The following is a 56,619-nucleotide window of genomic DNA, read 5'->3' on the forward strand; positions in this document are numbered from 1 at the left end:
CAAACAACCACCCACAAAAATGTGGGGGTCGCACCAAAAAATATTGGCACTGACATTCATCGGCACACTGTTGAGTTCTCAAAGAACACGCACACACCGTCGATCTCAGGCTTCTGCCTGATCTCTCGGGGGTTTGATTGTTCGGTATCGCAACCACTTCGATAAGTGGTGCGGTCTCCAACCTTACCAGAAGGTTGACGACCGGTGAAACTTTCAGGCGCCTTCGTCCAACCTCGTTGTCCCTGACCTTGCGGTCCGGGTCGGTGTCCGTGTCGCTCTGACTTGGACTAAGTTACGCGACTATTAACACCAAGCCAAATCCGCAGGTCAGTGCTCTTCTGGTCGACATTTCCGCTGGTCACGACCTGCGTCGCTGCCCGACCATAGGATGATCATGATTCGTGACTCGCAGCACATCCGACCGGCGTGCGTCTCCACACCACGAAGGGCACGTCGAATCCGTTTCGACGTCAGCGGATTTCGAGGACCACGATCACGTATGCATCGTCGTCGACAGGTCGGCCGATCCGTTGGCGCTTCACGCCGGCGCAAACCCTCGCCGACCCGAACGAGTCGAATGAGCCTTCCACGTCGGGTAGTCCGTAATCGGGTGCTCGATGTGTAGAGCAAACACGGTGCGCCCACCTCTGAAGACGCCATTATCCTCGGGTCCCACGCCAGTCGGGCCGACCACACCCGGATATCCCGGAATTCTGGGAATGTTCGAACGTGGCGGCGCTGTCCGAGCATTGGTGCTCGATGCGCCGACCCGTGTGTTGCCCGTGGACGCGTACTTGTGGCTGACCACTGATCCACTCACGTGCGTCGGTGCATCACCGGTCGCGACGATTCCTGACCTGACACGACTACCGCTTCTGATCCGACTGCGCTATCTCGCGCCGCTGCACAGGCGGACCGCGCTGACCCATAACCGGCCTGCCCGACTTTCGGCGCTGCGGCCGCAGACTCTCGCGCGCAGGTTCCACACACTCCGGTCGAAGACATTCGCCCGCGCGAACGTCGCGTCACCGGGCTCCTCGTATTCGGGTACGACGCCCCCCGAGTCACTCGCACGTTGTCGGTCTCTGAGCAGACTGTTCAAGACCATCTCGAAGTGGACTTCGACAAGACCGGGGTTCGCAGCCGGGGTGCGCTGGTTACGCTCGCCATCGGCATGTGACCGGGCCGGTCAGGCGTTCGAGCCGATGCGCTCGATACTCCCGCCGAGTTCGGTCAGGATCTCCACGAACCTCGGGTATCCGCGATCGATGTGGTAGACGTCGTGGACTTCGGTCACGCCGTCGGCACACAGACCGGCGAGAACGAGCCCTGCTCCCGCACGGATATCGGATGCCCACACCGGCGCGCTCGACAACTCTTCGACACCCCGCACTACTGCGTGATGCCCGTCGGTGCGTGCGTCTGCACCGAGCCGGATCATTTCCTCGACGAATCTGAAGCGGGCTTCGAAGACGTTCTCAGTGATCATCGACGTTCCATCGGCGACGGCGGCAAGTCCGATAGCCATCGGCTGAAGGTCGGTCGGAAACCCTGGATACGGCAGGGTCGCGAAGTTGACCGCGCGAGGCCTGTCCTTCTGGACGACGTGGAAGCCGTCGGCGTGCGGCGTCACCTCGGCGCCGGCGCCGCGGAGCTTCTCCAGGACCAATGCGATGTGTTTCGGATTGACTCCGCGGACCATCAGGTCGCCACGGGTCATCACAGCTGCGATGCCCCACGTCGCCGCGACGATGCGGTCTCCGATGCATCGGTGAGTCGCGGGCTCGAGTGAAGGCACTCCGACGATGTGAAGAGTCGTGCTTCCCGCACCGGTGATTCGAGCGCCCATCTGCACCAGCATGTTGCACAGGTCCACGATCTCGGGCTCACGGGCCGCGTTGTCGATCGTGGTCTCACCCTTCGCCAGAACTGCGGCCATGAGGATGTTCTCGGTCGCACCCACGGACGGGAACGCCAACCGGATCGCAGCGCCGTGAAGATCATCGGCCTCGGCGACCACACATCCGTGCTCGATCGTGCTCTGTGCGCCGAGAAGTCGAAGTCCGGTCTGGTGCATGTCGAGGGGGCGGGAACCGATCGCGTCACCACCGGGAAGCGCGACTACCGCGCGCCTACACCTCGCAACCAACGGACCGAGGACGCACACGGAGGCACGGAACTGCCGCACCGCAGCGAAATCGGCGTGGTACTCGGGCTGCGCAGGTGTCGTGATACGCACTTCGTCGCCCTCGAGCACGACCTCGCAGCCGAGTCCGCGCAGCACTTCGGCCATCAGCGGGACGTCGAGGATGTCGGGGCAATTCGTGATCGTACTGGTGCCCTCGGCCAGGAGGGCCGCTGCCATCAGTTTGAGCACACTGTTCTTGGCACCGCCGACACAGACGTCACCGACCAGCCGGCTGCCGCCGGTCACAAGAAAGCGTTCACTCACAACGACACAGCGTAACCAGGTCTCTCGGAGTACACCGGAGCCGGTACCGTGGCGGCCATGGCTGTCCACCTCACAAGGATCTATACCCGCACCGGCGACGACGGAACTACAGGTCTCAGCGACTTCTCCCGAGTCTCGAAGACCGATGCCCGGCTGATCGCGTACGCCGACTGCGACGAGACGAACGCCGCACTCGGTGTCGCGCTCGCGCTCGGGTCTGTTCCAGATCGGGTGATTCCGGTGATCCAGCAGATTCAGAACGATCTGTTCGACGCAGGAGCCGACCTGTCCACTCCGGTCGTCGAGAACCCCAAGTATCCCCCGCTGCGGATCACTCAGGAGTACATCGACCGGCTCGAGCACTGGTGCGACGAATTCAACGAAGAGCTGGAGCCGCTCAATTCGTTCATTCTGCCCGGCGGCACACCAGCCGCAGCACTACTGCACACGGCACGCACCGTTGCTCGCCGTGCGGAACGCTCTGCCTGGGCGGCCGTCGAGGCTGCACCCGACGACACGAACGTTCTTCCTGCGAAGTATCTCAACCGGTTGTCGGATCTGCTGTTCATCCTCAGCCGACTCACGAACCCGGACGGCGATGTGCTCTGGAAGCCCGGCGCAGGCGCGTAACGGGGTCGGTTCACCCGAGACGGCGGCGCTGCGAACGTTCGTCAGGCCTGGACTCGAGCCAGGACAGGAACGCGGTGCGCGCGCCGCTGTCGAGTGCCACCTCGTAGGTGGCGGCGTTGTCGACGATCTCGAGAATGACGATGTCGTCGGTCATGATGTCGAATTCGCTCCCTTCGGGAGCGCGACGAGATCGCACCTCGATCCCCTGCCGACTCATTCGTGAGTCCGGGCCGGGCTTGATGCTCGACAATTTGTAGAAGACAAGCGTGTTGTCGCCGTAACGGATGATCCCGTGTCTCCAACCGGCGCCATCGGCGCGAGGCATGACCCGCACGATGGCGGCGGTACCACCCCTGCGAAGCTTGCTGAAACGAAAAAGAAAAGCCGCGACGGAGGCCGCGAGCAGCACCACCAGGATGATGAGAACGATCATTCCTACTGACACTGCTCGTCGGCTCCGTCGCGGCTTTCCGGTTGCCTGGCTCAGGCTCGCTCGACGGCCCGCAGGCGGCCCTTGGCCACCGCGATCTCGGCTTCGTCCTGGCTTTCGGCCAGAACCACCTTGGCGGCCTCGATATCGATCGACTCCACGAGGTCTGCCGACTCCGCAAGCACGGTCACGGTCGTCGCGGTCACCGAGAGGAACCCACCGTGCACCGCGAGGACGATACGCTCACCGTCCGCGGTCTTGATCGACACGACGCCGCCCTCGACGAGCTGGCCGAGAACCGGTTCGTGACCGGCCATGACGCCGATCTCACCTTCGGTGGTCTGGGCGGTGACCAGAGTCGCCGCACCGGACCACAGGCGCTCCTCGACAGCGACGACGTCCACGGTCATTTCAGCCATCGCGGCCTACTTCCCGGCGATCTTCTTGGCTGCGGCCTCGACGTCGTCGAGTCCACCGCAGCTGTTGAACGCCTGCTCGGGCAGGTGATCGAACTCGCCCTTGCAGACGCGGTCGAATGCCTCGATGGTGTCGGCCAGCGGCACGACGGAGCCCGGCTGACCGGTGAACTTCTCGGCGACGATGAAGTTCTGGCCGAGGAACTTCTGAAGGCGACGCGCACGGTTGACCGTGACCTTGTCCTCTTCGGAGAGCTCGTCCATACCGAGGATGGCGATGATGTCCTGCAGTTCCTTGTACTTCTGCAGGATCCGCTTGACCTCGTTGGCGACGCGGAAGTGATCCGCTCCGACGATGCCCGGCTCCAGGATGCGCGACGTCGACGTCAGCGGGTCCACAGCGGGGTAGATACCCATCTGCGAAATCGGACGCGAAAGCTCGGTGGTCGCATCGAGGTGCGCGAAGGTGGTCGCGGGCGCCGGGTCGGTGTAGTCGTCGGCGGGGACGTAGATCGCCTGCAGCGAGGTGATCGAGCGGCCACGGGTCGAGGTGATGCGCTCCTGGAGCTCACCCATCTCGTCCGCCAGCGTCGGCTGGTAACCCACGGCGGAAGGCATACGACCGAGAAGGGTCGACACCTCGGAACCGGCCTGGGTGAAACGGAAGATGTTGTCGATGAACAGCAGGACGTCCTGGCCCTGAACATCGCGGAAGTACTCCGCCATGGTCAGTGCGGACAGGGCGACGCGCATACGCGTTCCCGGCGGCTCGTCCATCTGGCCGAAGACAAGGGCGGTGTCCTGGAGGACGCCCATCTCTTCCATTTCGAGGTGGAGGTCGGTGCCCTCACGGGTGCGCTCACCGACGCCGGCGAACACCGACGTACCGGAGAACTCACGCGCGATACGGGTGATCATCTCCTGGATCAGAACAGTCTTGCCGACACCGGCACCACCGAACAGACCGATCTTGCCGCCCTTGACGTACGGGGTCAGCAGGTCGATGACCTTGATGCCGGTCTCGAGGATCTCGGTCTTGCCCTCGAGCTGGTCGAAGGCCGGGGGCTTGCGGTGGATGCCCCACTGCTCGCCATCGCGACCGAGGCCCGGGGTGTCGAGGCAGTCGCCGAGGGCGTTGAACACGTGGCCCTTGACGACGTCGCCGACGGGCACTGAAATCGGGCGACCGGAGTCGGTGACGGCTGCGCCGCGCACCAGACCGTCGGTCGGCTGCATGGAGATCGTGCGGACCAGGTTGTCACCCAGGTGCTGCGCGACCTCGAGGGTCAGGGTCTTCGCCACGGACGGCAGAGTGACCTCTGCGTTCAGGGCGTTGAACAGCTCGGGTACGGCGCCACGCGGGAATTCCACGTCGACGACGGCGCCGATGACGCGGACGACGCGCCCGGCCAGGGCCGACGCCGCACCGGCGTTGTTGTCGGTAACTGCTGCGGTCATTGTGGTTCAGTCACTTCCTGCACTCGAGGCGAGCGCACCGGCACCGCCGACGATCTCGCTGATTTCCTGGGTGATCTGGGCCTGGCGGGCCTGGTTCGCCTGACGGCTGAGGGTGTTCACCAGTTCCGTGGCGTTGTCGGTTGCGGCCTTCATCGCGGTACGACGGGCAGCCGACTCGGACGCGGCTGCGTCCAGCAGCGACGCGAAGATCCGCGTGCTGATGTACTTCGGCAGAAGCGCGGCAAGGAGCGTCCCCGCTTCGGGCTCGAAGTTGTAGTCGGGCTGAGGTCCGGAACTGCGATGACCGTCGGTGAGCATGTCTTCGCCCAGTTCGATCTCGTCCTCGGTGACGCTCACCTCGAGAGGCGCCATGCGACGCACCTCGGGGGTCTGGGTCAGCATGGACACGAACCGGGTGTAGACGATATGGAGCTCGTCGACGCCCTCGATGGTGCCTTCTCCGTTGGGAGCGGGAACCTCGGAACCGGAACCGGCCATGAACAGCTCGACCAGGTGACGGCTCGCCTTCGCAGCGTCGGTGTACCGGGGCTCCTGCGAGAACCCGGTCCACGCACCCGCGACAGGACGCTCGCGGAATGTGTAGAACGCCAAACCTTTACCGCCCAGCACATACAGCACGGGCTCTTTGCCCTCACTGATCAGCAACTGGCGGAGCTCCTCCGCCTCCTTGAGGACGTTGGAGTTGTAACCACCGGCCATACCGCGGTCGCTGGTCACGACCAGCACAGCGGCACGTTTCGGGTTCTCGCGCTCGTTGAGCAGGGGGTGATCCAACGACGCGGACGCGCTCGCCAGTTCCGAGAGGACCTTGGTGATCTCCTCGGCGTACGGCTTGGATGCTGCCACTCGGGCCTGGGCCTTCGTGATGCGCGACGTCGCGATCAGTTCCTGCGCCTTGGTGATCTTCTTGGTCGAGTTGACCGACTTGATCCGCGAGCGGAGTTCACGCAAGTTCGCCATTCGTCGATCACACTCCCTTCACTGGACGCTGGGTCATGGTCTCCACGCTCACTTGCGGACGGAGGTGCGCTTGATGGAGACCTGCTCCTGCTCGACCTCGTCGGCTCCGAGCGTCTCTGCCTCCGGGTCGTTCACGACGCGGCTGCCGTCGGAGGCGATGAAGCCTTCCTTGAACTTCTCGGTCGCGGTCTTGAAGGCATCGGCCGACTCGTCGGTCAGCGCCTTGCCACCGGCGATCTGCTCATAGGCTCCTGCAGCGTTGCGGTGCAGGTCCTCGAGGAGCTCTGCCTCGAAGCGACGGATGTCGCCGACCGGAACGGAGTCGAAGACACCCTCACCGGCGAGGTAGATCGACACGATCTGGTCCTCGACAGCGATGGGCGAGTACTGGTCCTGCTTGAGCAGCTCGACCAGACGCTGGCCGCGCTCGAGCTGAGCCTTCGACGCAGCGTCGAGGTCGGATGCGAAGGCCGCGAAACCTTCGAGCTCACGGAACTGCGCGAGCTCGAGACGCAGCGAGCCGGAGACCTTCTTCATGCCCTTGGTCTGTGCGGCACCACCGACACGGGAGACCGAGATACCGACGTTGATCGCCGGACGGACGCCCTTGTTGAAGAGGTCGGACTCGAGGAAGACCTGGCCGTCGGTGATGGAGATGACGTTGGTCGGGATGTACGCCGAGACGTCGTTCGCCTTGGTCTCGATGATCGGCAGAGCCGTCAGCGAGCCGCCACCGAGTTCGTCGGACAGCTTGGCGGAGCGCTCGAGCAGACGCGAGTGCAGGTAGAAGACGTCGCCGGGGTATGCCTCACGGCCCGGCGGGCGACGCAGCAGCAGGGAGATGGCACGGTAGGCCTCGGCCTGCTTGGTGAGGTCGTCGAACACCACGAGGACGTGCTTGCCCTGGTACATCCAGTGCTGACCGAGAGCCGAACCGGTGTAGGGAGCGAGCCACTTGAAGCCGGCCGAGTCGGACGCCGGAGCCGCGACGATGGTGGTGTATTCCATCGCGCCGTTCTCCTCGAGGGCCTGCTTGACGCCCGCGATGGTCGAACCCTTCTGGCCGATAGCGACGTAGATGCAGCGGACCTGCTGCTTCGGGTCGCCCGACTCCCAGTTCGCCTTCTGGTTCAGGATCGCGTCGATGCAGACGGCGGTCTTGCCCGTCTTGCGGTCGCCGATGACGAGCTGACGCTGTCCACGACCGATCGGGGTCATCGCGTCGATGGCCTTGATGCCGGTCTGGAGCGGCTCCTCGACGGGCTGGCGTTCCAGCACCGATGCGGCCTGCAGCTCGAGGGCGCGGGTCTCGTCGGCTTCGATGTCGCCGAGGCCGTCGATCGGCTGACCGAGCGGGTTCACGACGCGTCCGAGGAAGTTGTCGCTCACCGGCACCGACAGCACGTCGCCGGTCCGCTTGACTTCCTGGCCTTCCGCGATGCCCTGGTAGTCACCAAGGATCACGGCACCGATCTCGGTTGCCTCGAGGTTGAGGGCCACGCCGAGCACACCACCGGGGAACTCCAGCAGCTCGTTGGCCATCGCCGACGGCAGACCGCTGATGTGCGCGATGCCGTCACTGGTATCGACGACGACGCCGACCTCCTCGCGGGAGGCCTCCGGGGAGTAGCTCGCGGTGTAATTGTCAATCGCGCTACGGATCTCGTCGGAGGAGATCGTCAGCTCCGCCATGTTCTTCCTGCTCTCGGTATCTGGTCTTCGAAAAGATCTATGTGTGTGTTCGGAAGTGGACTACGTGAGGCTCTTGCGCACTGCTGCGAGTCGCCCCGCCGCCGTACCGTCGATGACCTCGTCGCCCACCCGGACGACCAATCCACTGAGAAGCTCGGGATCGACCTCGACGTGTACCGTCACAGGCTTCCCGTAGACGCGAGTCAGCGTCGCGGCAAGCCGGCTCGACTGCTCTTCGTTGAGAGCGGCCGCGCTGCGCACATGGGCCACGGCCCGGTCGCGCTGGGTTGCCGCAAGTGCCGACAACTCGTCGAACGTGTCGGCCGGGGACGCTTTCAGGCGACCCACCGCATGCACGGCGAGAGTCGAGGTGATTGCCGTCGACTTGCCGTAGAGCAGTCGCGAGAGGAGCTCGCGCTTGGTGTCCACCGACGTGTTCCGGTCGGAAAGCGCCTGCTCCAGTTCGCCGTTGCCCGCCACAATGCGGCCGAGCCGGAAGAGCTCGTCCTCGACGGTGTCGAGCTGGTCCTGGTTCGCTGCTGCTTTGAGCAGGGACTCACGACCGAGCTGCACGAGCGAGTTGGTCAGGTCGGATTGCGCCGACCAGTCCTGGCCCACCGCGGCTTTCACGGTCGCGAGAGCTGGGGCCGAAACCTTGCTCCCGAAGACCTGCTCGGCCAACGTCTCGCGAATGGCCGCGGGGGCCGAGGCGTCGGCCAGCGCACCGCGAAGGGTTCGCTGGCTGTCGAGCGCCTCGACCACCGAGAGCAGTTCCGAGCCGGCCTGAGCCGCAGCGGCAGTCTCGGCACCCGAGCCCAAGGCGGACTGCAGTGCGGACCGCGTATGAGCGAGTGCCTCACGGCTTGCTGCGTACATTGTGCTCACTTTCCGGATGCAGAGTCAGCGCTGAGGGAGTCGAGTTCGTTGAGGAACCGATCGATCGAGCCGGCACGCTTGACGTCGTCGGCGAGCGACTCGCCGATGATCTTCTCGGCGAGATCCACCGAGCTGCGACCGAGGTCGCTCCGGAGTTCGGCCACGATCTGCTGGCGCTGGGCCTGCAGCTGGTTGTGCCCGGCAGCGACGATGCGGTCGCTCTCCTCCTGTGCCTGAACCTTCATATCGGCGATGATCTGCTGGCCCTGTGTGCGGGCCTCCTCGCGGATCTGTGCAGCCTCGGTGCGGGCTTCGGCGAGCTGAGCGCGGTACTGCTCGAGCGCCTCCTTCGCCTCTGCCTGGGCTTCCTCCGCCTTCTTGATGCCGCCTTCGATCAGCTCCGAACGCTCGTCGAGCACCTTCTGGAACATCGGAAGTACGTACTTCCAGAAGACGAAACCGACGATGATCAGGGCGACCAGCGACCAGACGATGTCGTACGTCGCGGGGAGGAGGGGATTGGGGATCTCCCCTTCCTCTGCCGCGAGAATCAGGATGCTGTCAGCCATGGTGGTCGTCGAATCAGAAGATGAAGCCGGCGACGATGCCGATCAGGGCCAGGGCCTCGGTGAATGCGATACCGAGAAACATCGTGGTGCGCAGCTGTCCGGCCATCTCGGGCTGACGGGCCATGCCCTCGATCGCCTTGCCGACGACGATGCCGATGCCGATGCCGGGGCCGATGGCGGCGAGGCCGTAGCCGACCGCACCGAGACCGCTGAAAGTGGTCTCCTGCTGGGCGAGGACGTCTGCTGCCTGAAGCGCAACGCTCATTGGTGTTCCATTCCCTTTCTTGTGGCTCGGCCCCGGGGGTCGGCAACCGAGTCAGTCTGTGTGTTTCTGTCGGTCGTGCTGATCGGCGTGCTAATGCTCTTCTGCATGCAGTGCCATGTCGATGTACACCGCGGTGAGCAGCGCGAAGATGTAGGCCTGCAGAACGATCACGAGCAGCTCGAAGAAGGTGAACGCGATGCCGCCGATTAGGGAGCCGATGCCGAACACCTTCATGAATCCGTCGGAATCGAAGAAGAAGAACTGCGTGGCGCTGAAGAACAGCACGAGCATGATGTGGCCGGCCAGCATGTTGGCCATGAGACGAATGGTGAGGGTGAACGGCCTCAGGATGAAGGTCGAGACGAACTCGATCGGGACCACCAGCAAATGGAGAGCCGGCGGCAGGTTCGGAACGACGATGCTGCTCTTCACGTAACGGAAGAATCCGTACTTCTTGATGCCCACGTAGTTGAACACGATGTAAGCGAGCGCGGCGAGGACGATCGGCATACCGATTCGTGCATTCGACGAGATATTGATGAACGGGATGACCGCTGTCAGGTTCAACCCGACCACCAAGAAGAAGATGGTGACGATCACCGGAAGGAATCGACGCCCTTGTTCCTTACCGAGGATGTCTTCGGCGATGTGAATCCGGACGAAGTCGAGCATGATCTCGGCGACGTTCTGAACGCCGCGGGGCACGATCTTCGGGCTGCGCATCGCCAGAACGAAGAACAGCGCAACGATCACTGCCATGGCGACGCGGATGATCATCAGCCGGTCCATCTCGAAGGGGGTACCTTCGAACAGGACTGCCGGTGGGAAAAAATCAGCTAGTGACGGCGCGTGGAATTCTCCGGCTGCCAAGGTGGTGACGCTCAGCGCTCTCTCCCGTAGTCGGCCGCAGGCATTGCCGTCTGCGGGTCGATCGGACATTGACGATCCAACAAGTCGACCAGGTCGGCTCGCGTGTGCGCCAGTGCTCCGAACCGCAGTACTCGGTTCCGCTTCTGCCGTTGTCGGCGACTCTCGTCGACTCGGCGGCCATTTGAACACGGCCACCTACCAAGTGACAACTGCTCGCGCTCACCCAGTAGGTGCACACAGTGCCACTCGCGTAGGGCTCACACTATCAACTGTTCTACGACAGTGCGTAGGTGGGGTTCTTGCTGGGAAGTAATTGACAAACGCATCTACTACTGCGTGTCGTTCTCGGCGGTTCCATCGTCGCCGGACGAACGGGGCTCGACATACAGGGCACGCTGCGACAGCACGCCGTAGGTCTCGGCTCCGAGCACGATGATCAACGCGAACACGATCGTGAGAACCAGCGCGCCCTTGCTGTAGAAATCCAGCGGCTTCAGCAGGACCATCACGACGATCGCCAGAATGAGCTTGAGGAGCCACGTCCCGAGCAGGACAGCACCCGCAGTGATCGCCGGAAGCTTCGCTGTCAGGAGCACTCCCAGCGCGGTGAACAGGATGAATCCCCCACCGACGGCTGCTCCGATCAAGGCTCCCCACACTCCGGGAAGATCGGCGACGAGGTAACCGATCACCGCCGCGATCACGGTGAGCGCAAGCAGACCCAGCACGCCGTAGCGGACTGCTGCGCGCATCGGGGCCGACGAGTCGGGCAGCGCGGGCAGGATCGGATCGGAACCGTGCTGATCAGGAGAGCTCACGATCACCGAGCCTAACGGACGCGTTTATGACGCCCGGTCCGGCCGCCGCCACCGCCGTCGCCGTCATGATGACGCAGCGAGGGCACCGCAGTGACGACCAGGGCGAACACCAGCCCACCTGCCGTCAGGAGCACGACGGCCGTCCGGTCGAGCAGAGCAGACCCCACCGCACCGAACGCGAGGACTCCGACCCACAAGTACAACAGCAGCACGACCCTGCGGTGGGAGTGACCGATCTGCAGCAGTCGGTGATGGAGATGCATCTTGTCCGGGCTGAACGGGCTCACACCGGCGCGTGTGCGGCGGACGATGGCGAGCAGCAGGTCGAGGATCGGAATGAACGTCACCGCGCCCACCAGGATCAGCGGCGACAGCAGACCGAGCAGATCGCGGGAACCATAGGCGCTGAGAGGGATCCGGCCGGACGCACTGGTCGAGACGGCCGCGAGCATCAGGCCGATCAGCATCGATCCCGAGTCGCCCATGAAGATCCGGGCGGGCTGAAAATTGTGGGGCAGGAATCCGAGGCAGGCGCCCGCGAGCGCGGCGGCGATCAACGCCGGTGGATATGCAGCGACGTCGCCGCCCTGATCGAGTAGCAGACCCACCGAGAAGATGCAGATCGCCACCGCGGCGATCAGCCCCAGGCCGGCCGCGAGGCCGTCGAGGCCGTCGACGAAGTTCATCGCGTTGATCGTCACGGCAGCCACCGCAACAGTGAGCAGAGCGCCCTGCAGCTGGTCGAGCACAAGCGTCGAACCGCTGAAAGGGTTGTAGATGACGAGCCAGCTCACGCCCATCACCGCGAGCACGCCCGCCGCGGTCACCTGTCCGACGAACTTGGTGAGCGCGTCGAGCCCCCACCTGTCGTCGACGATGCCGACGAGCACGATGATCGTCGCCGACACCAATGCCGCGCCCATGTCGGGCGTGTACTCGAAACCGCGAGTGAGGGCAGGAAGTTGTTGTGCGAAAAGGATTCCGACGACGAGACCGAGATAGATGCCCACACCGCCCATTCGGGGCGTGGGCGTCACGTGCACATCGCGGTCGCGCGGCTTCGCGACAGCCCCGAATTTGGTCGCGAGGATGCGGATGAGACCGGTGGAAAGGAACGTCACCACCGCCGCGGTGAGGAGAACGAGAAGCAACTCTCGGATCGGCACTCCGGCGCCCTGCCCCGATTGGGCGAGCACCACGGCCGCTGAGTCGACTGAAGTCACGAACTCCTGTCCTCCACCGTCACTCCCCGCCGGTGCGCAGACGCTCGGCGTCGTCGCCCAGCACCTCCGCGATGGCTTCGGCGGATACGGCGCCTTCACGGATGATGCGCGGCCGGTTACCGGTCAGGTCGACGATGGTCGAGGCAACCCCGTGCTCGGCCGGCCCCCCGTCCAGATATACGGATGCGGACTCCCCGAGCTGCTCCCGCGCCTCGGTGACCGTCGTCGCGGGCGGTTGCCCGGACACGTTCGCACTCGAGACCGCGAGCGGTCCCACCTCACGGAGGAGCTCGAGAATCACAGGATGCAGCGGCATCCGGAGCATCACGGTTCCGCGGGTGTCGCCGAGATCCCAGGCGAGCGACGGTGCAGCGTGAACCACGAGGCTCAATCCACCCGGCCAGAAGGCCCTGATGAGTTCGCGGGCTTCCGGACGCACCGTGGTGACGAGCCCGTCGATCGTCGTCCACGATCCCACCAGAACGGGGACCGGCATGTCACGACCGCGACCCTTTGCGCGCAGCAGTGCTGAAACCGCCGAGCTGTCGAACGCATCTGCAGCGAGGCCGTAGAGCGTGTCGGTCGGGACGACGACGAGACGACCCGCTTTGAGCGAACCCCGGGCGGCATTCAGGCCTACGGAACGCGAATCGGGCTGATTGCAGTCGTACACAGTGCTCACATCGCCATCCTTCCACTCGCGTCGGGGTCCCCGAAGATCGGCCCCGTTCGCCGAGCGCGTTCAGTCGGACTCGGCCGCCGGTACCGGCTTCGCACGACTCGCCTCCCGTTCCGTCGGGACTCGCCGCGCAACGACGAACCGCGGTTTGCCCGCCAGATCCGGATGCTCGGCCACGTCACCGAAAACCCGACGTCCGGAGAACAGGGCTGCGACCTGCCCTCCGTTGGTGTCGTCGTGTTCGACGGCCACCGCTCCCCCGATCCGTAGCCATCGGGCGACATTGGAGATCATCGGCTTGATCACCGAGAGTCCGTCCGGCCCACCGAATAGTGCCGAGTGCGGGTCGTGATCGATCACTTCCGGATCGAGTTCCGCACCCTCGGGAATGTACGGCGGATTGGACACGACCACGTCGACGATGCCTTCGAGCGACGCGAGCAGGCCTCGATCGGTCACATCGCCCTGATGCAGGACGATGGGGGTGTCGCCTTCACGCGCCCGGGTCTCGGCATTGCGCCGTGCCCACGCGAGAGCTTTCGGTTCGAGTTCGACGGAGTGCACCACCGCATCGGGGCGAGCGTTCGCGATCGCCAGGGCAAGGGCGCCGGATCCGGTACACAGATCGAGCACGACGGGGTTGCGTCGGTCGTACTGTTCGAGAAATGCCAGGGCCCACCCGAGTAGCAGTTCGGTCTCCGGCCGTGGGACGAAGACACCGGGACCGACGGCAAGATCGATCGCACCCATCGGCGACGTTCCGGTGATGTATTGGAGGGGGATCCGTTTTGCCCGCTGCGCGATCATTGCCCGATATGCATCGACCATCGCGGGGTCGACGAGAGGCACCAGACCGAGGCGGGTGCGTTCGATTCCGAGGAGGTGAGCAGCGAGCAACTCGGCGTCCACACGGGGGCTCGGGACACCCGCTTCTTCGAGCACCGATACGGCGTCGATGATGGCCAGGCGCAGTGGTTGACGACTCACGAGTACAGGGTCCCATGCGGTCACGAACAGAACACGGATAGGTCTACTTCGCCACATCCGACACCACATCGTCGATAACGTCCCGGAGGTTGGGGAAACCGAAAGGAGTGTCATGAACAAGAACACATCACGCGCTGTCCGCGCCGCGGCAGTGGTCGCGATGGGCGGTGCGGCAGTATTCGCGGGGAGCGGCACCGGAGCGGCTGCACCCATCGACTTCCAGCCGATACCGGTGCTGTGCCCTGCGGGAATCGCGGAGACCCAGTCGTTGACACACACCGAGAACGACGCCGTCGAGGGCGACGAAGTCCTCTATGTCGTCAACCAGCAGAGTGTCGGCGGCGGGACAGTGTCCTGGATCAACGTCAACACCGGAGTGACCGGCACGGCCACTCTGGAATCGACGGAAGGTCTGTGGGGAGCCCCCGCCGCGCTGACCGAACCCGAGGCCGGAACGGTTCTGGCTGCGATCTGGGGTATGCATGAAAACGAAGCAGGTGAGCAGTGCTTCCTGCTCCCCGGCATCGACATCGCTCAGGTGCCGGGCGAGGCGGACGAGGGCGAAGCGGACGAAGGATAAGAACCGTCCACTCGACGAGAGGTCCGGTTCCGACGATCATTCCGCCGCGAGCCGGGCCTCTCGATCTGCAGTACCCAACGCGTCGAGCAGCGCATCCATCTCACCGTCGAGCACAGCGTCGAGGTTGTGGGCCTTGAACCCGATCCGGTGATCGGTGATCCGGTTCTCCGGGAAGTTGTAGGTGCGGATCCGTTCGGAGCGGTCGACGGTGCGCACCTGGCTGGCGCGACCGGCCGATGCTTCGGCGTCCGCAGCCTCTTCTGCCGCCGCCTGCAGGCGCGCAGCGAGCACCTGCATCGCGCGGGCCTTGTTTTGCAGCTGTGAGCGCTCGTTCTGGCAGGTCACGACGATGCCCGTGGGCAGGTGGGTGATGCGCACAGCGGAGTCGGTGGTGTTGACGCCCTGACCGCCCTTACCGGACGAGCGGTAAACGTCGATGCGCAGGTCGGTCTCGTCGATCTGGACTTCTTCGACCTCGTCGGGCTCGGGGTAGATGAACACGCCGGCCGCCGACGTGTGCACACGGCCCTGCGATTCCGTCACCGGGACTCGCTGGACTCGGTGGACGCCGCCTTCGAACTTGAGCCGCGACCACACGCCGTCACGCACGTCGGTCTTGGACTTGATCGACAGGGTCACATCCTTGTAGCCACCGAGATCGGAATAGGTGGCTCCGAGGACTTCGACACGCCATCCGGCGCGCTCTGCGAAACGTGTGTACATGCGAGCGAGATCTGCAGCGAACAACGCGGACTCTTCGCCGCCCTCACCGGACTTGACCTCGAGCACCACGTCGTCGCCGTCGTGGGGGTCACGCGGAGCGAGCAGGTCGGTGAGTGTCTTGTCCAGCTCGGAAACGCGCTCTTCGAGGTCCGGAACCTCGGCGGCGAACGAGGAGTCGTCGGCGGCAAGTTCACGGGCAGCCTCGAGGTCGTCACGTGCCGCAGTCAATTTCGTGTAGGTCGCCATGATCGGCGCGAGCTCGGCGAACCGCTTACCCACCTTACGGGCAGCTGACGGGTCGTCGTGCAGCGACGGGTCGGACAGCTGCTGCTCCAGACCCGCGTGCTCGGCCAGGATGTCGTCGATGGCCGACGGCTTGGTCTGCCCCGCCATGGGTTCGCTCCGCTCTAGTCGTGAAAGTGCTGTGTTCTGCAGGAATCGGGCTCTCTGCAGGATCCGTCCCTCGGTCGGGAACGAAAAAATGCCGACGCCCGGCCTGTACGAGGACAGAACCGGGCGTCGGCATTGCAGCTAGCTGTCGGCCGCAGCCTTCTTCGGTGCGCGCTTGCCGTAGCGAGCCTCGAAGCGCGCGACGCGTCCACCGGTGTCGAGGATCTTCTGCTTGCCCGTGTAGAACGGGTGGCAGTTGGAGCACACCTCGACGTTGACACGGCCGGACTCGGACGTGCTGCGGGTCTCGAACGTGTTACCGCAACCGCAGACGACGGTCGTCACCTGGTAGTTGGGGTGGATTCCTGCCTTCATGGTGTCCCTTTCGTGGTCGCCGGGTCGCCTTCGCCGATCGAAGACGTGAACCGGAACCGGACTGAGCCGTTCGATTATGCCAAACGTACGGGCCCGGGAAAAATTCCCGGGCCCCCACGTCAGTCTTCCAGTGCTCCCGGTGCGGTCTTCGCGACCTGCATGAGGAACTCGATATTCGTCTTGGACTTCTTGAGCCGATCGATCAGTAGATCGATCGCCTGGTGCGAGTCCAGACCCGACAGCACGCGACGCAGCTTGTGCACGACTGCGAACTCGTCGGGGCTCATGAGGAGCTCGTCCTTACGCGTACCCGACGGATTGACGTCCACCGCGGGGAACACACGACGCTCGGCGATCTTGCGATCGAGCTTGAGCTCGGCGTTGCCGGTGCCCTTGAACTCCTCGAAGATCACCGTGTCACCGGTCGAGCCGGTCTCGACCATCGCGGTCGCGATGATCGTGAGCGACCCACCGTTCTCGATGTTGCGCGCAGCGCCGAGGAAACGCTTCGGCGGGTACAGCGCGGTCGAGTCGACACCACCGGAGAGGATTCGTCCCGATGCGGGCGACGAGTTGTTGTACGCGCGGCCGAGGCGGGTGATCGAGTCGAGCAGGACCACCACGTCGCGTCCCATTTCGACCAGTCGCTTCGCACGCTCGATCGCGAGCTCGGCAACGGAGGTGTGGTCTGACGGCGGCCGGTCGAAGGTCGAGGCGATGACCTCACCCTTCACCGAGCGCTGCATGTCGGTGACCTCTTCTGGACGCTCGTCGACCAGGACCACCATCAGGTAGCACTCGGGGTTGTTGACGGCGATCGCGTTGGCGATGTCCTGCAGCACGGTGGTCTTACCGGCCTTCGGAGGCGACACGATGAGCGCGCGCTGTCCCTTACCGATCGGCATGACCAGGTCGATCACACGCGTGGTGAGAATGTTCTGCTGTGTCTCGAGGCGCAGGCGCTGATTCGGGTACAACGGGGTGAGCTTGTTGAACTCGGGCCGACGCTTGGATGCGTCGACCTCACCACCATTGACGGTGTCCAGCCGCACCAGAGGGTTGAACTTCTGGCGCTGGTTGGCCTGCTCACCCTCGCGCGGAACCCGCACTGCACCGGTGATGGCGTCGCCCCGGCGAAGGCCGTTCTTACGCACCATGTTCATCGACACATACACGTCGTTCGGGCCGGCGAGGTAGCCGGAGGTCCGCACGAACGCGTAGTTGTCGAGCACGTCGAGGATGCCCGCGACCGGCTGGAGGACGTCGTCTTCCCGAATCTCGGGTTCGCGCGAATCTCCGCCCCCGGATTCGCCGCGGTCGCGTCCACGACGACGCTCCCGGAAACGACGACCCCGACGACCGCGGCCGCCTTCCTCGTCGTCGTCTCCACGATTGTCGCGGTTGTCCTGACGGGGGCCCTGGTTGCGGTCGCCCTGGTTGCGATCGTCGCGGTTCCGGTCGCCCTGGTTGCGGTCGCCCTGGTTGCGGTCACCCTGGTTACGATCGCCGCGCTGGCGTCCACCTTCGGAATCGGTGCGGTCCTGGGACTTCCCGCGGTCGTTCGACCGATCACGGGACTCACCACCACGTTCGGCGTCGGCGGTGTGCGAGTCGCCGGTTGCCTGCGTCTCGCCCTTCTGGTTCTGGTCCTGCTGATCCGCACCGCGACGACCGCGACGCTGACGACCCCGGCGGGGTGCATCGTCGTCCGAGTCGGACGGCTGCGCATCCGCGGCGGGCTTCTCGGCCGCTGCCGACTTCTCGGCGGGGGCAGCCTTCTCTACAGGGGCCACGGCCTGGGCGGATTCGTCCAGGGTTGCCTCGGCAGTGCGGGTGCGGCGGGTACGCGCAGGGCGGCTCGCTGCTTCCTCTGCACTCTCGGTAGGAGCCTCGGCCGGGGTTTCGGTAGGAGCCTGGGCGGGCTCGGCCTTTGCCTTGGTAGCGGGAGCGCTCTTGGCACCAGCGGGGGCGTTCTGAGCACCGCTCCCCTGCTTTTCCTTGATCGCAGCGATGAGGTCGCCCTTGCGCATTCCCGACGTGCCCTTGATGCCGAGTTCGGCAGCGAGCGCCCTCAACTCGACGAGCACCATGCCCGCAAGCCCGGTGCCACGACGGGCTCCACGCGAGGACTGTGCAGAATCGTCGGAAGCTGGTGTAGCGATCAGGTCCGTATCTGTCACGGAGATCCTTTCCTTCCCTCGCCCACTCATGCAGAGTCGAGGGTTCGTTCCGCAGATCAGCTTCATCCACTGAGCTGGGATTTGCCGTACGAGTTCACGGAAGTCGAACGGTCGGCACGTCCGCCACCCCACCGATGTCGGTTAGGTACGGTCTTGTCCCATTCCCCGGATCGGGATCAGGTGAGGATCGACCCAGGATCGGACGCCCCGATGGAGCTGGAGTGAATGTCCTGGAGAACCCGGCGACACGAGCGCACGACGTGCGGACTTCCTCAGGATAGCGGCGTTCTGCACGTAGGGCAAGAATCTGTGTGACGCGAGGTTCGTGTGTGATGCGCCACTCCCGACCGCACACGATCGCAGGCATCGACTGCAACGGCCGGCCCGATATTGCGGGCCGGCCGTTGCAGTTGCGATCGTAGGCGTGGTGGTCAGTCGACCTGAACCCCGCCGGCGATGGCGAGATCGAGCACGGTGAGATCGTCCGCTTCCGCGGCTGCGCGTAGTTCCGCGGGGATCGGCTCGGTCGCCAAGGCGAGAACCGTAGGTCCCGCACCCGACACGGTGGCCGCAATTCCTGCGCCGCGAAGAATCGAGATCCACTTGGTTGTCAGGGGCAGTGCCGGAGCGCGCTGCGCCTGATGGAGCAGGTCCTCGGTTGCCTGCATCAGCAGATCGGGCCGCTCCGTGAGCGCGACGACCGCGAGTGCAGCGCGACTGACGTTGAACGCGGCGTCACGATGTGGCACCAGGTCGGGCAACAGCCCACGGGTGTGAGCGGTCGACGACCGGACGGACGGAACGAGCGCGACGGCTCTGATCGACGGGTGCACCCTCAGCGACACCGCCCTGTAAACACGACGCTCCGAGTCGACCTCGGCCTCGCTCCACGACACGACAGCACCACCCAGCACGCTGGCCGACGCATTGTCCGGATGCCCCTCGAATTCCGACGCCAGCTGCACGAGCTGCGCGGAGTCGAGTACGCGCTCGGGCGCGATCTTCCGCACCAGACCGTTCGCGGCAGCAAGCCCTCCCACCGCCGCGGACGCCGACGAACCCAGGCCCCGAGAATGCGGAATGACGTTGCGGCACACGATATCCAGCCCGTCCGTCCACACGCCCGCAGCCTCGAGTCCGCGTTCGACCGCACGCACCACCAGATGTGACGGACCCCAGGGCACCTCCTGCGCACCCTCCCCTTCGACTCGCACGTCGAGGCCGGAACCGGTTGTGGTGACGGTGATCTCGTCGTACAACCCGAGGGCAAGTCCGAGCGTGTCGAATCCGGGTCCCAGGTTGGCGCTCGAGGCCGGCACCCGGGCTGTCACCGAGACCCCTACGGGCAACGTCTGCGTCATGTCCTGTTTCCCAACGGAGGAAGGCGAGGCGGTCACTAGGCCAGCTCGAGCGCCGATGCCACGGCCACGGGATCGACCGGGATGGGTTCGACCACGGGCACGTCACGCAGTGCGGTGTCGGGATCCTTGAGTCCGTTACCGGTGACGGTGCACACGATCTTCAGGCCCGGCTCGAGCCAGCCTTCCTTGCGTGCCGCGAGCAGACCCGCGATCGACGCCGCCGACGCAGGCTCGACGAAGATCGACTCGGTCTTCGCGAGGAGACGGTAGGCCTCGAGGATCTCCTCGTCGGTGGCCGCACGGAATGCACCGTTCGACTCCTCCTTGGCCGCAACAGCACCGTTCCAGGAAGCCGGTGCGCCGATCCGGATCGCGGTGGCGATCGTCTCGGGGTTGTTGACCGGATGGCCGAGGACGAGTGGGGCAGCGCCGGCCGCCTGAACGCCGAGCATGCGCGGGCGGCGGGTGCTCATCCCATCGGAGAAATACTCGGAGTAGCCCTTCCAGTACGCGGTGATGTTGCCGGCGTTGCCGACCGGCAGCACGTGCACGTCGGGCGCGTCGCCGAGCGCGTCGACGATCTCGAACGCCGCGGTCTTCTGACCTTCGATACGCACAGGGTTGACCGAGTTGACGAGACCGATGGTGTCGAACTCCGAGGTGGTCTTACGGGCCAACTCGAGGCAATCGTCGAAGTTTCCCTCGACTTGAACGATCTTCGCGCCGTGCATGACGGCCTGGGCGAGCTTGCCCATGGCGATCTTGCCCTGCGGGACGAGGACGGCGCATCCGATACCGGCCTTCGACGCGTACGCGGCGGCAGAGGCAGAGGTGTTACCCGTGGAGGCGCACAGTACGGCCTGCTTACCGGACGCGAGCGCCTCGGTGACGGCCATGGTCATGCCGCGGTCCTTGAACGAACCCGTGGGGTTGAGTCCTTCGACCTTGATGTGCACTTCACACCCGGTGAGCTCGGAGAGCCGTTCCGCCGGAAGCAGCGGCGTACCGCCCTCGCGCAGCGTCACCGTCTTCCAGTCGTCGCCGATCGGGAGGCGACCGCGGTACGCCTCGATCAGACCCGGCCACGGGGTGTGCACGGGGGTGGTGTTCTTGTCGACCGCACTCATTCGGCGGATCCCTCCAGTCTCAGGACGCTGGTGACAGCAGTTACGGATTCGAGATTCTCGAGCGCTGCTACGGTGTCCGCCAGCGCCCGGTCGGTGGCTCGGTGCGTGAGCACCACCAGGCGAGCGCCGTCGCCGGCACCCTCCTGGCGCACGGCGGAGATACTGACGCCCCGCGTCGCGAACTCGGCGGCGACGGCGGAGAGGACGCCGGCCCGGTCGGCGACCTGCAGGTTCACGTAGTACCGGGTGACGATGTCGCTCATCGGGGCGATCTCGAGCTTGGCGTACTTCGATTCGCGCGGACCGCGGCCACCCTGGACGCGGTTGCGCGCCGCCATGACGAGGTCACCCATCACGGCGGATGCGGTGGGCGCCCCTCCGGCCCCCTGGCCGTAGAACATGAGCCGACCGGCGGCCTGCGCTTCGACGACGACGGCATTGAACGCACCGGCGACGGTCGCAAGGGGGTGCTCACGCGGCACGAGGGCCGGATACACGCGCGCCGAGACACGGTCACGGCCGTCGGGACCGGAGATACGTTCGCAGATCGCGAGCAGCTTGATCGTGCAGTTGAGCGCACGGGCCGACGTGAGGTCGGCGGCGGTGATCGAGCTCATGCCTTCGCGGTAGACGTCGGAAGCGGTCACGCGGGTGTGGAACGCGATGGACGCGAGGATCGCTGCCTTGGCCGCCGCATCGAATCCTTCGACGTCGGCGGTCGGATCGGCTTCTGCATAGCCGAGACGACCCGCTTCGGCCAGTGTCGTCTCGTAGTCGGCACCGCTCTCGTCCATTGCGGACAGGATGTAGTTCGTCGTGCCGTTGACGATGCCCATCACCCGGTCGACGCGGTCGCCTGCCAGCGACTGGGTCAGGGGGCGGATCACCGGGATGGCGCCGGCGACAGCAGCTTCGAAATACAGGTCGGCGTTGTGAGATTCTGCGGCCTCTGCCAGTTCACCGGTGTAGGCGGCGAGGAGCGCCTTGTTCGCGGTGACCACCGACTTGCCGGCGTCGAGTGCGGCGCGCACCAGCGTGCGCGGCAATTCGATACCCCCGATGAGTTCGACGACGAGGTCGACGTCGTCGCGACGGACGAGCGCTTCCGCGTCGGTCGTCAAGAGCTCCGCGGGAATCCCACGATCCGACGAGGCGTCGCGCACCGCGACGCCCCTCAGTTCGAGAGGCGCACCGATGCGTTCCTGCAGGTCGAGTGCGTCTTCCCGGATGATGTTGACGACCTCGGCACCCACGGTGCCGTGGCCGAGCACCGCGACACCGAGGGGTCGCTGCCCGGATGCACCTTCCACCGTTGTGCTGGTCACTCCGTAACCTCCAAGCTCAGCAGATCTTCGATCGTTTCCCTGCGCAGCAGGATGCGCGAGACGCCGTCCTTGACCGCCACGACAGCGGGGCGGGTCAGCATGTTGTACCTGCTGGACATCGAGTAGCAGTATGCACCGGTCGCCGCCACAGCCAGCAAATCTCCCGCGCCGATGTCGGCGGGCATCCATGCGTCGCGAATGATGATGTCACCGCTCTCGCAGTGCTTGCCGACCACCCGCGCAACGACGGGTTCGGCTTCGCTCACCCGCGACACGAGGCGCGATTCGTACTCCGCCTGATACAGCGAGGTACGGATGTTGTCGCTCATCCCGCCGTCGACGCTGATGTAGCGCCGGCTCTGGCCGGCACCGACGGTCACGTCCTTGATGGTGCCCACTTCGTAGAGGGTGACGGTGCCCGGGCCCGCGATGGCGCGTCCGGGTTCGACCGCGAGGGTCGGTGTGGGCAGTCCGACCAGAGCCGATTCGGTGCGCACGATGTCGTTGAGCTTTGCCGCGAGATCGGTGACCGGCGGGGGGTCGTCGCTCGGCACGTACGAGATGCCGAGGCCGCCCCCGAGGTCGACGATGTGCAGCTGTGAGGTCTTGTCGACCCCGAATTCGGCGACGATGTCGCGCAAGAGCCCGATCACGCGGTGGGCAGCGAGTTCGAATCCGTCGACGTCGAAGATCTGCGAACCGATGTGGCTGTGCAGCCCGACCAGGCGGAGGTTGTCGGCCGCGAACACTCGGCGCACCGCGTCCATCGCGTGGCCGCCGGCCAGCGAGAGACCGAACTTCTGATCCTCGTGCGCGGTGGAGATGAACTCGTGGGTGTGTGCTTCGACACCGACGGTGACGCGGATGAGCACGTCCTGGACGGCGTCCAGCTCACCGGCGACGGCGTCGAGGCGATCGATTTCGGCGAGCGAGTCCAGCACGATGTGCCCGACGCCGACCTCGACGGCGGTCCGCAGTTCGGCCACGGACTTGTTGTTGCCGTGCAGCGCGATCTTCTGCGCCGGGAAGCCGGCGCGCAGCGCTACGGCGAGTTCACCCCCGGATGCGACGTCGAGGCACAGTCCCTCCTGGTGCACCCACCGGGCGATCTCGGTGCACAGGAATGCCTTGGACGCGTAGTGGACACGCGCTGCGGGGCCGAAGGCCTCGGCGATCTCGCGGCACCTCGATCGGAAATCGTCCTCGTCGACGACGAACAGCGGTGTGCCGTAGGTCTCGGCGAGTTCGGCGACGGAGACACCGGCGATGCGAGTGACGCCGTCGTCGCCGCGGCTGGTGTTGCGTGGCCACACGTGCCGGTGGAGCTCGTTCAGTTCTGCAGCATTCTCGGGTCGTTGCGGCAGGCCGGGTGCGTGCGGGATCTCGGCGTGACGCGGCCCCGCGGGATGCGCGTTCACATCCGCTCCGGTGCGCTGACGCCGAGGAGGCCGAGTCCGTTGGCAAGAACCTGACGCGCGGCGGCGCACAGTGCCAGACGCGCAGTGTGCAGCTCGCCGGGCTCTTCGTCGCCTTGCGGCAGAATGCGACACGCGTCGTAGAACCGGTGATAGGTACCGGCGAGTTCTTCGAGGTAGCGCGCCACGCGGTGCGGCTCGCGCAGTTCCGCGGCCTTCGCGACGACCCGCGGGTATTCGCCGATGGTGCGGATCAGGTCGCCTTCGCGATCGTGGGTGAGCAACGCGAGGTCGGCGCCCACCCCGCTGAGTCCGAGGTCGGCGGCGTTCCGCGCGATCGACGCCAGCCGCGCATGCGCGTACTGCACGTAGTAGACGGGGTTCTCGCTCGAGGCGGAAGCCCACAGTGCGAGATCGATGTCGATGCTCTGGTCCACGGACGAGCGCACGAGCGAGTAGCGGGCTGCGTCGACACCGATGGCCTCGACGAGATCGTCGAGTGTGATGACCGTGCCGGCGCGCTTGCTCATCTTCACGGCCTGACCGTCGCGCACGAGATTGACCATCTGGCCGATCATGACCTCGACGGTGTCGGGATCGTCACCGAAGGCGGCGGCAGCGGCCTTCAGCCGCGCGATGTAGCCGTGGTGGTCGGCGCCGAGCATGTAGATGCACAGGTCGAAGCCGCGTGAGCGCTTGTTCTGGAAGTAGGCGATGTCGCCGGCGATGTAGGCGGCGTTGCCGTCCGACTTGATGACGACGCGATCCTTGTCGTCGCCGTAGTCGGTGCTCTTGAGCCACCACGCGCCGTCTTCGAAGTACAGGTTGCCGGAGGCCTTGAGCGTCTCGACCGACTTGTCGACGGCGCCGGACTCGAACAGCGAGTTCTCGTGGAAATACACGTCGAAGTCGACGCCGAAGTCGTGCAGAGTGCGTTTGATGTGCTCGAACATCAGCTCCACACCGATCGACCGGAACGCTTCGTTCCGCTCGTCCTCGGGCAGGTCGAGCGCGCCGGGGCGCTGGTCCTGGACCGATTTCGCGATGTCGACGATGTACGCGCCGGCGTAGCCGTCCTCGGGGGCGGGCTGCCCGAGCGCGGAGGCGATGAGCGACCGGGTGAAGCGATCGATCTGCGCGCCGTGATCGTTGAAGTAGTACTCGCGGGTGACCTCGCCGCCCTGCGCGGTGAGGATACGGCCGAGCGCATCGCCGACCGCCGCCCACCGGGTGCCACCGAGGTGAATGGGACCGGTCGGGTTCGCGGAGACGAATTCGAGGTTGATCTTCCGGCCCGCGAGTGTGTCGGCGTTGCCGTAGGCGTCGCGTTCGTCGAGCACCTCGGCGACGATCGCGCCCTGTGCGTCGGCGGCGAGCCTGATGTTGAGGAAACCGGGGCCGGCGACGTCGGCGGAGTCGATGCCGTCGGCGGCGGTGAGCGCTTCGGCGAGCCAGGTCGCGAGATCGCGAGGATTCACGCCGACCTTCTTGGCAACCTGCATCGCGACATTGGTTGCGTAGTCGCCGTGCTCGGGGTTGCGGGGGCGCTCGACGGTGAGGGTTGCGGGCAGTACTGACGCGTCGAGGTCACGGTCGGCGAGCACTCTCGCAGCGGTTCCGTGGAGCAATTCGGCAAGATCGGCAGGAGTCACAGGTGTTCATCCTATTGGCTGGGGAGTGGCGGCATGGACGCTCCCCCGCTCCCGACGCCCGTAGAGTTGACGATGTGTGCGTACCCGATGGTGCGCACGTTCGCCTGTCCACCCGTAGAAAGAGCACCCAGCGATGCCCAGCGGTCCGAGCAACGGCAGTTCCGGTAAGAAGAACACCGGCGCCAAATCGTCGAAGGCCATCCAGGCCGCCAAGAAGAACAGCGGCGGGGCCAAGGGCCTCCCGAAGCAGCGTCAGATTCCGTGGGTGACGATCGGTGGCATCGTCGTCGTCGTCGCGCTGGTCGCGGTGATCGCGGTCAGCATCATTCCGCGGTACCAGAACCAGCAGGAACTGTCGGCGTGGGCACCGACGGAAGAGAATCAGGATCCGTCGACCGCTATCGACGGTGTTGTGACGGTCGAGTACCCGGCAGGCCAGCACGTCGCCCCGACACAGCGGGTCGCCTACGACCAGAGTCCGCCCTTCGGCGGGCCGCACGACGCGATCTGGGCCACGTGCACAGGAACCGTGTACGACCAGGCCGTGCGGACCGAGAACATGGTCCATTCACTCGAGCACGGCGCAGTCTGGATCGCCTACAACCCCGATCTGCTCGACGACGCAGCGATCGAGACGCTCGAGGCGAAGGTCGACGGACGCACCTACATGTCGATGTCTCCGTATCCCGGGCTCGACGCGCCGATCTCGTTGCAGTCGTGGGGCCATCAGCTCAAGCTCGACAGTGCCGATGACGAGCGCATCGACCACTTCATCGAAGCATTGCGCCTGAACAGGTACACCTACCCAGAGGTCGGTGCCAGCTGCTCGACGCTGCCGGCGTCGTTCGATCCTGCGAATCCGCCTCCGTTCGATGCGTCCGCGCCCGGCCCCGACGCAGTGCCGATGGACGGCGGCACCGTCGATGGCACCGAGCAGGTTCCCGCCGACATACAGGTCCCGGCCGGGAGCTGACGATGAGCACCTCGGATGATCTGTCGCGTGACTCCGCCGATCGCACACCCGGCACCGGAAACCGCAGGACGGTGCTGGTGCTGGCCGCCGTCATCGCCCTCGCAGTCGGCTTCCTGCTCGGATTCCTGGCACGGATCCCCCTCGAGGACTCGAGACCGGCGGATCCGACGGCGGGTTCCGTCGATGTCGGGTTCTGCCAGGACATGACGGTGCATCACAACCAGGCGATCGAGATGTCGGCGATCGCGGTGACGAGCTCGCAGGACCAGTACGTGCGCAACCTCGCCTACGACATCCTCACGACACAGCAGAATCAGGTCGGGCAGATGGAGGGCTGGCTCACGATGTGGGGGCAGCCTCCGCTGCCGTCGGGGCCGTACATGGCCTGGATGAGCGACGACAGTGGTCATTCGCACGGGGCCACATCCGACGATCACGGCCACGAATCCGATGGGATGGCAAGTGCCGACGGAATGGCCACGATGCCGGGGATGGCGTCCTCCGAGGATCTCGCGAACCTCCGTGCCGCAACCGGAGTCGAGCAGGATGTGTTGTTCCTGCAGTTGATGCTGCGCCACCACGAGGGTGGACTGCCGATGATGGAATACGGTGCCCAGTACGCGAGCGAATCGGTCGTGCGGGGTCTTGCTCAGAAGATGGTCGACACACAGACCAGCGAGTCGCAACTGATGACGTCGATGCTCGCCGAGCGCGGCGCCGAGCCGCTCCCGATGAACTGACCGATGGTCCGAGTAACCCGATCCCGGCCTGCAAACCGGCTCTGACCAGCCGATGTGGCGTAGCGCCGACAATGCGCTAGGCTGACTCCCGCACCGCTGGTCACCCGGCGGGCCCGGATTGCCCTCGTAGCTCAGGGGATAGAGCGCTTGCCTCCGGAGCAAGAAGTCGCAGGTTCGAATCCTGCCGAGGGCACCAATTCACCCCCGCTTCGTTCACGAAGCGGGGGTGAATTCGTCTTCGGTGGGTCGTCAGATGCGCACGAAACGAGCCGGGTGACTCCCGGGAACCAGCCGGGCACGCCCGCGCTCGATGAGGTGACGCAGATGCGCGGACCCCTCCGACATCGCCATCTGCTTGCCGCGCGGCGGCGTCTCGTCCCACGACCGGTACCACTTCATGCGGGACGTCGCCTCCCACAGCGTGAGTCCTTCGTCGCCGAGTGAGGTGTACAGGTCGTCGAGTCGCTCTTCGTGGTGTTGGATGAGCGCTGCTGTCCTGCCCGCGAGGTCGTCGATGGGTTGCCGGTGTGCCGGAAGAGTGCGCCTGGCGGGGAGCTTCCCGACCGCGTCGAGTGAGGCGAGGAACTCGCCGAGCGCATCGCGTTCGGCGACGGGGAAATCGAATTCACCGACATGCGGCGTGGTCTTGGCCAGCACGTGGTCGCCGCTGAACAGAATTTCGTGTTCCTCGATGTAGAAGCACGCGTGGCCGGGGGTGTGGCCCGGGGTGAACACGGTGCGGAGCGCGCGTCCCGTGAGCGGGATGACCTCGCCGTCAGTGAGTTTCCGATCGGGTGCAGCCTCCGGTTTACCTTCGCCTTTCCCGGAGTCGGCGAGGTACTCCTCGATCTGTTCGGGCGGTGCCCCCGCGATACGCCACTGTTCGACGGCGCGGTCGGTCCAGTCCAGGTCGGACATCATGTGGCCGAGTTGCTCGAAGTCGGATTCGTGCATGCCCACCCAGCATCCGGAGGCTTCCCGGAGTCGAGCGGTCAGGCCTACATGGTCGGGGTGGAAGTGGGTGACGACGACGCCTTCGACGTCGGTCACCGCCAGCCCTGCGGTCGCGAGACCCCGCTGCAGCGCCTTCCAGGATGTGTCGTTGTTCCAGCCGGCGTCGATCAGGACCACGCCGCGCGGGGACTCGACCGCATAGACCTGAGTGTCGCCGACCGGGAGGTCCGCGACGGGAACGGAGATCGCGTGTATTCCGTCGCCGATATCGAGTGAAGCTGTCATGGCACCCGCCTGATTCTGATCTGTATCGCTTTGCTCACTATTCGTCTCATTCGAAAGTAGCTCAAAGGTTCAACTGATTGGCGGACTGGGCTCGATGATCGCGACGATCGACCGGATGTCGCCCGCCGGAATATCGAAGTGTTCCGTGACCGACACGGTGGTCACCTCGTTCGGGCCGGACGTGATGTCCAGCAAGAATCGCGCGACGACGTCGTGGTGCCACTCGTGGAACGTCAGGTCCCTCACGCGACGGATCTGCCGGTACTCCGCACCGCTTTCGAGGCGGTCGCGGATTTCTGTGCCGCTGTTGCCGGTGCGCTGACCGTTCTCGACCCGCCACGCATCTTCGGCGAGCCTCACATGTGACGCATCGTGGCTGATCAGCGACTGGATGTAGGCGCGTGCCATCGCCACCCGCGCGCTGTCGGTGGGGATATCCGCGTGTTCGGATACGGCCGCCATGAGCGTCGGAGCCCAGTCCGGACGGCAGATCACCAGATCCGGCAGGTACGGATGGGGTCGGTTGTATTCGAGTGGACTGCCGTCGATCCGTGCGCAGAACATCCCCGCTGCCTGCGCGACCGCGACAGGTGCGGCCGAATCCCATTCCCACTGGCCCCCGGCATGGACGTACGCGTCGGCCTCGCCGCGCACCACGGCCATCGCCTTCGCTCCTGCGGAACCCATCGGCACGAGATCGGCGCCGACAGTGCGCGCGACGTCGCGGATGAACGCGGGCGGCCTGCTACCGCTGACCACGATGCTGGGCCGAAACCGGCCGAGGGGTTCGTGTGCGGCCGCGGCGATGTGGTCGCTCGTCGAATACACGGCGCCGAGTGCGGGCTGGGCGACGGCGCCGTCGGTGAGACCTCGTCCGGCCTGCCACAACGCGACGTGGACCGCCCAATCGACGTGGCCGGGCCAACCGTATTCCTTCGAGCCGTCGAGGGGATCGATGATCCACACCCGCTCGGCGTGGACACGACCCGGATCGTCGGCGGCTTCTTCCGAGAGCACCGCGTCGCCGGGTCGTTCGGCCGCGAGCCGCCCGAGGATGAATGCGTTCGCCGCATGGTCCCCGCGGCGACCGAGGTCGCGCCCGTACAGTTCGTCCTGCTCGGTCGCGCGGATGGTCAGCAACAGCTCTCCTGCGCCGGCGGCGATCTCGGTGGCCAGGGCTGCGTCGTCGGTCATGCACTCAACAAAACCACGGTTCCGGTTCCGCGGGACGATCGACCGTTGACCATCGACTAGAACACGTTCTATTGTCGGCTTCGGAAGATGCCCCACCGTAGCAGTACACATTCGGACCTCCAGGAGAACCGTGTGCTCACCGATCCACTGACAGCGGCCATCGCCGAAGCCGAGAAGCTCGTGGCCACAGCACCGCACATCCGCACCGAACAGGACTTGACCGAAGGGTACGAGTACCTCGCCGGAGGAATCTCCGCGTGCGTGCACGCTGCGTTCGCGCACAGCAGCACTCACCCGACCTTCATCACGGGCACCGGCCCCTACGCGAAGATGGGTCTCGACAATCCCGACACCCTGTACTGGGGCGCCGCAGTGCGAGACCATGCCGAGTACCTCGTCACCGGCCGTCGCGGCACCACCTGCGACCTGAGCTTCCAGGTGATGGCCGGCAATTATACCGACGCGAACGTGCCGGGCAACGTGACCGCGTTCGATGATCGCGCACTCACCATCGCCGACGACGGCACCTTCGAGGTCCGATTCGGGCCCGGCCCCGCGGATCCCGCCCGCAACTACTTCCACCTCTCCCCCGGTTCGTCGCAGCTCGTCGTCCGCGAGGTCTACAGCGACTGGATCCAGCGCCGCGGGTCGCTCCGCATCGACCGGCTCGACACACTGGGCACACCCGCGCCCGCACCGACCCGCGACGACGTCACACGACGATACGAGCGCGCAGCCCGGGCTCTGGTGTCGCGTGTGAAGACGTGGCTGCAGTTCCCGCAGTGGTTCTACCTCGATTTGCCGGTCAACACCCTCACCGAACCGCGCCGTACCCCCGGCGGGCTCGACACCCAGTATTCGTCGGTCGGACATTTCGAGCTCTCCGACGACGACGCGATGGTGATCACGCTGCCCGCATCGGACGCCCCCTACCTGGGATTTCAGCTCGGCAGCCTGTGGTACGTCTCCCTCGATTACACCGGGCATCAGACCTCGCTCAACAACTCCCAGGCGCAGGTCGATCCCGATGGGAATGTCCGGATCGTCGTCTCGAACCGCAACCCGGGGGTGACCAACTGGGTCGAGACCGTCGGTCACGACCGCGGCATCCTGCAGTTCCGCTGGCAGCGTCTCGACCGTCACCCAGAACCCAGGGAGGGGCCGGTCGCCGAGGTCGTCGCGTTCGACAGCATCCCCGAACTCCTGCCGTTCCACGAGTCGAACCGCATCACGCCGGACGAGTGGTCGTTGCGCATCGCCGCACGTCAGAGCGGTGTGGCGGATCGGATGCTCGCGTGAGCGCCGCGGCAGGTCTCCTGCGCGATCGGGTGGTCGTCATCTCGGGTGTCGGCCCCGGCCTCGGCCGCACCCTCGCAGTGCGGTGTGCCGAGCACGGCGCCGACGTCGTTCTGGCCGCCCGCACCCGGGAGCGGCTCGAACAGGTCGCGTCCGAGGTCACCGCACTCGGACGTCGTGCGGTTGCCGTGCCCACCGACATCACGGATGACGACTCGGCCGCGCACCTCGCCGAGGTCGCCGTACGCGAGTTCGGACGGGTCGACACCCTGGTGAACAACGCGTTCTCGATCCCCGCCATGAAACCGCTGGCGCGCACCGATTTTCAACACATTCGCGACAGCATCGAACTCACTGTGCTCGGTGCGCTACGACTGACCCGGCTGTTCACCGACACCCTCGGTGTATCGAAAGGCTCTGTGGTCAACATCAATTCGATGGTGTTGCGGCATTCTCAGGAGCGATACGGCAGTTACAAGCTGGCAAAATCCGCGCTGCTCGCGGCGTCACAGTCGCTCGCGACAGAACTCGGTCCGCACGGGATCCGCGTCAATTCAGTCGCTCCCGGCTACATCTGGGGTCCGATCCTGCGCGGCTATTTCGAGCATCAGGCCGAGAAGTACGGCATGGCGGTCGACCAGATCTACGAGCACACCGCGGCGGCGAGCGATCTGAAGCGACTGCCCACTTCCGAGGATATCGCCGACGCGGCGATCTTCCTGGCCTCGCCGATGGCGTCGGCGATCACCGGTCAGTGCCTGGATGTCAACTGCGGCGAATACCACCATTGACGGGACGAATCATGACCGAACGCACCACGATCGGCACCGCCGACTCGCTGCACGAGTCCGCCACGCGACTGACCGGTCTCACCGATTTCGGGGTCGACGACTACTGCGAGGCCCTCGGCGTCCTGCTCGACTCGTACGAGCGCGACGAGAAACTCACCCCGCTCGGCAGCAAGATGTCACGGGTATTCCTGCGCGGAGCACTCGTCGCGCGGCTGTTGTCGGAGGCAGCGTGGGCGCAGCACCCCGCGTACGCAGAGGTCGAGATCACGCGACCGATCTTCGTCACCGGCCTGCCGCGCACCGGCACCACCGCGCTGCATCGTCTCCTGACCGCCGACCCTGCCCATCAGGGTCTCGAGATGTGGCTGACCGAGATGCCGCAACCACGCCCGCCTCGCGAGACCTGGGCCGACAATCCGGTGTTCGCCGGGATCGAGTCGGCGTTCTCCGAGCATCACATCGAGCATCCGGAGTTCATGGGGGTGCACTATATGTCGGCCGCGGAGGTCGAGGAATGCTGGCAACTGCTGCGTCAATCGTTCCGGTCGATCTCGTACGAATGCCTCGCTCATCTGCCCACCTACTCGCAGTGGCTCGCCGGCCAGGACTGGACCGGGGCGTATGCGCGTCATCGACGCAATCTCCAGCTGATCGGCCTGCCCGACGCAGGCAAGCGATGGGTGCTGAAGAACCCGAGCCACCTCTTCGCCCTCGACGAACTGCTCACGGTCTACCCGGATGCCCTCGTCGTGGTCACCCACCGCGACCCGCGCACTGTCATTCCGTCCGTCTGCAGCCTTGCCGCCCAGGCGACCGAGGGGTGGTCGGAGACGTTCGTCGGCGACACCATCGGCCGTAGCCAACTCGATCTGTGGTCACGGGGATACGCAACCTTCACCGAGGCCCGGTCGCGACACGACCGCGCACAGTTCGTCGACGTCGACTACCGGGACTTCGTCGCCGATCCGCTGGGGGCGATCGGAAGCATCTACGACCGGCTCGGCACCGACCTCAGCGCCGATGCGGAGCGTGCGATGACGGCGATGCACGCCGAGAGCCGCAGCGGAGCACGCAAGCCCGCACACCGGTACACCCTCGAGGAATTCGGGTTGTGCGCCGAGGACGTCGACGAACATTTCCCCGACTACGCATACCGTTGAACGCGCCACCCGGCGATAGCCGGGTCGTTTCCGGCGTGACGCGTGGTGAGGACGTCGAGCAACGGAAACAGGGCCGCCGCGATCCGGTCCCCCGTCTCGACGAACTTGCGCTCCGACAGCCCGACCGGGTCGGGGATCCCCGGAATTCCCTCGGCATCGCTGGTGGAGCGGTAGGCGTCGAGCCTCGCGACGGTGTCGGCTCCGGTCACGGTGGCGATCCGGTGCGCCTCGGTGAGAGTGAACGACTTCATCGATGATCCCGCGGCCAGTGCGCTGACCCGGTCGCGCTGGTCCTCGGTCATGGTGAGGACCAGAGCTGCCCGTGCAATCATGTCCGCATCGACGCGGCGTGCTCGCCGCTCGGTCACGTCGCCGCCCAGCCCCTCGATCACCGCGGCGGCACGCGGTTCGATCGGGAACCCGACAAGTGCCCGAGTCCCGGCGCTTTCGGCGGTGAGTCCGCTGATCTGTCGTTCGGCGGCGTACGCGAGCACGAGCCGCTCGGCGATCACCGAGCGGCACACGTTCCCACTACAGACGAACAAGATGTGCACCCGCGCACTCTAACGCCGACAATTTACGCGCCTGACGTGCGCAGATGTTCGTCACCGTGGGTGAATACGCCGTTCACCGAGACGACACCTGCACTTCACCGAGCGCAGATTCAGGGCCGGTCGGCGGGTGCCGGCACAGACCTCGGTCGCTCTCGAACGAGACCGGGACGGTGCAGCCGATCGACACTTCGGTTAGCCTGACCTTCTCGCGGAGACTCCGCGGTTCAGGAGGTGTTGTGCACGTGTCGATTCGAAGAAGGATCATCCCCTTGTGCGCCGCGGTGTTGACGGCGTTCGCACTCACGGCGTGCGGACAGGACTCCGGGACGGACCCGGGGACGGACTCGGCGGAGCAGAGTTCCGCGGAGGAGACCCGCGCCGTCGCAACCCCCATGGGAGAGGTGACGATTCCGGCCGACCCGCAACGCGTCGTCGTGCTGAACTACGCGCTCGCAGGCTACCTCTATCACCTCGACGTTCCCATCGTCGGCGTCACGCCCGAGGACGCGGACGGGGCGGGTATCTTCTCCGAGTTCTGGGCGGACGATGCAGAGGCTGCCGGAACCGAATTCCTTCCGTGGTCCGTGGACGGCTTCGATATCGAGTCCATTGCAGCGATGGATCCCGATCTCATCATCGCGGGCGGCGTCGGGTTCCCGTACCTGCAGGCATCAGAGGCCTACGACGACCTCTCGACGGTTGCTCCGACGGTGCTGGTGGATCGGCAGTTCCAGACCTGGCAGGAACAGTTCGGGTTCCTCGCGAACGACGTGTTCGACCAGTCCGACGTACTCACGCAGCTGACTCAGGAGTACGAGGACCGCAGGGCCGAGGTGATCGAGTCGATCACCCCACCGCCCAACCCCGTCTCGTACGTCACGATCACGGCGGACGGCACTCCGTATGTCCTGATCGAAGACATGGGCCTGCCCGCCGATCTCGTCGACTTCGGGTTCGAACCGGCCCCCGTGTTCGCGAACAGCGGCGCCGAGCCCTACACAGAAGGCGGCGACATGTTCGAGGTCTCCCTGGAGACCATCGGCCAGGTCGTGACCACCCCGACGGTGTTCGTCACCGGGTTCAACGGCCCCGGCCCGTCCGTCGAGGAACTGAGGGAGAACCCCATCTACGCCGCCCTCCCCGCGTTCGCGGCCGGACACGCCTACGACATGCCGTACTGGGCGATTCGCGCAGACTACGACGAAGCAATAGCATTCCTCGACCACCTCGAGGAGCAGTTCGCCTGACGTGCCTGTCGGCGTGGGATGATCGAGGCATGCCCGCACCACTTCCGCTCGACCCCATCGCCGAAGCCCACCGCCAGTGGACCCTCCACGGCTGGGGCGAGGTCGCGGACGGTATGGCCGCCGTGACCTCGGTGATGCGGGCCCAGCAGATCATGATCGCCCGCGTCGAAGAAGTCCTCAAGCCATTCGGACTGACCTTCGCCCGCTATGAACTGCTGACGTTGCTGCACTTCACGAAGTCGGGTGCGCTCCCGATGGCCAAGGCCAGCGCGCGTCTGCAGGTGCACCCGACCAGCGTCACCAACGCCGTCGACCGGCTCGAGGCCGCCGGTCTCGTCCGGCGTACCCCGCACCCGAGCGATCGTCGCGCCACATTGATCGAATTGACAGATGTGGGGCGCGCGCTCGCCATCGAAGCGACCGAGAAGCTCAATGCCGAGGTGTTCGCGCGCCCGGGTATCCCGGATGCAGACCTCGAGGAACTACTCCGGGTTCTGTCTGTGATGCGCCACGACGCAGGCGATTTCGACACGGGTGGCACGCCGACGAAGTGGTGAACGAACAGTGAGGGCCGCCCCGGTCGGGGCGGCCCTCACTCGTCTCTACCGAACTCGCTCGGTCAAGCGTTCTTGAACTCCGGGGCGCGCTTGGCGATGAACGCGGCCATGCCTTCCTTCTGGTCGGCGGTGGCGAACGTCGAATGGAACACGCGGCGTTCGAATTTCACACCCTCGGCGAGCGTGGTCTCGAACGCGCGGTTCACCGCTTCCTTCGCCATGATCGCGACGGGCAACGACATCGAGGCGATGGTCGTCGCCGTCTCGAGCGCGGCGTCGAACAGCTCGGCCACCGGCACTATCCGCGACACGAGCCCGGCGCGTTCGGCTTCCTCTGCGTCCATGTTGCGACCGGTGAGAACCATCTCCATCGCCTTGGCCTTGCCCACGGCGCGGGTCAGGCGCTGCGAGCCACCGATACCCGGGATGACGCCGAGCTTGATCTCGGGCTGTCCGAACTTCGCGGTGTCGGAGGCGATGATGAAGTCGCACAGCATCGCGAGCTCGCAGCCGCCGCCGAGCGCATAGCCGGAGACCGCGGCGACGATCGGGGTGCGTGCCGCCGAGAGGCGGTCCCACTCGGAGAAGAAGTCCTCCCCGTAGACCTCGCTGAACGTCTTGGGCGCCATCTCCTTGATGTCGGCGCCGGCGGCGAAGGCCTTGTCGGAACCGGTGAGCAGGATCGCCCCGATCTCGGCGTCGGTATCGAGCTCCCCGACTGCCGCCACGACCTCGTGCATCAACTGGCTGTTGAGGGCATTGAGCGCCTTGGGCCGGTTGAGCGTGATGATTCCGACTCGACCCTTACGGTCGACCAGGATGGTCTCGAACTCGCTCACTTGCTGTCCTCTTCTGTCGAACGGGTACGGATGTCGTTGATGATCGCAGAAAAGTCGAGACCGCCACCGCCGCCCTCGTTGAACCGGTGGTAGAGCTCCGCCGCACGCAGACCGAGTTCAGCATCGACACCGTTGGTGCGGACCGCGTTCGAGGCCAGGCCGAGGTCCTTGTCCATGAGCGCCACGGCGAAACCGGGCTGGTAGTCGTTGTTCGCCGGAGTCGTCGGCACCGGCCCCGGGACGGGACAGTTGCTCGTAAGAGCCCAGCACTGGCCCGACGCGTTGGAGGCGACGTCGAACAGCGCCTGATTGGTCAGGCCCAGCTTCTCGCCGAGCACGAACGCCTCACTGATCGCGATCATCGACACACCGAGGATCATGTTGTTGCAGATCTTCGCGGCCTGGCCGTTGCCGGACCCGCCGCAGTGCACCACCTTGCGTCCCATGACCTCGAGCAACGGCTGCGCCGACCCGAAATCATCGTCGGATCCGCCGACCATGAACGCGAGGGTGCCCGCGGTGGCGCCGGCGACACCGCCGGACACGGGTGCGTCGATGGCGCGGTGTCCGGCCGCCTGCGCACGGGACGCAGCCTCGCGAGCGTCGGCGACGTCGATGGTGGAGCTGTCGACGAACAGGGTGTTCGCCTTCGCCGCGGGCAGGAGCTCGTCGTAGAGGTCCAGCACGAGCTTGCCGTTGGGCAGCATGGTGACGACGATGTCCGCGCTGCCCACGGCCTCGACCGCCGACGAGACGACGGTGATGCCGTCCTCGGTGGCCTGTTCCGCAGCGGCGGGAACCGGGTCGAACCCGGTCACTGCGTAGCCGGCCTTCACCAGGTTCGCGGCCATCGGGCCGCCCATGTGCCCGAGGCCGAGGAAGGCAACGCTGGGGAGAGTGCTCATCTATCGATCTCCTTCGTCAGCGGCGAGCCCGAGTTCGAGATCGCCGAGCGGCTGGAAGTACGCGTCGAGGTCCGCATCGGTGACATCGGCGAGGGTCGCCGGGGACCACGCGGGATTGCGGTCCTTGTCGACCACCTGCGCGCGAATACCTTCGACGAGATCGTGGGTCTTCAACGACGCGAGCGACACTCGGTACTCCTCGTTGAGGACCTCTTCGAGAGTGTCGAGCTGTCGGGCGTGCCGGAGCGACCGCAGGGTTGCCCCCAGCGCGGCCGGCGACTTGCCGAGGATCGTCTCGGCCGCGGCCTGAGCTTCGGGAACGTCACTGGCACGGAGCCGTTCGACGATCTCACCGACGCTGTCGGCGGAGTAGGCCGCATCGATCCAACTCTGCTGTGCGAACACGTCCGATTCCGGTGCGGGTTGCGAGTATTCGGCCAGGGCCTCGTCGACCGATCCGGATTCGAGTGCGGCGACGAACTTGTCGAGTGCCTCGGCCGGGACGAAGTGGTCGGCGAATCCGAGTGCGATCGCGTCGCCGGCCTTCATTCGTCCGGTAGTCAGGGCGATGTGTGTGCCGAGCTCACCCGGGGCCCGCGAGAGCAGGTAGGTTCCGCCGACGTCGGGAATGAATCCGATTCCGACCTCCGGCATTGCCAGAGACGAACGTTCGGTGACGATCCGGACGTTGCCGTGTGCCGAGATCCCGATGCCACCGCCCATCACGATGCCGTCCATGATCGCGACGTACGGCTTCGGGTAGCGGCCGATCGCGGCGTTGAGGATGTACTCGTCGCGCCAGAAGTCCTGTGTGCCGGTACCGCCGTCCTTCGCATCGTGGTAGATCGCAACGATGTCGCCACCGGCACACAAGCCACGTTCGCCCGCACCGGCGACCACGACGGCACGGATCGTGTCGTCGGTGGACCACTCGAGCAGCGCCTCGGCCATCGCCTGAACCATGGTGTGGTTGAGTGCGTTGATCGCCCTGGGCCGGTTCAGAGTGATCCGGCCGAGCCCGTTCTTCGCCTCGATGAGGATTTCGGGTTCGTTCCCCGTCATGCCGCTCCTGTCTGGGCCGCCGCCACCACGCTGCGCGCGATGACCAGCCGCATGATTTCGTTGGTTCCTTCCAGGATCTGGTGAACGCGCAGGTCTCGCACGATCTTCTCGATCCCGTACTCGGCAAGGTAACCGTATCCGCCGTGCAGCTGCAGTGCCTCGTTCGCCGCGGCGAACCCCGCGTCTGTCGCGAACCGTTTCGCCATCGCGCACAGTTCCACGACATCGGCGGCCTCCGTGTCGAGCGCATCAGCGGCTCGCCACAACAGGGTGCGTGCCGCTTCCAGTTCGGTGCGCATGTCGGCGAGCCGGAACTGCAGCGCCTGCGCATCGAGCAACCGCTCACCGAACGCCTTGCGCTCGGCGAGGTACGCGACTGTGCGGTCGAGGGCGGCCTGGCCACCGCCGACCGAGCACGCGGCGATGTTCAAGCGTCCGCCGTTGAGTCCGTGCATCGCGATCCGGAAGCCGCCGCCTTCCTCACCGAGGAGGTTCTCGGCGGGGACGCGGGCGTCGTCGAAGATCACCTGACGGGTGGGCTGCGCGTTCCAGCCCATCTTCTTCTCGTTGGCACCGAACGACAGACCGGGTGTGTCCTTCGGGATGACGAACGCGGAGATTCCGCGCGCGCCGGTGTCGCCGGTGCGGGCCATCACCACGTACACGTCGGAGGTACCCGCGCCCGAGATGAACTGCTTGACGCCGTTGAGCACGTATTCGTCGCCGTCACGAACGGCTTTGGTACTCAAGGCAGCAGCATCCGAACCGGCACCCGGCTCGGTGAGGCAGTAACTGCCGAGGTGTTCCATCGAGCACAGGCTCGGCAGCCAGCGGCGACGCTGTTCGTCGTTGCCGTACTTGTCGATCATCCACGCCACCATGTTGTGGATGGAGATGTAGGCGGCGATCGACGGACAGCCCTTGGCGAGTTCCTCGAAGATCCGGACGGAGTCGAGGCGTCGCAGCCCGGATCCGCCGACGTCCTCACGGACGTAGATCCCGCCCATGCCGAGTGCTGCGGCCTTGCGCAGCACGTCGACCGGGAAGTGCTTCTCCTGATCCCATTCGACCGCGTTCGGGGCCAGGTACTCGCTGGCGAAGTCGCGGGCGGTATCGCGGATCGCCCGGTCGTCGTCGGTGAGTGCGAACATTGTCGGTGCCGCCTAGTCCATGGTCGGGATGACGAAGTGGTCGGTGTCGGCCACGTGGGCGCCCTCGAGGTCGCCTTCCTTGACGCCGGAAGGCCAGCGCTGGGTGATCGTCTTGGTCTTGGTGTAGAAGCGGAACGCGTCCGGTCCGTGCTGGTTGAGGTCGCCGAAGCCCGAGGCTTTCCAGCCGCCGAAGGTGTAGTACGCGATCGGCACCGGGATCGGGACGTTGACGCCCACCATTCCGACCTCGACGCGGGTGGTGAAGTCGCGGGCGGTGTCGCCGTCGCGCGTGAAGATCGCGACGCCGTTGCCGTATTCGTGCTCGGTGGGCAGGCGCAGGGCTTCCTCGTAGTCGCGCGCGCGGACGACGGTCAGGACGGGGCCGAAGATCTCTTCCTTGTAGATCGACATGTCGGGGGTGACCTTGTCGAACAGGGTTGCGCCCGAGAAGAAGCCGTTCTCGTGGCCTTCGAGGACGAAGCCTCGGCCGTCCACGACGAGCTCGGCGCCTTCTTCGACACCCTTGCCGATGTACTCGTGGACGCGGTCGCGGGCTGCGGCGGTCACGAGCGGGCCGAAGTCTGCCTTCTCGTCGAAGCTGGTGCCGATGCGCAGTTCGGCGATGCGCTCGGTGAGCTTCGCGATGAGCCGATCCGCGGTGTCCTCACCGACGGGGACAGCCACCGACAGTGCCATGCAGCGTTCGCCGGCCGAACCGTAGGCGGCACCGACGAGCGCGTCGGCCACCTGGTCGAGGTCGGCATCGGGCATGATGATCGCGTGGTTCTTTGCACCACCGAAGCACTGTGCGCGCTTGCCGTTCTGCGCGGCCGTCTCGTAGATGTACTGCGCGATGGGTGTCGATCCGACGAAGCCCACCGCCTTGATCCGCGGGTCGGTCAGCAGGACGTCGACTGCCGTCTTGTCGCCGTTGACGACGTTGAAGACGCCTGCGGGCAGACCTGCCTCGAGGAAGAGCTCGGCCAGGCGCAGTGGCACGGACGGGTCGCGCTCGGACGGCTTGAGGACGAAGGCGTTGCCGGAGGCGAGAGCCGGGCCGGCCTTCCACAGCGGGATCATGGCCGGGAAGTTGAACGGAGTGATGCCGGCGACGACGCCGAGGGGCTGACGCATCGAGTAGACGTCGATGCCGGTGCCGGCCGATTCGGTGTACTCGCCCTTGAGCATGTGGGGGGCGCCGAGACACACCTCGACGACCTCGAGGCCGCGCTGGACGTCGCCCTTCGCGTCGGCGAGAGTCTTGCCGTGCTCGCTCGACAGCAGCTGCGCCAGCTCGTCCATGTTGTCCTGCACGAGCTGCACGAATTTCATGAGGACGCGGACGCGCTTCTGCGGGTTCCAGGAAGCCCAGATCTTCTGCGCTTCGACAGCGTTGGCGATGACCGCCTCGACCTCGGAGTTGCCGGCCAGCGGCACCCTCGCCTGAACGGCGCCGGTGTTGGGATCGAAGACGTCGGCGAAGCGACCGGAGGCACCGGGAATGTGCTCGCCGCCGACGAAGTGGGTGAGTTCTCGAACGCTCATGTCGAACCGTCCTCAGAGATAGTCGTGTCGATGACCGGGGGGCGGCCGGAGACCACACCCCGAAGTCTTCGCCCATCCTATAGTTGGAAGTCCATGTATGTCTACCGTCACATACCGGACCATCGCGATCCGAGCGGCGGATCAGCGCAGACGGCGGTAGAGATCTTCGAGATCGGATATCCCCCGGATCACGACGGCCTCATCGGTTCCACCCGCCCGCAACGCGCGGCGCAGCGACATCGGATCCAGGTCATCGAGGGCCGGCCGGAAGTGCTCGACCGGCAGCTCGGGCAGTTCGGTGTCGTTCCCGTAGAAGTCATCGTCGTCGTCGGACTCCTCCTCCTGCACCCCGCCGATGAGCATCGGCAGGTCGACCCCGCGCAGCGTCAGGACGGACAAGGGGTTCTCGTCGACGTGCTCGGCCAACAGGAACGCGACCGCCGCGGCGTGCTTGCACGGCCAGCCGTCGTCGGGGCACGTGCAGTCGAAGTCGAGTTCCCCCGCGCGACGGGGGAGCACCAGGTGCCCGAGTTCTTCGGGGAGCACTCCCCCGGCCAGGCGCGCGAGCAACCCGGGCGACGAGCGCACCTGCTCGATCAGCTCGTCGACGGCGTCCTCGGACAGCGTGCGCACCGTGACGGTGGCCGTGAACGGGCGCAACTGGCTACCCTGCACCTCGCCGATCACGGCGCCCGGTTCCAGGCGCAGCGACACCACCTGGCCCGATCGTGCATACGCGCGCCCCCGGGTCAGCCGCCCCTTGTCGGCGACCTGTTCCATCGCCGCGATCAGTTCTTTCGACCACCAGCTGCGGCCGATCGCGCCGCGTTTGGTGCGGGCCTCGACGCCACGCGCCGCCGGTCCGACGGGGCCGTACCTCCCCGAACTCCTCCGGCCCGCCATCAGTCGCCCACCGCGTCGTCGCCGAGGGTCAGCAGCGAGTGCAGCTGATCCGTGGACAGTTCGGTGATCCAGTTCTCCCCCACCCCGACCGCGAGATCGGCGAGTTCCTGTTTCCCGGCAAGCATTTCATCGATCCGCTCCTCGACCGTCCCCACACACACCAGCTTGCGCACCTGTACGTCGCGGCGTTGCCCGATGCGGAAGGCACGGTCGGTGGCCTGGTTCTCGACCGCCGGGTTCCACCAACGGTCCAGGTGCACCACATGGTTGGCGGCCGTCAGGTTCAGACCCGTGCCGCCCGCCTTGAGCGACAGGAGCATGATCGGTGGTCCGGCGCCTTCCTGCTGGAATCGGCTGACCATGTCGTCGCGCTTCCGCTTCGGCACACCGCCGTGCAGGAACGGCACCTCGGTGGCGAATCGTTGCTCCAGATAAGGCGCGATGAGGGTGCCGAACTCACGGAACTGAGTGAACAGCAGGACCTTCTCGCCGTCGGCGAGGACCGATTCGACGATGTCCTCGATCAATCCGAGTTTGCCCGACCGATGGCGCCCGCGGCGCAGGACCGGTGATCCGTCGCCGAGGTAGTGGGCGGGATGGTTACACACCTGCTTGAGGCGGGTCAGCGCGGCCAGCACCGCCCCCTTCCTGGCCATTCCCTCCTTGTCCCGGATCTTGCGCATCATGTCGTCGACGACAGCCCGGTACAGCGCGGCCTGTTCGGCGGTCAGGTTGGCGCGCACGGTCTGCTCGAACTTCTCGGGCAGATCGGAGATCACATCGGGGTCGGTCTTGACGCGCCTCAACACGAACGGCGCGGTCAGGGCGCGCAGTCGCGCGGCGGCCGCCGAATCGTGATCGCGTTCGATGGGCACCGCGAACTTCGCCCGGAATCCAGCCGCACTGCCGAGCAGTTTCGGGTTCGCGAAATCGAGGATCGACCGGAGTTCCTCGAGCCGGTTCTCGACGGGTGTGCCGGTGAGGGCGATGCGGTGCGCCGCGGGAATCGCGCGGGTGGCCCGTGACTGTCCGGTGCTCGCGTTCTTCACGTGCTGCGCCTCGTCGAGCACGATCCGGCGCCACGACAACTCCACCAACTGCGCGATGTCACGCGCGACGATCGCGTACGTGGTGATCACCAGGTCGTGGTCGGCGACCGCTGCAGCAAGCGCGTCGCCGCGCAGACGCTGCGGGCCGTGGTGGACATAGACGCGCAGGCCGGGAACGAACCGTTCGGCCTCCCGATGCCAGTTACCGACGACGGACATCGGACACACCAGCAACGTCGGCGCCGAGCCCACAGGAGCGGAACCGTCTGCCTGTGCCACCTCGCGTTCGTGGGCGAGCAGCGCGAGCACCTGCACCGTCTTGCCCAACCCCATGTCGTCGGCGAGCACCGCACCGAGACCGAGCCGGGTCATGAATGCGAGCCAGTCGAGTCCCCGTTGTTGATAGGGGCGTAGCTCGGTGCGCAGGTCCTTCGGCACCGCAACAGGATCGGGATGGACCTGACCGTCGAGCAGTGTCTCGACCCATCCGGACGCGGTGATGTCGGTGACCTCGACCGGCGGCGGATCATCACCGGTGAACTGCGCGAACAGGGAACCGAGCGACCCGTCCTGCTCGGAATGGGCATTGACGTACTTGGCAGCTCGTGCGAGCGCCTCGTTGTCGGCGCGAACCCATTTGCCACGCAGCTTCACCAGGTCGCTGTTCGCGGCGACGAGCTCCTCCATCTCGGAGTGCGTGAGCAGCATGTCGCCGACGGCGAGCTGCCACTCGTAGGAGACGATCGCGTTCATCCCCACCGAGCTCTCGTCGGCGGTCACCGGCGCGACCGACGAATTCACCGTGAGACGTAGCGACGCGTCGACGGTGGCCCACGCCCTCGGCAGCAGCAGCGACACATCGGCCGCGTGCAACGCGCGCGCTCCGTGCTCCACCAGATCGATCACGACGGGCGTGGGCAGCAGCAGGTCGAGTGTGTCGGGGTCGCGAGGGACTTCCTGCAGTCGGGGGTACGCGTTGAGGGCGGCTCCGAGCTTGCGGACACCGATCTGGAGCAGGTGTGCGTCGGTGGACTCCACCGGCAAGGGAATCGGCGACTGTCCTTCCGTCTGCAGGCACACCTCGAGACGCCAGAGGGCGCCGGCGCCGACATCGGCGTCGTCACTGTCGTCGGGTTCCACCAATCGAAGCACGAGGTCGGGTTCGAATCCCGCGAGGCTGGCCCGCCATTCGTCGAGGGCATCGGCCATGCGCTGACTGCCGCGGGGATGCGGGTTGCCTTCGGCCAGCGCGGCAACGAGGGGGTGCAGAGACGTCGACGGCCCGTGTAGACCCCGGACGATCGGGTCGGTCAGCTCGGCGCACATGTCGTCGAGCAGTGCGACCGGGCGGCCGAGCTGCCGCTGGACCGGCGGCATCGCCGCAGCGAGTTCCGCAAGCCACGCCCGGTTCTTCTCGCCGCCGAGGAGCCGCCACCGGGCCCACCACTGTTTCTCGGCGCGCACCAGCTCGGGCGCCACGCGGCCGGCCTGCGCCCATCGTTCGATGCCGCGCGCCACGTGGACGAGGAAACGCAGATCTCCCGCAATGCCCTGGGCGCGGCGCGGGATGTCGAGCAGGAGTTCGGCCGCGTCCGGTGGTGCGATGGCAACGGCGGGCAGCGTGCGGGGTTCCGTGTCGCCGGGCAGGGTCAGTTCGACCCGGTGCCGGAACGGCCGGTCCGTCCACCTGCGCAGCGCCGACGGCAGCTCCGCGGTGTCTGCAGATTCGGCAGATGCGGTCGGTTCGTCCGGTTCGCGCCACAGCACCAGGCCCGATCCAGGTGACCAGAGCCCGTGCAAGAACATCCCTATATGGTGCCAGCCCCCGGCGACGTCCGAAGTGGCAGGCTGTGAACATGGCGATTGCGTACGGATTCTCGGAATACGGCGGACCCGGCACCCAGCAGGTCTTCGACCTGGAAATACCCCGGCCGGGACCAGGTCAGCTCGTCGTCTCCGTGCACGCTGCCGGGGTGAATCCGGCCGACTGGAAGGTACGGGCGGGCACCCGCAAGGACACCGTTCCGGTGGCCTTGCCCGCCGTCCTGGGACGCGAGGTGTCCGGCGTTGTCACAGCGGTGGGTGAGAACGGCAAGGGTTTCGCCGTCGGTGATGCCGTATTCGGATCGACGGCGACCGGCTTCGGCGGATACGCTGAGTACACGGTGCTCAACGCCGACAGCGCCGCACTCAAGCCCGAAGGCCTCGGCTTCGCCGCCGCCGCGACCATTCCCGTCGCGGCCGGCACCGCGCTGGACATCGTCGAACAGCTCGAGGTCGTCGACGCGGACACCGTGCTCGTGCTCGGTGCCGGCGGTGGTGTCGGCTCCGCCGTCACGCAGCTGGCCCACGCGCAGGGGGCTGCGGTGCTCGGTGTCGCGAGTGCCGGCAAGACAGATCTGGTGGAGGCCAACGGTGGTATCTGGATCGAGTCCGGCCCCGGTAGCGAAGAGCGGATTGTCGCGGCAGGTGAGCGCGCGGGCAAGGTGACGGTGATCGTCGACCTGGTGGGCGGGGACGTCCTGGCGCGCGCCTCGTCCGCATGCGGACGCGATGTACGCCTGATCAGCGTCGCCGATCCTACGCGTGCGTCCGACCTCGGCGGTTCGGGCGTCGACCGTCGCCGCACCACCGAGGTGTTCGCGCGCGTCGCGGCACTCATCGAATCGGGTGTGCTCGATCCGAGGATCGAGCACACCTTCCCGCTCGGCGAGGCCGGACGCGCGTTGGCGCTCGTCGAAGACGGCCACGCGCGCGGCAAGGTGGTCGTGACCGTCCGTTGAACGCTCCGGCTCTGAGCACTCTCGACTCTGAGCCTCTGGATCCGGGCGCGTGGGCGGAGGAGGATGGGCGTATGTCCGTCCTGATCCAGGTTCTCGAGCAGACACACAGTGCTCACACTCCGTGGGAACAGGTGAAGTATGCGTTCATCGACTGGGATCACGTCACCACGTTGCGTCTCGACGGCCAATGCGGGGTGTGGCTCGACGGCACCAAACATGGTGAGTCGCACCGGCTCGCAGCGACCGCCAGTCCCGAGGAATCCATCTTCTTCTTACTCAGGGTCTACGATCGGATCGCCGAATGCCGCCAGGCCGGTGGTTCGTGGATCGTCGGACACGACGGCCGCACCGTCGCATCCATCCGCGCGACACGGTTCCCGTTGACCACCGAAAGCTGAGTTCCACTGCATCCGGTTGCCGCGTAAATGGGCACGTGCTCACGACACGACGCGCGCAGGAGTCCGCGGAGCGCGCGAAGGCGACACCTCGGCGCGGACCTGCCACGATCACCCGATGCGCGGTGGGAACGCGAAGTGGTGGGTGCCGGTGGTGGTGATCGCAATGGTCGTGTCGTGGTGGTTCGATCCTTCACCACGGACGACGGATCCCGCCCCCGGCAGTCCGTCGCGCGTCCTGATCGACGAGTTGCTCGCCGCCGTGACCGTGGTCCCCGGGCGGCCGCATCCCGGTGGTTACGAGCGCGACTGCGGAAGCGGCGGCGGGTGCGTCTTCGGACACGCCTGGACGGACGAACACCCCGGGCCGGGCGGGCACGACGGCTGCGACACCCGCAACAACGTGCTCGCGCGAGACCTACGCGACGTCGCCTTCCGCCCGGGCAGCGACGACTGCATCGTCACCACCGGAACGCTCGACGACCCGTACACGGGTACCCGAGTGCACTTCCAGCGCGCGCATGCGAACGCGGTGCACATCGACCACATCTATCCGCTCGCGGCAGCCTGGGATCACGGTGCGGCGGGCTGGCCTGCGGAGCTACGGCGGCAGTTCGCGAACGACGTGGTGTACAACCTGATTGCCGTCGACGGCGCCGCGAACATGACCAAACGCGACCACACTCCCGCGGCGTGGCTACCACCTGCCACCGGGTACCGGTGCTGGTTCGCAGGAAAATACCTGACGGTCGCGCTGAGATACGAGTTGCCGATCACGGTCGAGGACCACGGCGCACTCACCGACGCGGCGCAGACGTGCCCGGGGTGATCGTCACGCGGAAGGCAGGTTGTGTGGAATCCACGCGGGATCGCGCTTCTCCATGAACGCGCGCATTCCTTCACGCGGCTCCTGGGACGTCTCGAGCGCACCGAACATCGTCTGGTAATCGAACAGTCCGTAGCGATCGTTGAGCATGCGTTTGACCTGGGCGCGAGCGATCGGCGCGGTCTGCAGCACCTCGCGGGCCGCGGTCAGCGCGGCTTCGCGCAACTGATCGTGCGGGACGACTCGGGAGATCACCCCGAGGCGCAGCGCCTCGGCCGCATCGAACTTGCGGGCCGAGAGGATCAGATCGCGGGCCGCTGCCAGGCCCACGTGTGCAGGCAGCGCCGCGGCGTAGGTCGCGTCGGGGATTCCGCGCAGTAGTTCGGGCACGCGGAAGGTCGCGCGATCGCTGGCCACCGCGATGTCGGACATCATGGCCACGAGCAGGCCACCCGCCTGGCAGATTCCGTTGACAGCGGAGATGACGGGCGCACGACTGTCGCGGATGGTCAGGAAGGGGACGACCTCGTCACCGGAGAGCCCTTCCGGCAGGTTGTCGCCCGGCTCCGAGCGACCACCGAGGTCGCCGCCCGGCGCGAAGACGTCGTCGACACCGGTGATGATCAACGCGCCGAGATCGGGGTCGGTGTTGACCAGCTTCACCGCACGTTTGAGGCCGTAGTACATGGCCGGCGTGAACGCGTTGCGTGCCGCGGGGCGATCGATGATGCACCATCCGATCGCGCCTTCGCGCTCGAATCGCAGTCCACCGGCTCCCAGATCGTCTCCCATAGCGCGAACATACATCATTCTCGTTTCGGAGAACAGCATTCCACCGGACCGTGGGATTACGGTACTGGGATGGCCTCGCACATCTCCAAGGACACCCAGCTGTGCATCTCGCTCTCGGGCAGACCCAGCAACATCGGAACCCGTTTCCACAACTATCTCTACGAGGAACTCGGCCTCGACTTCGTCTACAAGGCATTCAGCCCCACTGATATCGGTGACGCAGTCGCTGGGATCCGTGGATTGGGCATCCGCGGCGCGGGTGTGTCGATGCCGTTCAAGGAAGCCGTTCTGTCGCTGGTCGACGTTCTGCACGACTCCGCCCGGGCGATCGAATCCGTCAACACGATCGTCAACGACGACGGCGCCCTCCACGCCTACAACACCGACTACCAGGCCGTGGTCGATCTGCTCGCGGCACACGATGTCGACCCCGCCCTGCCCGTCACGATCGCCGGAAGCGGAGGGATGGCCAAGGCGGTCGCCGCGGCCCTGCGCCACAGCGGCTTCACCGAGGGCACCGTCGTGGCACGCAACGAGGTCGCCGGCCGAGCCCTGGCGCAGAAGTACGGCTACACGTGGCGCACCGCCGCGACCGGGCCGACTCCGGGACTCCTCGTCAACGCCACGCCGATCGGAATGTCGGGAGGAGGGCCGGACTCCGAGACCCTCCCGTTCCCCGAAGACGCCATCACCGCAGCATCGACCGTGTTCGATGTGGTGGCGATGCCGCCCGACACCCCGCTCGTGCGCGCTGCACGCGAACGCGGGGTGCCGACGATCACCGGAGACGAGGTGATCGCACTGCAGGCGGCGCTGCAGTTCGAGCTCTACACCGGTGTGCGCCCCACCGACCAGCAGATCCGGCGCGCATCCGAGTACTCGAGGCAGTGAGTCACCGCTATCCCGTCACCACTTCGCGCCGAGGATCACCCGACCACTGCGACCATGATCCCGGGAACAGCGACGCCTCGATCCCCGCGATGGCCAACGCTGCGATCTCATGCGCCGCGGTGACCCCCGACCCGCAGTACACGGCCACATCACCTGTCGCCCCCAGCTCCGCGAACCGGGCCGCGAGCTGATCGGCCGGCCGGAACGTGCCTTCCTCGCGGAGATTTCCGCCGGTCGGCGCATTGACCGCGCCGGGGATGTGCCCGGCGCGCGTGTCCACCGGCTCCTCCCGTCCGAGGTAGCGCTCAGGGGTGCGGGCATCGAGCAGGACCCCGTGCGACGGAAACTCCGAGGCCTCGTCGATGTCGACCGTGGGCATGTGCCCCGCGCTGAGGGACACCGTCCCCGGGTGGTGCTCCGCGCCGGGACCGGCTGCGACAGGGTGACCTCCGGCGATCCACGCGGGAAACCCGCCGTCGAGCAGGCGGATGTCTGCCACCCCGGCCCACTTCAGCAGCCACCATGCGCGCGCCGCCGCCATGGCACCGGTTGCGTCGTAGGCGACCACCGTCGAGTCGTCGGAGATCCCCCACCCACGAGCTTCCGTCTGTAGTCGCTCGATGTCGGGCAGCGGATGACGCCCCAGTTCGACGGACGGTGGATCGGCGAGCTCGGCATCGAGGTCGACGAAGACCGCGCCCGGAATGTGGCCTTCGCGGTATTTCTCCCGGCCGCGCCGGTCGCCGAGCGTCCAGCGCACGTCCAGCAGGATCGGCGGTCTACCGCCGTCGATACGCCCGGCGAGTTCGGCACTGGAGATGAGTACGTTCTGGTGGGCCATACCGAATAATGGCACGCGGGGTCTTGTCGATGCGCCACCAGAGCGCCCGATTCGACCTTTTTCGGTGTCGGTTCTGCAATGTGAACACTGTTGATCGGAATTGCTGTCCGGATAGCACTATCGTCGAGACGTGACCAACCGCCAGCCGACGAGACCCACAGCCGATCCGGGGCAGTTCCCGGTGCTGTGGCCGGTTCAGACCCGCTGGGCCGACAACGATCACTACGGCCACATCAACAACGTGACCTACTATTCGTACTTCGACTCGGCGGTCAACGGCTGGCTCATGGCCACGACCGGCGTGGACATCCGCGAACTCGACGCAATCGGCGTGGTCGCCGAAACCTCGTGCCGCTACCTCACGGAACTGTCGTTTCCGGATCGTCTTCAGGTGGGACTCTCGGTCGATCACCTCGGCCGCCGATCGGTCGGCTACTCACTGGCCATCTTCCGCGAAGCGGCCGACGGCTCGCTCGTTGCTGCCGCCACCGGGCGTTTCGCACACGTGTACGTCGACATGAACACGCGACAACCCGTCCCGATCCCCGAACAGATCCGCAAGGCCGTCAGCAAGCTCGTCATCCGTTCGACCTAGCCGGGTATACGACTCGGCTGTCATCCGTCGTCGAGGATGGTCCCGAGCAGCGGCACGGTGCGCTGCCGAACGAGTTCACGCATCACCAGCGACATGTTGGTGCGCTCCACACCGGGAATCTCGAGGATCTGCCCCGCGAGCCGGTACAGATCGTCCGTGTCGCGGGCGACGATCTTGACCGACAGATCGATCGAGCCAGCAAGCCCGTAGACCTCGACGACCTCCGGAATCTTCTCCAGCGCATCGACCACATCGGCGAGACGATGCTGGTCGACCGTCGTCGCCACATACGCCGCGAGCGGGTAACCGAGCACAACCGGATCGACACGCCGCTCGAACGACGCCAGCAGCCCTTCCGCATCCCATCGCGCAAGGCGTGCCTGCACGGTGTTGCGTGACAATCCCAGTCGCTGCGCCAACTCGACACCCGTGGCGCGCGGCGTGCGGGCCAGTTCTATCAGCAAGCGGGCGTCGGTCGCGTCCACAGTGGTCATCTTTCACAGTGTGCCACCGGAAACCGGCCGGTATCCGTGCTTCCTGCACACTCGGGCCGTGCGCGATTGCGCACTCTCCCCGAATGTGGATGATGTGATGTACAGCACAATACGAGCCCGGTCCGCCCCACAAGGGCACGCCGGGCCTGCACCCGACGAGGTGATCGACGATGGTTGCATCCCCGACCTATCCGGTTCAGCTCATCCAGCCCGACGGCCGACGCGTCCATAGCCCCGAGTACTCCGCGCTGGTCTCCGACATCGGCCCCGAGCGCCTGCGCGCCATGTATCGCGATCTCGTCGTCGTCCGCCGACTCGACACCGAAGCCACCGCCCTTCAGCGGCAGGGCGAGCTCGGCCTCTGGGCTCCCTTGACCGGCCAGGAGGCCGCGCAGGTCGGATCCGCCCATGCGCTGAGGCCCGACGACTACATCTTCACCAGCTACCGTGAGCACGGCGTCGCGTGGTGTCGCGGTGTGGATCCCGCCGACATGACCCGGATGTGGCGCGGCTGCGCACACTCCGGCTGGGATCCCGCCACCGTGAACATGACGAACCCGGCGATCGTCGTGGGTTCGCAGGGGCTGCACGCGACCGGATACGCGATGGGTGCCGAACTCGACGGCGCCGACATCGCGACGGTCGCCTATCTCGGGGACGGCGCCACCAGCCAGGGCGATGTGTCCGAGGCGCTCGGCTTCGCGGTGAGCTGGGGCGTGGGCGTCGTGTTCTTCTGCCAGAACAACCACTGGGCGATCAGCGCCCCCACGCACGTCCAGTCGCCGGTTCCGCTCGCACAACGCGCCGCGGGGTTCGGCATGCCCGCCGTGCAGGTCGACGGCAACGACGTGCTCGCGGTCCTCGCCGTCACCCGTCGCGCAGCCCGGCACGCACGCGACGGAGCCGGACCTTTCTTCGTCGAGGCCCTGACCTACCGGATGGGACCGCACACCACCTCCGACGATCCCACCCGCTACCGCACCGACGCCGACCTCGACGAATGGCGGGCGCGCGACCCGCTCGAACGGGTTCGGAGGTTGCTCGAACGCGAAAGCCTCGCCGACGACGAATTTCTCGCCGAGGTGCAGGATGCCGCCGACACCGCCGCGACACGGCTTCGCAGCGGCACTCTCGCGCTGCCCGATCCGGAACCGCTCGGCATGTTCGACCACGTGTACACCACCGAACATCCCCTGATCGAACGCGAACGCGCCGACTACGCCGGCTACCTCGCGAGCTTCGGTACCCCGAAGGAGGCCGGACGATGACCACCACGACGATGACGCTCGGCGCAGCCCTCAACGCCGGTCTGCGACGGGCCCTCGAACACGATCGCAAGGTCGTCATCATGGGCGAGGACGTGGGCAAACTCGGTGGAGTCTTCCGCATCACCGACACGCTGCAGAAGGATTTCGGGGACGGCCGGGTCATCGATACCCCGCTGGCGGAGTCCGGAATCGTCGGTACCGCGTTCGGGATGGCACTGCGCGGCTATCGCCCGGTGTGCGAGATCCAATTCGACGGGTTCGTCTATCCCGCCTTCGACCAGATCGTCTCGCAGGTCGCAAAGATCCACTACCGCACCGCGGGCAATGTCCGGGCACCACTGACGATACGCATCCCGTACGGCGGAGGGATCGGCGCGGTCGAGCACCATTCGGAATCGCCCGAGGTGTACTTCACGCACACCGCCGGCCTGCGGGTGGTCTCCCCCAGCAACCCCGCCGACGCCTTCGCGATGATCCAGCAGGCCATCGCCCTCGATGATCCGGTTGTCTTCCTCGAACCGAAACACCGCTACTGGGAACGCGGTTCGGTCGACGTCGACGCCGAACCGGAACTACCGCTCGACCGGGCTCGCATCGCCCGCGCCGGGAGCGACGCCACCCTCGTGACCTTCGGTGCGCTCGTGACGACGGCCCTGCAGGCCGCGGATATCGCTGAAGGCGAAGGACATTCGATCGAGGTCATCGACCTGCGTTCGCTGTCCCCGATCGATTTCGACACGATCGAGGAGTCGGTGCGCCGCACCGGTCGGCTCGTCGTCGCGCAGGAGGCTCCCGTGTTCTGCGGGGTCGGGGCGGAGATCGCGGCACGCATCAGCGAACGCTGCTTCTATCAGCTCGAGGCTCCGGTGCTCCGGGTCGGTGCATTCGACATTCCTTATCCCCCTGCGAAACTCGAGTCCCACCACCGCCCCGACCCCGACCGGATTCTCGACGCCGTCGACCGCAGCCTCGCGGCGTGACCAACGGAGGGCCGATGGTGGACACCGTCAAGGAATTTCGGCTGCCGGATCTGGGCGAAGGCCTGGCCGACGCGGATCTGGTCGTGTGGAAGGTACAGGTCGGCGATCACCTCGAACTCAACCAGGTGATCGCCGAGGTGGAGACGGCGAAGGCGACGGTCGAGTTGCCATCGCCGTATGCCGGGACAGTGGCGGAGTTGCTGGCCTCGCCCGGCGACACAGTGCCGGTGGGTGCGCCGTTGCTGCGAATCACGGTGGCGGTCCCCGCCGGTGCCGAGTCCGGCTCGCGGACCGGCGAAGACGCAGTGGCCGACGAGGAGGCGGTGGCGGAGAAGCGTCCGCAGGTTCTCGTCGGTTACGGTCCCGGAGCCGCGCCGATCAGCCGACGTGGCACACGGAAGACCACCACCCCCGACAGCGAAACCCGGCCGCCCGGAACCCTGGTGCGCCGACCGGATGCGAAGCCCGGTGCCCGACGTGAGGCGAAGGATCTCGGTGTCGATCTCGCGACGGTCGAGGGCACGGGGCCCGATGGCGTGATCACCCGCGCCGACGTCCGGCGCAGCGCCGACGATCGGGTTCTCCCACAGGTATCGTCGACCGGCGACGAGACGCGCGTCCCCATCCGCGGAATCCGCAAGCGCAGTGCCGCGGCCGTCGCACGTAGTGCCTTCACCGCACCCCACGCCACAGTGTTCCTTACATGCGATGCGACGAACACAGTCGAGCTGGTGACGCGGCTGCGGTCGGCGCCGCCCTTCGACGGCACCCACCTGACACCGTTGTCGGTCGTCGCGACCGCACTGATGCGTGCCGTGGCCGACGAGCCGTCGTTGAATTCCTCGTGGGACGAGGACTCCCAGGAGATCGTCGTTCACCACCGTGTACATCTGGGTGTAGCGACAGCCACCGACGAAGGCCTGAAGGTGCCGGTGGTGCGCGACGCGCACGCGATGCGTCTACCCGATCTGGCCGGCTCGATCGCCGCGGCGGCCGGGAACGCGAGGTCGGGTGAGGCCTCCCCGCGCGAACTGACGGGGTCGACGATCTCGATCACCAATGTAGGAGTGTTCGGAGTCGATGCGGGCACCCCCATCCTCAATCCGGGGGAGGCCGCGATCTTGGCTGTCGGAGCGATCACCGACCGACCCTGGGTGGTCGACGGCGCTCTTGCGGTGCGGAAGGTCGTGACGTTGTCGCTTGCGTTCGATCATCGACTTGTCGACGGTGAACAGGCCGGGCGTGCCCTGGCTGCCGTGGGCGCCGTCCTGAAAGACCCGGTACCGACACTCGTCTCGTCTCCCTGACAGTCCGAATCCCACTAGCGTGGGGCCACGTGATCGATGCTGTTCTCACACGCGCCCGCGCCGCCGTGTTCACCGTCTTCGGTATCAACGGCTTCCTCCTCGCGATGTGGGTCGTCCATATCCCGGTGGTTCAGCAACGAGTAGGTGTCGGTCACGCCGCGCTGGGAACCCTGCTGCTTGCCCTCGCGGTCGGTGCCCTGATGGGTATGCAGGCGACCGGGTACCTCGCCGATCGGTTCGGTAGCGATCGCACTACCGTGGTGTTCGCGGCAATTCTCGCTGTCGCGGTGATCGGCCCCGGCCTCGCCACCGCGCCGTGGCAACTCGCCGTCGCCCTGGTCGTCTTCGGATTCGCGAACGGCGCGCTCGATGTGTCGATGAACTCTCAGGCCGTACTCGTGGAGAGGCGCTACCACCGCCCGATCATGGCTGCGTTCCACGGGTTGTTCTCGATGGGCGGGATCGCCGGGTCGCTCGTGGGTGCCGCGACACTCGCTGCGGGAATCGACCCACCCGTGACGTTGGCGGCGGCCGGAGCAGTCGGTCTCGCCGCGATACTGTGGGCGGCCCGTCATCTCGTGCGAAGTGAGCCGACACCGCACGCACCCACGGAGAGCGGCACGGGTGGTTACTCGGTGCGGGTGATCCTGCTCGGCGGCGTCGCATTCGGGCTGATGCTCAGCGAGGGCGTCGCCAACGACTGGAGTGCCCTCCAGGTCAAGGAGCATCTGAGTGCGTCGGATTCCGTGGCGGCGCTGGCGTTCGGTGCGTTCTCCGCGACGATGACGCTGGGCCGGTTCGTCGCCGATCGGGTGAGCGCGCGGATCGGCGGTGTCGCCGTGGTCCGGTACGGCACTCTCGTTGCCGCAGCGGGTATGGCCCTGGTGATGACGTCGCCGTGGGTGCCGATGACCCTCGCCGGGTGGGCGTTGTTCGGGCTCGGCCTGTCGGGGGCGGTCCCTCAGATCTTCACCGCCGCGGGCAACATCGCGACCGGAACCCCGGGCAAGAACATGTCGCGGGTCGTCGGTCTGGGCTACATCGGGTTCCTTGCCGGACCGGCGACGATCGGCTGGATCTCCGAGGTGTCGTCGTTGACGGTGGCGATGGTGGTGCCGTTGGTGTGTGTCCTCGTCGCTGCGGCGCTCGCCCCGGCACTCAAATGAAAAGTGTGGATCCGAGCCCGATTTCCGGGCTCGGATCCACACTTTCGGGTGAGCGACCTAGAGAGCCTTCAGCTCCTCCGTGACCTCACCGACCATCTTCTTGGCGTCACCGAACAGCATCGACGTCTGGTCGAGTGTGAACAACGGATTCTCGATCCCGGCGTATCCGGAACTCATCGACCGCTTCATCACGATGACCGAGCGGGACTGGTCGACGTTGAGGATCGGCATGCCGTAGATCGGGCTCGACGAATCGAGTCGCGCAGCGGGGTTCGTCACATCGTTGGCACCGATGACGATGGTGACATCCGTGCGGCCGAATTCGCCGTTGATGTCGTCCATCTCCTTCATCGTGTCGTACTCGACGTCGGCCTCGGCGAGCAGGACGTTCATGTGGCCGGGCATACGACCGGCGACCGGGTGGATCGCGTACTTGACCTCGACGCCACGCTCTTCGAGCAGCGCTGCCATCTCCTTGACGGCGTGCTGTGCCTGCGCGACAGCGAGACCGTAGCCGGGGACCACGATGACCTGGTTGGCGTACGCCATCTGGATCGCAGCATCGGAGGCAGAGGTCGCCTTGACCGTGCCACCGCCGGGGCCGGCCACAGCGCCGCCCTCGTCGCCGCCACCGAACGCGCCGAACACGATTGCCGGGATCGAACGGTTCATGGCTTTGGCCATCAGGTTCGTCAGGATCGTGCCGGACGCACCCACGATCATGCCGGCGACGATCATCGCCTGGTTGTTCAGCGCCAGACCGGCCGCGGCAGCGGACAGACCCGTCAGGGCGTTGAGCAGCGAGATGACGACGGGCATGTCGGCGCCACCGATCGGCAGCACGACGAACAGACCCATCAAACCCGCGACGATGAGCAGCAACAGGATCCACCACGACGCGAGCGGCTCACCGTCGGCACTGAGGCCGATGTACACGGCGATCGCGATGGACGCGACCACGAGCACGATGTTGGCGAGCTGGAACAGCTTCGCGGCGGAGACCAGCTTCTTCTCGAGGTTCTTGTTGAGCAGTTCCTGCAGCTTCGTGAACGCGACGAGCGAGCCCCAGAAGGAGATCGAGCCGATGATCGCAGCGAACAGCGAGCCGACGATCATGGTGACGGTCGGTTCGTCTTCGAGGGTGGTGAAGCTGGACGAGTCGAGGTACTCGGCCCACGCGATCAGGGCGACCGTGCCACCACCGACGCCGTTGAACAGCGCGACCAGCTGCGGCATCGCCGTCATCTTGGTCTTGAGCGCAGGCGGGACACCGAGGATGACACCGACGGCCAGACCACCGATGATCAGACCCCAGTTCTCGGTCTCACGGATGTCGATGAGCACCGCGACGACCGCAATACCCATACCGATTGCAGCGATGTAGTTGCCACGCACCGCGGTCTTCGGTCCGGTCAGGCCCGACAGACCGTAGATGAACATCGCGAACGCGACGATGTACAGCACTGAAACGAGGTAACTCATCAGGCGTCAGCCCCCTTCTCGGCAGCCTTCGGGGCCTGTTTGCGCTGCTTGAACATCCCGAGCATGCGGTCGGTGACGACGAAGCCGCCGACCACGTTCAGGGTGCCGAAGACAAGAGCG

Annotated in this window: 55 protein-coding genes and 1 tRNA gene (1 of these 56 only partly in view); 19 read left to right on the forward strand and 37 right to left on the reverse strand. The window is 66.1% G+C overall.

Features of this window, described 5'->3' with window-relative positions; translation table 11 throughout:
• Positions 1-1,189: 1,189 nt before the first annotated feature.
• Positions 1,190-2,452: a UDP-N-acetylglucosamine 1-carboxyvinyltransferase gene (gene murA / locus EV641_RS05745; protein ID WP_054716124.1), complete on the reverse strand. Its 1,263-nt coding sequence runs from the start codon at positions 2,450-2,452 to the stop codon at positions 1,190-1,192.
• A 57-nt stretch (positions 2,453-2,509) separates the two neighbouring features.
• Here murA and EV641_RS05750 point away from each other — a divergent pair, with 57 nt between their 5' ends.
• Positions 2,510-3,082: a cob(I)yrinic acid a,c-diamide adenosyltransferase gene (locus tag EV641_RS05750; RefSeq protein WP_054716121.1), complete on the forward strand. Its 573-nt coding sequence runs from the start codon at positions 2,510-2,512 to the stop codon at positions 3,080-3,082.
• 10 nt (positions 3,083-3,092) lie between these two features.
• Here the strand turns inward: EV641_RS05750 and EV641_RS05755 are convergent, their stop codons facing one another.
• From EV641_RS05755 to prmC, 13 genes are all read right to left on the reverse strand, one after another.
• Positions 3,093-3,515, reverse strand: a complete 423-nt coding sequence (locus tag EV641_RS05755) for a DUF2550 domain-containing protein (protein ID WP_054716119.1) — start codon at positions 3,513-3,515, stop codon at positions 3,093-3,095.
• Positions 3,516-3,565: 50 nt separating this feature from the next.
• Entirely contained in the window at positions 3,566-3,931 is a 366-nt protein-coding gene (locus EV641_RS05760; protein WP_054716116.1) for a F0F1 ATP synthase subunit epsilon, read from the reverse strand.
• Between the two features lie 6 nt (positions 3,932-3,937).
• Positions 3,938-5,386, reverse strand: a complete 1,449-nt coding sequence (atpD, locus tag EV641_RS05765) for a F0F1 ATP synthase subunit beta (RefSeq protein WP_132471120.1) — start codon at positions 5,384-5,386, stop codon at positions 3,938-3,940.
• Positions 5,387-5,392: 6 nt separating this feature from the next.
• Entirely contained in the window at positions 5,393-6,367 is a 975-nt protein-coding gene (locus tag EV641_RS05770) for a F0F1 ATP synthase subunit gamma (RefSeq protein WP_054716113.1), read from the reverse strand.
• A gap of 48 nt (positions 6,368-6,415) precedes the next feature.
• Positions 6,416-8,059 (reverse strand): F0F1 ATP synthase subunit alpha, encoded by a 1,644-nt coding sequence (atpA, locus tag EV641_RS05775; RefSeq protein WP_132471121.1) that lies wholly within the window; start codon positions 8,057-8,059, stop codon positions 6,416-6,418.
• A 60-nt stretch (positions 8,060-8,119) separates the two neighbouring features.
• Positions 8,120-8,935, reverse strand: a complete 816-nt coding sequence (locus EV641_RS05780; protein WP_132471122.1) for a F0F1 ATP synthase subunit delta — start codon at positions 8,933-8,935, stop codon at positions 8,120-8,122.
• A 5-nt stretch (positions 8,936-8,940) separates the two neighbouring features.
• Positions 8,941-9,504, reverse strand: a complete 564-nt coding sequence (locus EV641_RS05785; protein ID WP_132471123.1) for a F0F1 ATP synthase subunit B — start codon at positions 9,502-9,504, stop codon at positions 8,941-8,943.
• Between the two features lie 13 nt (positions 9,505-9,517).
• Positions 9,518-9,769 (reverse strand): ATP synthase F0 subunit C, encoded by a 252-nt coding sequence (locus EV641_RS05790; RefSeq protein ID WP_054715748.1) that lies wholly within the window; start codon positions 9,767-9,769, stop codon positions 9,518-9,520.
• Positions 9,770-9,859: 90 nt separating this feature from the next.
• Positions 9,860-10,708 carry a F0F1 ATP synthase subunit A gene (atpB, locus tag EV641_RS05795; RefSeq protein WP_199233154.1) on the reverse strand — a complete coding sequence of 283 codons (849 nt, stop codon included), beginning with the start codon at positions 10,706-10,708 and terminating at the stop codon, positions 9,860-9,862.
• A 260-nt stretch (positions 10,709-10,968) separates the two neighbouring features.
• Positions 10,969-11,457 (reverse strand): hypothetical protein, encoded by a 489-nt coding sequence (locus EV641_RS05805; protein ID WP_054715766.1) that lies wholly within the window; start codon positions 11,455-11,457, stop codon positions 10,969-10,971.
• An 11-nt stretch (positions 11,458-11,468) separates the two neighbouring features.
• Positions 11,469-12,680, reverse strand: coding sequence for an MraY family glycosyltransferase (locus EV641_RS05810; RefSeq protein ID WP_132471124.1), 1,212 nt, complete (start codon positions 12,678-12,680; stop codon positions 11,469-11,471).
• Between the two features lie 19 nt (positions 12,681-12,699).
• Positions 12,700-13,362, reverse strand: coding sequence for an L-threonylcarbamoyladenylate synthase (locus EV641_RS05815; protein ID WP_054715755.1), 663 nt, complete (start codon positions 13,360-13,362; stop codon positions 12,700-12,702).
• A gap of 60 nt (positions 13,363-13,422) precedes the next feature.
• Positions 13,423-14,346, reverse strand: a complete 924-nt coding sequence (prmC, locus tag EV641_RS05820; protein WP_132471125.1) for a peptide chain release factor N(5)-glutamine methyltransferase — start codon at positions 14,344-14,346, stop codon at positions 13,423-13,425.
• Positions 14,347-14,458: 112 nt separating this feature from the next.
• On the opposite strand from prmC, the gene EV641_RS05825 reads away from it, so the two are divergent.
• On the forward strand, positions 14,459-14,926 hold the full coding sequence (locus EV641_RS05825) for a hypothetical protein (protein WP_132471126.1): 468 nt from the start codon (positions 14,459-14,461) through the stop codon (positions 14,924-14,926).
• A gap of 36 nt (positions 14,927-14,962) precedes the next feature.
• Here EV641_RS05825 and prfA read toward each other — a convergent pair whose 3' ends face one another.
• The 8 genes from prfA to argS form a co-directional block, all read right to left on the reverse strand.
• Complete coding sequence (gene prfA, locus EV641_RS05830; protein WP_054715757.1) at positions 14,963-16,042, reverse strand: peptide chain release factor 1; 1,080 nt, start codon at positions 16,040-16,042, stop codon at positions 14,963-14,965.
• 138 nt (positions 16,043-16,180) lie between these two features.
• Positions 16,181-16,414 carry a 50S ribosomal protein L31 gene (rpmE, locus tag EV641_RS05835; RefSeq protein ID WP_054715760.1) on the reverse strand — a complete coding sequence of 78 codons (234 nt, stop codon included), beginning with the start codon at positions 16,412-16,414 and terminating at the stop codon, positions 16,181-16,183.
• Positions 16,415-16,533: 119 nt separating this feature from the next.
• Positions 16,534-18,504 (reverse strand): transcription termination factor Rho, encoded by a 1,971-nt coding sequence (gene rho, locus EV641_RS05840; protein WP_277874484.1) that lies wholly within the window; start codon positions 18,502-18,504, stop codon positions 16,534-16,536.
• A gap of 521 nt (positions 18,505-19,025) precedes the next feature.
• The gene (thrB, locus tag EV641_RS05845) at positions 19,026-19,955 is read right to left on the reverse strand and encodes a homoserine kinase (RefSeq protein WP_054719877.1); all 930 of its coding nucleotides are present in this window, start codon (positions 19,953-19,955) and stop codon (positions 19,026-19,028) included.
• A gap of 35 nt (positions 19,956-19,990) precedes the next feature.
• The gene (thrC, locus tag EV641_RS05850) at positions 19,991-21,082 is read right to left on the reverse strand and encodes a threonine synthase (protein ID WP_132471128.1); all 1,092 of its coding nucleotides are present in this window, start codon (positions 21,080-21,082) and stop codon (positions 19,991-19,993) included.
• Positions 21,079-22,392 (reverse strand): homoserine dehydrogenase, encoded by a 1,314-nt coding sequence (locus tag EV641_RS05855; RefSeq protein WP_132471350.1) that lies wholly within the window; start codon positions 22,390-22,392, stop codon positions 21,079-21,081. Before EV641_RS05855 ends, thrC begins: the two co-directional genes overlap by 4 nt.
• An 11-nt stretch (positions 22,393-22,403) precedes the next feature.
• Positions 22,404-23,825: a diaminopimelate decarboxylase gene (gene lysA / locus EV641_RS05860; protein WP_132471129.1), complete on the reverse strand. Its 1,422-nt coding sequence runs from the start codon at positions 23,823-23,825 to the stop codon at positions 22,404-22,406.
• Entirely contained in the window at positions 23,822-25,474 is a 1,653-nt protein-coding gene (gene argS / locus EV641_RS05865; RefSeq protein ID WP_132471130.1) for an arginine--tRNA ligase, read from the reverse strand. The genes lysA and argS overlap by 4 nt, the downstream gene beginning before the upstream one ends.
• A gap of 133 nt (positions 25,475-25,607) precedes the next feature.
• Between argS and EV641_RS05870 the strand changes: the two genes are divergently transcribed.
• From EV641_RS05870 to EV641_RS05880, 3 genes are all read left to right on the forward strand, one after another.
• Positions 25,608-26,447 carry a DUF3105 domain-containing protein gene (locus tag EV641_RS05870; RefSeq protein ID WP_132471131.1) on the forward strand — a complete coding sequence of 280 codons (840 nt, stop codon included), beginning with the start codon at positions 25,608-25,610 and terminating at the stop codon, positions 26,445-26,447.
• 2 nt (positions 26,448-26,449) lie between these two features.
• Positions 26,450-27,187 carry a DUF305 domain-containing protein gene (locus EV641_RS05875; protein WP_199233156.1) on the forward strand — a complete coding sequence of 246 codons (738 nt, stop codon included), beginning with the start codon at positions 26,450-26,452 and terminating at the stop codon, positions 27,185-27,187.
• A gap of 120 nt (positions 27,188-27,307) precedes the next feature.
• A tRNA-Arg gene (locus tag EV641_RS05880) sits at positions 27,308-27,383 on the forward strand.
• Positions 27,384-27,436: 53 nt separating this feature from the next.
• On the opposite strand, the gene EV641_RS05885 is transcribed toward EV641_RS05880, so the two are convergent.
• On the reverse strand, positions 27,437-28,426 hold the full coding sequence (locus EV641_RS05885; protein WP_132471132.1) for an MBL fold metallo-hydrolase: 990 nt from the start codon (positions 28,424-28,426) through the stop codon (positions 27,437-27,439).
• Between the two features lie 69 nt (positions 28,427-28,495).
• Positions 28,496-29,620 carry a 3'(2'),5'-bisphosphate nucleotidase CysQ gene (locus EV641_RS05890; RefSeq protein WP_132471133.1) on the reverse strand — a complete coding sequence of 375 codons (1,125 nt, stop codon included), beginning with the start codon at positions 29,618-29,620 and terminating at the stop codon, positions 28,496-28,498.
• A 132-nt stretch (positions 29,621-29,752) separates the two neighbouring features.
• Here EV641_RS05890 and EV641_RS05895 point away from each other — a divergent pair, with 132 nt between their 5' ends.
• Genes EV641_RS05895 through EV641_RS05905 form a run of 3 tightly spaced genes read left to right on the forward strand, consistent with a single transcriptional unit; the run spans position 29,753 to position 32,867 of the window.
• On the forward strand, positions 29,753-30,919 hold the full coding sequence (locus EV641_RS05895) for a hypothetical protein (RefSeq protein WP_132471134.1): 1,167 nt from the start codon (positions 29,753-29,755) through the stop codon (positions 30,917-30,919).
• Positions 30,916-31,707, forward strand: coding sequence for an SDR family oxidoreductase (locus EV641_RS05900; RefSeq protein WP_132471135.1), 792 nt, complete (start codon positions 30,916-30,918; stop codon positions 31,705-31,707). The genes EV641_RS05895 and EV641_RS05900 overlap by 4 nt, the downstream gene beginning before the upstream one ends.
• Positions 31,708-31,718: 11 nt before the next feature.
• The gene (locus tag EV641_RS05905; protein WP_132471136.1) at positions 31,719-32,867 is read left to right on the forward strand and encodes a sulfotransferase; all 1,149 of its coding nucleotides are present in this window, start codon (positions 31,719-31,721) and stop codon (positions 32,865-32,867) included.
• On the opposite strand, the gene EV641_RS05910 is transcribed toward EV641_RS05905, so the two are convergent.
• Positions 32,852-33,421, reverse strand: a complete 570-nt coding sequence (locus tag EV641_RS05910) for a low molecular weight phosphatase family protein (protein ID WP_132471137.1) — start codon at positions 33,419-33,421, stop codon at positions 32,852-32,854. The genes EV641_RS05905 and EV641_RS05910 overlap by 16 nt on opposite strands.
• A gap of 242 nt (positions 33,422-33,663) precedes the next feature.
• On the opposite strand from EV641_RS05910, the gene EV641_RS05915 reads away from it, so the two are divergent.
• Entirely contained in the window at positions 33,664-34,668 is a 1,005-nt protein-coding gene (locus tag EV641_RS05915; protein ID WP_054718175.1) for an ABC transporter substrate-binding protein, read from the forward strand.
• Between the two features lie 29 nt (positions 34,669-34,697).
• Positions 34,698-35,225, forward strand: a complete 528-nt coding sequence (locus EV641_RS05920) for a MarR family transcriptional regulator (protein ID WP_054718169.1) — start codon at positions 34,698-34,700, stop codon at positions 35,223-35,225.
• Positions 35,226-35,287: 62 nt separating this feature from the next.
• Here EV641_RS05920 and EV641_RS05925 read toward each other — a convergent pair whose 3' ends face one another.
• From EV641_RS05925 to EV641_RS05955, 7 genes are all read right to left on the reverse strand, one after another.
• A complete protein-coding gene (locus EV641_RS05925) occupies positions 35,288-36,064 on the reverse strand; it encodes an enoyl-CoA hydratase (protein ID WP_132471139.1) in 777 nt (258 codons plus the stop codon).
• Positions 36,061-36,969: a 3-hydroxyisobutyrate dehydrogenase gene (gene mmsB / locus EV641_RS05930; protein WP_132471140.1), complete on the reverse strand. Its 909-nt coding sequence runs from the start codon at positions 36,967-36,969 to the stop codon at positions 36,061-36,063. Before mmsB ends, EV641_RS05925 begins: the two co-directional genes overlap by 4 nt.
• Positions 36,970-38,031, reverse strand: coding sequence for an enoyl-CoA hydratase/isomerase family protein (locus EV641_RS05935; protein WP_132471141.1), 1,062 nt, complete (start codon positions 38,029-38,031; stop codon positions 36,970-36,972). It abuts the gene before it with no gap.
• Positions 38,028-39,182: an isobutyryl-CoA dehydrogenase gene (locus tag EV641_RS05940; RefSeq protein ID WP_132471142.1), complete on the reverse strand. Its 1,155-nt coding sequence runs from the start codon at positions 39,180-39,182 to the stop codon at positions 38,028-38,030. Before EV641_RS05940 ends, EV641_RS05935 begins: the two co-directional genes overlap by 4 nt.
• Positions 39,183-39,194: 12 nt before the next feature.
• Positions 39,195-40,727, reverse strand: coding sequence for a CoA-acylating methylmalonate-semialdehyde dehydrogenase (locus EV641_RS05945; protein WP_132471143.1), 1,533 nt, complete (start codon positions 40,725-40,727; stop codon positions 39,195-39,197).
• A 141-nt stretch (positions 40,728-40,868) separates the two neighbouring features.
• Positions 40,869-41,630, reverse strand: coding sequence for an SWIM zinc finger family protein (locus EV641_RS05950; protein WP_132471144.1), 762 nt, complete (start codon positions 41,628-41,630; stop codon positions 40,869-40,871).
• Positions 41,630-44,485, reverse strand: coding sequence for a DEAD/DEAH box helicase (locus EV641_RS05955; protein ID WP_132471145.1), 2,856 nt, complete (start codon positions 44,483-44,485; stop codon positions 41,630-41,632). The genes EV641_RS05950 and EV641_RS05955 overlap by 1 nt, the downstream gene beginning before the upstream one ends.
• A 50-nt stretch (positions 44,486-44,535) precedes the next feature.
• On the opposite strand from EV641_RS05955, the gene EV641_RS05960 reads away from it, so the two are divergent.
• From EV641_RS05960 to EV641_RS05970, 3 genes are all read left to right on the forward strand, one after another.
• Complete coding sequence (locus EV641_RS05960) at positions 44,536-45,462, forward strand: NADP-dependent oxidoreductase (RefSeq protein ID WP_132471146.1); 927 nt, start codon at positions 44,536-44,538, stop codon at positions 45,460-45,462.
• 71 nt (positions 45,463-45,533) lie between these two features.
• On the forward strand, positions 45,534-45,860 hold the full coding sequence (locus EV641_RS05965) for a hypothetical protein (protein WP_132471147.1): 327 nt from the start codon (positions 45,534-45,536) through the stop codon (positions 45,858-45,860).
• Between the two features lie 115 nt (positions 45,861-45,975).
• Positions 45,976-46,686, forward strand: coding sequence for an HNH endonuclease family protein (locus tag EV641_RS05970; RefSeq protein ID WP_199233157.1), 711 nt, complete (start codon positions 45,976-45,978; stop codon positions 46,684-46,686).
• A gap of 3 nt (positions 46,687-46,689) precedes the next feature.
• On the opposite strand, the gene EV641_RS05975 is transcribed toward EV641_RS05970, so the two are convergent.
• Complete coding sequence (locus EV641_RS05975) at positions 46,690-47,475, reverse strand: enoyl-CoA hydratase/isomerase family protein (RefSeq protein ID WP_132471148.1); 786 nt, start codon at positions 47,473-47,475, stop codon at positions 46,690-46,692.
• Between the two features lie 69 nt (positions 47,476-47,544).
• Between EV641_RS05975 and EV641_RS05980 the strand changes: the two genes are divergently transcribed.
• Complete coding sequence (locus tag EV641_RS05980) at positions 47,545-48,366, forward strand: shikimate 5-dehydrogenase (RefSeq protein WP_132471149.1); 822 nt, start codon at positions 47,545-47,547, stop codon at positions 48,364-48,366.
• A 7-nt stretch (positions 48,367-48,373) separates the two neighbouring features.
• On the opposite strand, the gene EV641_RS05985 is transcribed toward EV641_RS05980, so the two are convergent.
• The gene (locus tag EV641_RS05985) at positions 48,374-49,207 is read right to left on the reverse strand and encodes a sulfurtransferase (RefSeq protein WP_132471150.1); all 834 of its coding nucleotides are present in this window, start codon (positions 49,205-49,207) and stop codon (positions 48,374-48,376) included.
• 130 nt (positions 49,208-49,337) lie between these two features.
• On the opposite strand from EV641_RS05985, the gene EV641_RS05990 reads away from it, so the two are divergent.
• Positions 49,338-49,802, forward strand: a complete 465-nt coding sequence (locus EV641_RS05990) for a thioesterase family protein (protein ID WP_054720365.1) — start codon at positions 49,338-49,340, stop codon at positions 49,800-49,802.
• A 20-nt stretch (positions 49,803-49,822) separates the two neighbouring features.
• Here EV641_RS05990 and EV641_RS05995 read toward each other — a convergent pair whose 3' ends face one another.
• Positions 49,823-50,296 carry an Lrp/AsnC family transcriptional regulator gene (locus tag EV641_RS05995; RefSeq protein WP_054720367.1) on the reverse strand — a complete coding sequence of 158 codons (474 nt, stop codon included), beginning with the start codon at positions 50,294-50,296 and terminating at the stop codon, positions 49,823-49,825.
• Between the two features lie 170 nt (positions 50,297-50,466).
• On the opposite strand from EV641_RS05995, the gene pdhA reads away from it, so the two are divergent.
• From pdhA to EV641_RS06015, 4 genes are read left to right on the forward strand one after another with little or no spacing between them, the layout of a single operon-like run.
• Positions 50,467-51,564: a pyruvate dehydrogenase (acetyl-transferring) E1 component subunit alpha gene (gene pdhA, locus EV641_RS06000; RefSeq protein WP_132471151.1), complete on the forward strand. Its 1,098-nt coding sequence runs from the start codon at positions 50,467-50,469 to the stop codon at positions 51,562-51,564.
• On the forward strand, positions 51,561-52,544 hold the full coding sequence (locus EV641_RS06005; protein ID WP_132471152.1) for an alpha-ketoacid dehydrogenase subunit beta: 984 nt from the start codon (positions 51,561-51,563) through the stop codon (positions 52,542-52,544). Before pdhA ends, EV641_RS06005 begins: the two co-directional genes overlap by 4 nt.
• A 14-nt stretch (positions 52,545-52,558) precedes the next feature.
• Complete coding sequence (locus tag EV641_RS06010) at positions 52,559-53,851, forward strand: dihydrolipoamide acetyltransferase family protein (RefSeq protein WP_132471353.1); 1,293 nt, start codon at positions 52,559-52,561, stop codon at positions 53,849-53,851.
• Positions 53,852-53,880: 29 nt separating this feature from the next.
• Positions 53,881-55,017, forward strand: a complete 1,137-nt coding sequence (locus tag EV641_RS06015) for an MFS transporter (RefSeq protein ID WP_347238217.1) — start codon at positions 53,881-53,883, stop codon at positions 55,015-55,017.
• Positions 55,018-55,074: 57 nt separating this feature from the next.
• Here EV641_RS06015 and EV641_RS06020 read toward each other — a convergent pair whose 3' ends face one another.
• Together EV641_RS06020 and EV641_RS06025 are read right to left on the reverse strand one after the other, a co-directional pair.
• Positions 55,075-56,499 carry an NAD(P)(+) transhydrogenase (Re/Si-specific) subunit beta gene (locus tag EV641_RS06020; protein WP_132471153.1) on the reverse strand — a complete coding sequence of 475 codons (1,425 nt, stop codon included), beginning with the start codon at positions 56,497-56,499 and terminating at the stop codon, positions 55,075-55,077.
• Positions 56,499-56,619: the 3' portion of an NAD(P) transhydrogenase subunit alpha gene (locus EV641_RS06025; protein WP_054715668.1), read on the reverse strand. 209 nt of this gene lie beyond the right edge of the window; 121 of the gene's 330 nt are visible here — the last part of the coding sequence; the start codon falls outside the window, past its right edge — the gene reads right to left on this strand; its stop codon occupies positions 56,499-56,501. The genes EV641_RS06020 and EV641_RS06025 overlap by 1 nt, the downstream gene beginning before the upstream one ends.

Origin of the sequence: Rhodococcus sp. SMB37, assembly GCF_004345605.1 — a bacterium.
In the GTDB taxonomy this organism is placed as follows: Bacteria; Actinomycetota; Actinomycetes; order Mycobacteriales; family Mycobacteriaceae; genus Rhodococcus.

Excerpts from the sequence above, each read along its gene's own strand:
- EV641_RS05885 (WP_132471132.1), bottom strand. The coding sequence starts at position 28,426 with ATGACAGCTTCACTCGATATCGGCGACGGAATACACGCGATCTCCGTT.
- thrB (WP_054719877.1), bottom strand. The coding sequence starts at position 19,955 with ATGACGCAGACGTTGCCCGTAGGGGTCTCGGTGACAGCCCGGGTGCCG.
- atpD (WP_132471120.1), bottom strand. The coding sequence starts at position 5,386 with ATGACCGCAGCAGTTACCGACAACAACGCCGGTGCGGCGTCGGCCCTG.
- EV641_RS05945 (WP_132471143.1), bottom strand. The coding sequence starts at position 40,727 with ATGAGCGTTCGAGAACTCACCCACTTCGTCGGCGGCGAGCACATTCCC.
- EV641_RS05780 (WP_132471122.1), bottom strand. The coding sequence starts at position 8,935 with ATGTACGCAGCAAGCCGTGAGGCACTCGCTCATACGCGGTCCGCACTG.
- EV641_RS05965 (WP_132471147.1), top strand. The coding sequence starts at position 45,534 with ATGTCCGTCCTGATCCAGGTTCTCGAGCAGACACACAGTGCTCACACT.
- prfA (WP_054715757.1), bottom strand. The coding sequence starts at position 16,042 with ATGGCGGGGCAGACCAAGCCGTCGGCCATCGACGACATCCTGGCCGAG.
- EV641_RS05750 (WP_054716121.1), top strand. The coding sequence starts at position 2,510 with ATGGCTGTCCACCTCACAAGGATCTATACCCGCACCGGCGACGACGGA.
- EV641_RS05970 (WP_199233157.1), top strand. The coding sequence starts at position 45,976 with ATGCGCGGTGGGAACGCGAAGTGGTGGGTGCCGGTGGTGGTGATCGCA.
- atpA (WP_132471121.1), bottom strand. The coding sequence starts at position 8,059 with ATGGCGGAGCTGACGATCTCCTCCGACGAGATCCGTAGCGCGATTGAC.
- EV641_RS05760 (WP_054716116.1), bottom strand. The coding sequence starts at position 3,931 with ATGGCTGAAATGACCGTGGACGTCGTCGCTGTCGAGGAGCGCCTGTGG.
- atpB (WP_199233154.1), bottom strand. The coding sequence starts at position 10,708 with ATGTCCGATCGACCCGCAGACGGCAATGCCTGCGGCCGACTACGGGAG.
- EV641_RS05890 (WP_132471133.1), bottom strand. The coding sequence starts at position 29,620 with ATGACCGACGACGCAGCCCTGGCCACCGAGATCGCCGCCGGCGCAGGA.
- EV641_RS05955 (WP_132471145.1), bottom strand. The coding sequence starts at position 44,485 with ATGTTCTTGCACGGGCTCTGGTCACCTGGATCGGGCCTGGTGCTGTGG.
- EV641_RS05940 (WP_132471142.1), bottom strand. The coding sequence starts at position 39,182 with ATGTTCGCACTCACCGACGACGACCGGGCGATCCGCGATACCGCCCGC.
- EV641_RS05770 (WP_054716113.1), bottom strand. The coding sequence starts at position 6,367 with ATGGCGAACTTGCGTGAACTCCGCTCGCGGATCAAGTCGGTCAACTCG.
- EV641_RS06010 (WP_132471353.1), top strand. The coding sequence starts at position 52,559 with ATGGTGGACACCGTCAAGGAATTTCGGCTGCCGGATCTGGGCGAAGGC.
- EV641_RS05870 (WP_132471131.1), top strand. The coding sequence starts at position 25,608 with ATGCCCAGCGGTCCGAGCAACGGCAGTTCCGGTAAGAAGAACACCGGC.
- EV641_RS05755 (WP_054716119.1), bottom strand. The coding sequence starts at position 3,515 with ATGATCGTTCTCATCATCCTGGTGGTGCTGCTCGCGGCCTCCGTCGCG.
- EV641_RS05785 (WP_132471123.1), bottom strand. The coding sequence starts at position 9,504 with ATGGCTGACAGCATCCTGATTCTCGCGGCAGAGGAAGGGGAGATCCCC.
- EV641_RS05825 (WP_132471126.1), top strand. The coding sequence starts at position 14,459 with ATGAACAAGAACACATCACGCGCTGTCCGCGCCGCGGCAGTGGTCGCG.
- EV641_RS05920 (WP_054718169.1), top strand. The coding sequence starts at position 34,698 with ATGCCCGCACCACTTCCGCTCGACCCCATCGCCGAAGCCCACCGCCAG.
- EV641_RS05995 (WP_054720367.1), bottom strand. The coding sequence starts at position 50,296 with ATGACCACTGTGGACGCGACCGACGCCCGCTTGCTGATAGAACTGGCC.
- EV641_RS05875 (WP_199233156.1), top strand. The coding sequence starts at position 26,450 with ATGAGCACCTCGGATGATCTGTCGCGTGACTCCGCCGATCGCACACCC.
- EV641_RS05935 (WP_132471141.1), bottom strand. The coding sequence starts at position 38,031 with ATGACGGGGAACGAACCCGAAATCCTCATCGAGGCGAAGAACGGGCTC.
- thrC (WP_132471128.1), bottom strand. The coding sequence starts at position 21,082 with ATGAGTGCGGTCGACAAGAACACCACCCCCGTGCACACCCCGTGGCCG.
- EV641_RS05950 (WP_132471144.1), bottom strand. The coding sequence starts at position 41,630 with ATGGCGGGCCGGAGGAGTTCGGGGAGGTACGGCCCCGTCGGACCGGCG.
- EV641_RS06005 (WP_132471152.1), top strand. The coding sequence starts at position 51,561 with ATGACCACCACGACGATGACGCTCGGCGCAGCCCTCAACGCCGGTCTG.
- EV641_RS05980 (WP_132471149.1), top strand. The coding sequence starts at position 47,545 with ATGGCCTCGCACATCTCCAAGGACACCCAGCTGTGCATCTCGCTCTCG.
- EV641_RS05790 (WP_054715748.1), bottom strand. The coding sequence starts at position 9,769 with ATGAGCGTTGCGCTTCAGGCAGCAGACGTCCTCGCCCAGCAGGAGACC.
- mmsB (WP_132471140.1), bottom strand. The coding sequence starts at position 36,969 with ATGAGCACTCTCCCCAGCGTTGCCTTCCTCGGCCTCGGGCACATGGGC.
- EV641_RS05960 (WP_132471146.1), top strand. The coding sequence starts at position 44,536 with ATGGCGATTGCGTACGGATTCTCGGAATACGGCGGACCCGGCACCCAG.
- EV641_RS06020 (WP_132471153.1), bottom strand. The coding sequence starts at position 56,499 with ATGAGTTACCTCGTTTCAGTGCTGTACATCGTCGCGTTCGCGATGTTC.
- rpmE (WP_054715760.1), bottom strand. The coding sequence starts at position 16,414 with ATGAAGGCAGGAATCCACCCCAACTACCAGGTGACGACCGTCGTCTGC.
- pdhA (WP_132471151.1), top strand. The coding sequence starts at position 50,467 with ATGGTTGCATCCCCGACCTATCCGGTTCAGCTCATCCAGCCCGACGGC.
- rho (WP_277874484.1), bottom strand. The coding sequence starts at position 18,504 with ATGGTGCTCGTCGAGTTGAGGGCGCTCGCTGCCGAACTCGGCATCAAG.
- EV641_RS05975 (WP_132471148.1), bottom strand. The coding sequence starts at position 47,475 with ATGGGAGACGATCTGGGAGCCGGTGGACTGCGATTCGAGCGCGAAGGC.
- EV641_RS05905 (WP_132471136.1), top strand. The coding sequence starts at position 31,719 with ATGACCGAACGCACCACGATCGGCACCGCCGACTCGCTGCACGAGTCC.
- EV641_RS05985 (WP_132471150.1), bottom strand. The coding sequence starts at position 49,207 with ATGGCCCACCAGAACGTACTCATCTCCAGTGCCGAACTCGCCGGGCGT.